At 39.2% G+C, this 57,671-nt stretch carries 57 protein-coding genes (2 of these 57 cut by a window edge); 6 read left to right on the forward strand and 51 right to left on the reverse strand.

Features of this window, described 5'->3' with window-relative positions:
* The 4 genes from P9M13_09585 to P9M13_09600 form a co-directional block, all read right to left on the reverse strand.
* On the reverse strand, window positions 1–885 hold the 5' portion of the coding sequence (locus P9M13_09585; protein ID MDP8263531.1) for a glycosyltransferase family 39 protein. 786 nt of this gene lie to the left of the window's left edge; the window shows 885 of its 1,671 coding nt (coding positions 1–885); the start codon lies at window positions 883–885; its stop codon lies beyond the left edge, outside the window.
* Between the two features lie 153 nt (window positions 886–1,038).
* Window positions 1,039–1,980: a M48 family metalloprotease gene (locus P9M13_09590; protein ID MDP8263532.1), complete on the reverse strand. Its 942-nt coding sequence runs from the start codon at window positions 1,978–1,980 to the stop codon at window positions 1,039–1,041.
* Window positions 1,968–2,462, reverse strand: coding sequence for an SH3 domain-containing protein (locus P9M13_09595; protein ID MDP8263533.1), 495 nt, complete (start codon window positions 2,460–2,462; stop codon window positions 1,968–1,970). The genes P9M13_09590 and P9M13_09595 overlap by 13 nt, the downstream gene beginning before the upstream one ends.
* Window positions 2,463–2,845: 383 nt before the next feature.
* Complete coding sequence (locus P9M13_09600; GenBank protein ID MDP8263534.1) at window positions 2,846–4,981, reverse strand: adenylate/guanylate cyclase domain-containing protein; 2,136 nt, start codon at window positions 4,979–4,981, stop codon at window positions 2,846–2,848.
* A gap of 131 nt (window positions 4,982–5,112) precedes the next feature.
* Between P9M13_09600 and P9M13_09605 the strand changes: the two genes are divergently transcribed.
* Window positions 5,113–5,376 (forward strand): hypothetical protein, encoded by a 264-nt coding sequence (locus P9M13_09605; GenBank protein MDP8263535.1) that lies wholly within the window; start codon window positions 5,113–5,115, stop codon window positions 5,374–5,376.
* A 79-nt stretch (window positions 5,377–5,455) separates the two neighbouring features.
* Here P9M13_09605 and cysE read toward each other — a convergent pair whose 3' ends face one another.
* From cysE to P9M13_09630, 5 genes are all read right to left on the reverse strand, one after another.
* The gene (cysE, locus tag P9M13_09610; protein ID MDP8263536.1) at window positions 5,456–6,160 is read right to left on the reverse strand and encodes a serine O-acetyltransferase; all 705 of its coding nucleotides are present in this window, start codon (window positions 6,158–6,160) and stop codon (window positions 5,456–5,458) included.
* Window positions 6,160–8,106 carry an NAD(P)/FAD-dependent oxidoreductase gene (locus P9M13_09615; protein MDP8263537.1) on the reverse strand — a complete coding sequence of 649 codons (1,947 nt, stop codon included), beginning with the start codon at window positions 8,104–8,106 and terminating at the stop codon, window positions 6,160–6,162. Before P9M13_09615 ends, cysE begins: the two co-directional genes overlap by 1 nt.
* A 59-nt stretch (window positions 8,107–8,165) precedes the next feature.
* On the reverse strand, window positions 8,166–8,300 hold the full coding sequence (locus tag P9M13_09620) for a hypothetical protein (protein ID MDP8263538.1): 135 nt from the start codon (window positions 8,298–8,300) through the stop codon (window positions 8,166–8,168).
* A 76-nt stretch (window positions 8,301–8,376) separates the two neighbouring features.
* The gene (locus P9M13_09625) at window positions 8,377–9,180 is read right to left on the reverse strand and encodes a tetratricopeptide repeat protein (GenBank protein MDP8263539.1); all 804 of its coding nucleotides are present in this window, start codon (window positions 9,178–9,180) and stop codon (window positions 8,377–8,379) included.
* Between the two features lie 49 nt (window positions 9,181–9,229).
* Window positions 9,230–11,413: a tetratricopeptide repeat protein gene (locus P9M13_09630; GenBank protein MDP8263540.1), complete on the reverse strand. Its 2,184-nt coding sequence runs from the start codon at window positions 11,411–11,413 to the stop codon at window positions 9,230–9,232.
* A 147-nt stretch (window positions 11,414–11,560) separates the two neighbouring features.
* Here P9M13_09630 and P9M13_09635 point away from each other — a divergent pair, with 147 nt between their 5' ends.
* Complete coding sequence (locus P9M13_09635; GenBank protein ID MDP8263541.1) at window positions 11,561–12,748, forward strand: glycosyltransferase; 1,188 nt, start codon at window positions 11,561–11,563, stop codon at window positions 12,746–12,748.
* Between the two features lie 63 nt (window positions 12,749–12,811).
* On the opposite strand, the gene P9M13_09640 is transcribed toward P9M13_09635, so the two are convergent.
* The 29 genes from P9M13_09640 to P9M13_09780 form a co-directional block, all read right to left on the reverse strand.
* Entirely contained in the window at window positions 12,812–14,119 is a 1,308-nt protein-coding gene (locus P9M13_09640; GenBank protein MDP8263542.1) for a radical SAM protein, read from the reverse strand.
* 48 nt (window positions 14,120–14,167) lie between these two features.
* Window positions 14,168–15,097 carry an alpha/beta fold hydrolase gene (locus P9M13_09645; protein MDP8263543.1) on the reverse strand — a complete coding sequence of 310 codons (930 nt, stop codon included), beginning with the start codon at window positions 15,095–15,097 and terminating at the stop codon, window positions 14,168–14,170.
* A 1-nt stretch (window position 15,098) separates the two neighbouring features.
* On the reverse strand, window positions 15,099–16,391 hold the full coding sequence (gene fabF, locus P9M13_09650) for a beta-ketoacyl-ACP synthase II (protein ID MDP8263544.1): 1,293 nt from the start codon (window positions 16,389–16,391) through the stop codon (window positions 15,099–15,101).
* A complete protein-coding gene (locus P9M13_09655) occupies window positions 16,391–17,674 on the reverse strand; it encodes a beta-ketoacyl-ACP synthase II (protein ID MDP8263545.1) in 1,284 nt (427 codons plus the stop codon). Before P9M13_09655 ends, fabF begins: the two co-directional genes overlap by 1 nt.
* Window positions 17,675–17,681: 7 nt before the next feature.
* Window positions 17,682–18,167, reverse strand: a complete 486-nt coding sequence (locus tag P9M13_09660) for a 3-hydroxyacyl-ACP dehydratase FabZ family protein (protein MDP8263546.1) — start codon at window positions 18,165–18,167, stop codon at window positions 17,682–17,684.
* A 28-nt stretch (window positions 18,168–18,195) separates the two neighbouring features.
* On the reverse strand, window positions 18,196–18,945 hold the full coding sequence (gene fabG, locus P9M13_09665; GenBank protein ID MDP8263547.1) for a 3-oxoacyl-[acyl-carrier-protein] reductase: 750 nt from the start codon (window positions 18,943–18,945) through the stop codon (window positions 18,196–18,198).
* A 15-nt stretch (window positions 18,946–18,960) separates the two neighbouring features.
* Complete coding sequence (locus P9M13_09670) at window positions 18,961–19,443, reverse strand: 3-hydroxyacyl-ACP dehydratase FabZ family protein (protein ID MDP8263548.1); 483 nt, start codon at window positions 19,441–19,443, stop codon at window positions 18,961–18,963.
* A gap of 135 nt (window positions 19,444–19,578) precedes the next feature.
* Window positions 19,579–20,484, reverse strand: a complete 906-nt coding sequence (locus P9M13_09675) for a hypothetical protein (GenBank protein MDP8263549.1) — start codon at window positions 20,482–20,484, stop codon at window positions 19,579–19,581.
* Entirely contained in the window at window positions 20,477–21,832 is a 1,356-nt protein-coding gene (locus P9M13_09680; protein ID MDP8263550.1) for a fibronectin type III domain-containing protein, read from the reverse strand. The genes P9M13_09675 and P9M13_09680 overlap by 8 nt, the downstream gene beginning before the upstream one ends.
* A 63-nt stretch (window positions 21,833–21,895) precedes the next feature.
* Complete coding sequence (locus P9M13_09685; GenBank protein MDP8263551.1) at window positions 21,896–22,729, reverse strand: alpha/beta fold hydrolase; 834 nt, start codon at window positions 22,727–22,729, stop codon at window positions 21,896–21,898.
* Between the two features lie 48 nt (window positions 22,730–22,777).
* The gene (locus P9M13_09690) at window positions 22,778–23,536 is read right to left on the reverse strand and encodes a DUF1571 domain-containing protein (GenBank protein ID MDP8263552.1); all 759 of its coding nucleotides are present in this window, start codon (window positions 23,534–23,536) and stop codon (window positions 22,778–22,780) included.
* Window positions 23,537–23,540: 4 nt separating this feature from the next.
* On the reverse strand, window positions 23,541–24,392 hold the full coding sequence (locus tag P9M13_09695) for a class I SAM-dependent methyltransferase family protein (GenBank protein MDP8263553.1): 852 nt from the start codon (window positions 24,390–24,392) through the stop codon (window positions 23,541–23,543).
* A gap of 51 nt (window positions 24,393–24,443) precedes the next feature.
* Window positions 24,444–26,132: a GH3 auxin-responsive promoter family protein gene (locus tag P9M13_09700; GenBank protein MDP8263554.1), complete on the reverse strand. Its 1,689-nt coding sequence runs from the start codon at window positions 26,130–26,132 to the stop codon at window positions 24,444–24,446.
* A gap of 83 nt (window positions 26,133–26,215) precedes the next feature.
* On the reverse strand, window positions 26,216–26,611 hold the full coding sequence (locus P9M13_09705; protein MDP8263555.1) for an acyl carrier protein: 396 nt from the start codon (window positions 26,609–26,611) through the stop codon (window positions 26,216–26,218).
* Window positions 26,612–26,730: 119 nt separating this feature from the next.
* Window positions 26,731–27,372, reverse strand: a complete 642-nt coding sequence (locus P9M13_09710; protein MDP8263556.1) for a V-type ATP synthase subunit D — start codon at window positions 27,370–27,372, stop codon at window positions 26,731–26,733.
* A gap of 97 nt (window positions 27,373–27,469) precedes the next feature.
* On the reverse strand, window positions 27,470–28,861 hold the full coding sequence (locus tag P9M13_09715) for a V-type ATP synthase subunit B (protein ID MDP8263557.1): 1,392 nt from the start codon (window positions 28,859–28,861) through the stop codon (window positions 27,470–27,472).
* A gap of 29 nt (window positions 28,862–28,890) precedes the next feature.
* The gene (locus P9M13_09720; protein ID MDP8263558.1) at window positions 28,891–30,681 is read right to left on the reverse strand and encodes a V-type ATP synthase subunit A; all 1,791 of its coding nucleotides are present in this window, start codon (window positions 30,679–30,681) and stop codon (window positions 28,891–28,893) included.
* A gap of 18 nt (window positions 30,682–30,699) precedes the next feature.
* Complete coding sequence (locus P9M13_09725) at window positions 30,700–31,329, reverse strand: V-type ATP synthase subunit E family protein (GenBank protein ID MDP8263559.1); 630 nt, start codon at window positions 31,327–31,329, stop codon at window positions 30,700–30,702.
* Window positions 31,329–31,634, reverse strand: coding sequence for a V-type ATP synthase subunit F (locus P9M13_09730; GenBank protein ID MDP8263560.1), 306 nt, complete (start codon window positions 31,632–31,634; stop codon window positions 31,329–31,331). The genes P9M13_09725 and P9M13_09730 overlap by 1 nt, the downstream gene beginning before the upstream one ends.
* 62 nt (window positions 31,635–31,696) lie before the next feature.
* Complete coding sequence (locus P9M13_09735; protein MDP8263561.1) at window positions 31,697–32,164, reverse strand: ATP synthase subunit C; 468 nt, start codon at window positions 32,162–32,164, stop codon at window positions 31,697–31,699.
* Between the two features lie 36 nt (window positions 32,165–32,200).
* Window positions 32,201–34,195: a V-type ATPase 116kDa subunit family protein gene (locus tag P9M13_09740; GenBank protein ID MDP8263562.1), complete on the reverse strand. Its 1,995-nt coding sequence runs from the start codon at window positions 34,193–34,195 to the stop codon at window positions 32,201–32,203.
* Between the two features lie 213 nt (window positions 34,196–34,408).
* A complete protein-coding gene (locus P9M13_09745; protein MDP8263563.1) occupies window positions 34,409–35,461 on the reverse strand; it encodes a V-type ATPase subunit in 1,053 nt (350 codons plus the stop codon).
* A complete protein-coding gene (locus P9M13_09750; protein ID MDP8263564.1) occupies window positions 35,458–35,775 on the reverse strand; it encodes a hypothetical protein in 318 nt (105 codons plus the stop codon). The genes P9M13_09745 and P9M13_09750 overlap by 4 nt, the downstream gene beginning before the upstream one ends.
* Before the next feature lie 9 nt (window positions 35,776–35,784).
* On the reverse strand, window positions 35,785–36,237 hold the full coding sequence (locus P9M13_09755) for a biopolymer transporter ExbD (protein MDP8263565.1): 453 nt from the start codon (window positions 36,235–36,237) through the stop codon (window positions 35,785–35,787).
* Complete coding sequence (locus P9M13_09760; protein ID MDP8263566.1) at window positions 36,237–36,848, reverse strand: MotA/TolQ/ExbB proton channel family protein; 612 nt, start codon at window positions 36,846–36,848, stop codon at window positions 36,237–36,239. Before P9M13_09760 ends, P9M13_09755 begins: the two co-directional genes overlap by 1 nt.
* Window positions 36,849–36,915: 67 nt before the next feature.
* Window positions 36,916–37,224: a 4Fe-4S dicluster domain-containing protein gene (locus P9M13_09765; protein MDP8263567.1), complete on the reverse strand. Its 309-nt coding sequence runs from the start codon at window positions 37,222–37,224 to the stop codon at window positions 36,916–36,918.
* 28 nt (window positions 37,225–37,252) lie between these two features.
* A complete protein-coding gene (locus tag P9M13_09770; GenBank protein ID MDP8263568.1) occupies window positions 37,253–38,584 on the reverse strand; it encodes an FAD-dependent oxidoreductase in 1,332 nt (443 codons plus the stop codon).
* A gap of 306 nt (window positions 38,585–38,890) precedes the next feature.
* Window positions 38,891–40,657, reverse strand: coding sequence for a hypothetical protein (locus P9M13_09775; protein MDP8263569.1), 1,767 nt, complete (start codon window positions 40,655–40,657; stop codon window positions 38,891–38,893).
* Between the two features lie 91 nt (window positions 40,658–40,748).
* Window positions 40,749–41,057, reverse strand: coding sequence for a hypothetical protein (locus P9M13_09780; protein MDP8263570.1), 309 nt, complete (start codon window positions 41,055–41,057; stop codon window positions 40,749–40,751).
* Between the two features lie 140 nt (window positions 41,058–41,197).
* Here P9M13_09780 and P9M13_09785 point away from each other — a divergent pair, with 140 nt between their 5' ends.
* Window positions 41,198–42,271, forward strand: a complete 1,074-nt coding sequence (locus P9M13_09785; protein MDP8263571.1) for an AI-2E family transporter — start codon at window positions 41,198–41,200, stop codon at window positions 42,269–42,271.
* 69 nt (window positions 42,272–42,340) lie between these two features.
* Here the strand turns inward: P9M13_09785 and P9M13_09790 are convergent, their stop codons facing one another.
* From P9M13_09790 to P9M13_09850, 13 genes are all read right to left on the reverse strand, one after another.
* Window positions 42,341–42,856, reverse strand: coding sequence for a Spy/CpxP family protein refolding chaperone (locus P9M13_09790; GenBank protein ID MDP8263572.1), 516 nt, complete (start codon window positions 42,854–42,856; stop codon window positions 42,341–42,343).
* Between the two features lie 178 nt (window positions 42,857–43,034).
* Window positions 43,035–43,808 carry a DUF1571 domain-containing protein gene (locus P9M13_09795; protein MDP8263573.1) on the reverse strand — a complete coding sequence of 258 codons (774 nt, stop codon included), beginning with the start codon at window positions 43,806–43,808 and terminating at the stop codon, window positions 43,035–43,037.
* 241 nt (window positions 43,809–44,049) lie between these two features.
* The gene (locus tag P9M13_09800; GenBank protein ID MDP8263574.1) at window positions 44,050–44,778 is read right to left on the reverse strand and encodes a hypothetical protein; all 729 of its coding nucleotides are present in this window, start codon (window positions 44,776–44,778) and stop codon (window positions 44,050–44,052) included.
* An 80-nt stretch (window positions 44,779–44,858) separates the two neighbouring features.
* Entirely contained in the window at window positions 44,859–46,700 is a 1,842-nt protein-coding gene (locus P9M13_09805) for a hypothetical protein (GenBank protein MDP8263575.1), read from the reverse strand.
* 498 nt (window positions 46,701–47,198) lie between these two features.
* Window positions 47,199–48,548 (reverse strand): NADP-specific glutamate dehydrogenase, encoded by a 1,350-nt coding sequence (gdhA, locus tag P9M13_09810; protein MDP8263576.1) that lies wholly within the window; start codon window positions 48,546–48,548, stop codon window positions 47,199–47,201.
* Window positions 48,549–48,585: 37 nt separating this feature from the next.
* The gene (gene gltA, locus P9M13_09815; protein ID MDP8263577.1) at window positions 48,586–49,950 is read right to left on the reverse strand and encodes an NADPH-dependent glutamate synthase; all 1,365 of its coding nucleotides are present in this window, start codon (window positions 49,948–49,950) and stop codon (window positions 48,586–48,588) included.
* A gap of 16 nt (window positions 49,951–49,966) precedes the next feature.
* A complete protein-coding gene (locus P9M13_09820) occupies window positions 49,967–50,806 on the reverse strand; it encodes a sulfide/dihydroorotate dehydrogenase-like FAD/NAD-binding protein (protein ID MDP8263578.1) in 840 nt (279 codons plus the stop codon).
* 45 nt (window positions 50,807–50,851) lie between these two features.
* A complete protein-coding gene (locus tag P9M13_09825) occupies window positions 50,852–52,048 on the reverse strand; it encodes an FAD-dependent oxidoreductase (GenBank protein MDP8263579.1) in 1,197 nt (398 codons plus the stop codon).
* Between the two features lie 32 nt (window positions 52,049–52,080).
* Window positions 52,081–52,302 (reverse strand): ferritin family protein, encoded by a 222-nt coding sequence (locus P9M13_09830; protein ID MDP8263580.1) that lies wholly within the window; start codon window positions 52,300–52,302, stop codon window positions 52,081–52,083.
* 10 nt (window positions 52,303–52,312) lie between these two features.
* Window positions 52,313–52,474: a DUF6132 family protein gene (locus tag P9M13_09835; GenBank protein MDP8263581.1), complete on the reverse strand. Its 162-nt coding sequence runs from the start codon at window positions 52,472–52,474 to the stop codon at window positions 52,313–52,315.
* Between the two features lie 199 nt (window positions 52,475–52,673).
* A complete protein-coding gene (metW, locus tag P9M13_09840) occupies window positions 52,674–53,267 on the reverse strand; it encodes a methionine biosynthesis protein MetW (protein ID MDP8263582.1) in 594 nt (197 codons plus the stop codon).
* 30 nt (window positions 53,268–53,297) lie between these two features.
* Complete coding sequence (locus P9M13_09845) at window positions 53,298–54,446, reverse strand: homoserine O-acetyltransferase (protein MDP8263583.1); 1,149 nt, start codon at window positions 54,444–54,446, stop codon at window positions 53,298–53,300.
* Between the two features lie 51 nt (window positions 54,447–54,497).
* Window positions 54,498–54,905 carry an Rrf2 family transcriptional regulator gene (locus P9M13_09850; GenBank protein MDP8263584.1) on the reverse strand — a complete coding sequence of 136 codons (408 nt, stop codon included), beginning with the start codon at window positions 54,903–54,905 and terminating at the stop codon, window positions 54,498–54,500.
* 301 nt (window positions 54,906–55,206) lie between these two features.
* On the opposite strand from P9M13_09850, the gene P9M13_09855 reads away from it, so the two are divergent.
* The 3 genes in view from P9M13_09855 to P9M13_09865 are tightly spaced (at most 33 nt apart) and all read left to right on the forward strand, a layout consistent with a single transcriptional unit that may run on beyond the window.
* Complete coding sequence (locus tag P9M13_09855; protein MDP8263585.1) at window positions 55,207–55,665, forward strand: cyclic nucleotide-binding domain-containing protein; 459 nt, start codon at window positions 55,207–55,209, stop codon at window positions 55,663–55,665.
* A 16-nt stretch (window positions 55,666–55,681) separates the two neighbouring features.
* Window positions 55,682–56,908 carry a tetratricopeptide repeat protein gene (locus tag P9M13_09860; GenBank protein ID MDP8263586.1) on the forward strand — a complete coding sequence of 409 codons (1,227 nt, stop codon included), beginning with the start codon at window positions 55,682–55,684 and terminating at the stop codon, window positions 56,906–56,908.
* A gap of 33 nt (window positions 56,909–56,941) precedes the next feature.
* On the forward strand, window positions 56,942–57,671 hold the 5' portion of the coding sequence (locus P9M13_09865; protein MDP8263587.1) for a HEAT repeat domain-containing protein. It continues 2,039 nt past the right edge of the window; 730 of the gene's 2,769 nt are visible here — the first part of the coding sequence; the start codon lies at window positions 56,942–56,944; its stop codon lies off the right edge, out of view.

Here is a 57,671-nt window from a genome sequence, read left to right on the forward strand (position 1 = left end):
GAACCATACCGCAAAAAATAGCCAGTTCTCTTTTTTACCGATCTTTTTTATATAATAGTAAATGCCTGCAGGAATAAAAATACTCCACGGGAAAAGCATGGCGAATAATCTCAGTACATGGTAATAGATAGGACCATGAAAATAATCTATCGGATACCGTATACCAAGGTATCGATAGACATGTTCATTAATAAAATAATACCACAGAAATTCCTTATTCTTAATTGCGGCGGCGACATGCCACGGTGCGGCAACAACAATAAAGATGATTACCCCTTCGAGTAGATATATATTCTTTAGTATGCGCCATCTTCGCGTAACACAGATATACGCGATAATAACAAGTACCGGTAAAATTATTCCTGCGAATCCTTTTGTAAGAACAGCAAGTGCCAATACAATATAAAACATATAAAAATACTTGCGCGCATGCTTCTCTATTCCCACATAAAACAACAGAAGAGAGAGTCCAATCAAGCATGAAAAGAGCATGTCCATATAACAAATTTTGGACATCATAATAAATCCAAAACTTGTCCCTAGGATAAGTGCAGACATGAACCCATATAAACGGTTTTTGAGTCGCGCACCTGCGCCATAAGTAATTATAACCAGTCCTAGTGCGGGAATAGCAGCCCATAAACGTGCTGCTGCTTCATTACACCCCATGACTTTATAGGTTAATGCGGTAAGCCAGTAAAAAAAAGGTGGTTTTTCAAGATAAGGAACATAATTCAAATGGGGAACAATAAAATCTTTCATTTCCATCATTTCACGTGCTAACTCAGCGTAGTTTCCTTCACTATCACCGATTAATGGAAATGAGCCATTGCCCAGAAAAAAGAGAATGTATCCAACAATTGTTAAAATTATAATGTACAACATAAAAGCCTCTCCACACTTATTATTCTCTCAATGAGATGTCCGGGGTAAGAGGTTTACTTTAAAGATATACTACACACACATGCACTACGAATAAGCATTTGAGAGGTAACCTCAAGCATCGTGCTAAAGATCGCCTCTCAGTATATTAAGAAATTAATTCATTTTTTCTTTTTCACGCACAAAACGTTCAGTGCGTATTGAATATACGGGATTAGAAATACTTTTACCGGCTAATTTTTTATCTATTCTATTGATACGATCTTTAGCTTTAGGATGTGTTTTAAACCAGCCACCGGTTTCATTGCCTTCATTCATCGCATCCATATTAACAAGAAAAGTACGAAGACCAGACGGGTTATACCCAGCTTTGGTAACAATTTCAATAGCCATCGCATCAGCTTCATATTCCTTGCTTCTACTATATCCTTTTGTGACAAGATCGTTGGTTATATCTGTTACCGCACCTTGCATGACATCTTTAAGACTTCCGACATTGACATCCGTATATTGATTAAGAGCATAGTTTCCTGCTTCAGATGCAGTAATTGCCGCAAGATTGGAAAGACGTGAGCTTTTAATTGTTCCTACACCATGTTTTAATTTAACATGTGCTATTTCATGGGCAAGGATATTTGCTAGTTCATCTTCATTTTGTACCAGCTTTAATGTACCTTTCGTAATAAAGACATATCCTCCCGGTGTGGCCATAGCATTAACCTCATCCGAATCAAGTACTATAAAATGGTATCCACCGTATGTCCCCGGCGTACCAGAGGCATAGAGCACCGTATTTCCTACCTTATTAACATAATGCAACAATTCAGGATTATCATAGTTGCCATATTTATCGAATAAATTAACCGCAATAGCGCGCCCTAAATAGTATTCTTGTTCCTCGGTTATGCCTTCCGCTGCTTTAAAAAAAGCTGATCCCGTATTGGCTATTGCGCTCCCTGCACCTGATGGAAGATATCCAGTTTGAGATGCAACAGATGCTGCAGCCTGGAGGGCTCCATCCATTGTCTGACAACCATGTAATACAAGTGTAAACGCACAAAATAAAAGAAGTATACCGTTTTTCATTATTGATCGCATGAGACACCTCCAAACTCGCCGAGTTTTCCTTCTCGCATAAACTCAACTAATTCATAATCTCCTATTTCAATAGCCTCTATTTGATCTAACAAGGCATAATTAAACCCTGGATTTTCTTCTCTATATTTTTTTTCAACCAACGGATTAAATCCTTTACCTGCAAGCGCTACTTCATCAGCAGAAATATTTCCCGTACCGACTTTACCGGCATGTGACAGATTAAGCTTTTTTAAAACACATGATGAGGCATGGATCCATCCAACAGCACCGGATGAAGTTTTAACCTTTATCCACTGATTTTGTTTCCCCATTTCATCCAACCAATCTCCTCGTAAGACAGTTGCTATTGATGGCGCATAAAATTTTGGAAGTTTCCTGACTTTTGCTTTCTTTTGCCTTACAGTAATAGTTTTAGCGTAACACGTCTCGGAAACAAAAAACACTGCCATAAACACAATTAGAATATATAGATATTTCTTCATACAAACTCCCTCCCTTTAGGGGTTGTGAAATAATAATACCCCCAATTTGGAGGCTCAAGTTTGAACCGTATGCAAGACGCTACAACGCTGACGTCCCCTCTGTGGTACGTCAAGGAGGAGCAACAAAGCAGACGGTCAAAGATGAGCCTCCCCAAATGGGCTGGCCACTTTTTGGCTGCAACGGCGTCACTCATTGTTTGCGTATCGCAGGGGATACGCGGCACTCTTCGTTCCTTGTTTCGCTCAAAAATAGACTCAGCCAAATTGTGGATATTATTATTTCACAACTCCTTATTCTTTCCTCGAAATAGTGTACCATAATTCGCATAAAAACAAACGAAAAAGAACCTACGAGAGGAAAGATCATGCACATCAAGATAACACTACTTTGACTGAAGAACACTCACGCCATCCCAATCATCACCAGGAGGCTGTTTTTTAGAGTCTTCAATACGCTGCACATACAACTGAGCAACACTATCATGTGGCGACAAGCGTAGACCGTCTTTAAATATGGTTGATGCTTTGTCCCACTCCCTTTGACGATACGCTTCTAACCCCTCATGATATATTTTGAGGGCATCTAAAATACTTTGCGATAATTCGCCCTTTTTGGAAAGAAGTTCATATACACGTATGGGCTTATTTTTACCTTTAACCTTCACGAGATCTAATTCTCTGGCTTCAATAGTATCCCCGGCAAGCTCGCGTGTTCTTTGACTAATCATTATTTTGCTACCATAAATCTTATTCGCGCTTTCAAGACGTGCGCCTAAATTAACTGTATCTCCAATAACAGTATAATCAAAACGTTTATGTGATCCCATATTCCCTACAAGCACAATCCCGGAACTAATTCCTATGCGGGTATTTAGCTCTGGCAGTTCGCGCTGCTTTAGTGATTCATTCAGCACAAGAAGCATCTTTTGACAATCGAGTGCGGCATAACATGCTCGCGCGGCATGATCATTTTGAGATAGCGGCGCTCCCCACAAAGCCATAACCGCATCACCCAAAAATTTATCTACGGTACCGGCATATGACAAAATAACGTCGCCCACTTCATTTAAATACTCATTGAGAATATCAACAAGTTTTTCTGGTTCCATGCGTTCTGATATTGTCGTAAATCCCGCAATATCGGAAAAAAATACTGTCAGTTCTTTCCGCTCACCGCCTAACTTTAATTTTTCAGGATATTTTAATATCTCATTTACAACAATTGGGGATGAATATTGCTGAAATGCTTGTTTTATTTTTCGTTTATTTCTACCTTCTGTTGCATAATTGATAATACTTGAGACCATAACAGTTATAAAAAAACACATAAGTGGCGCCATCATCTCAAACAATACACCATACTTAAAAAGAAGCATATCTATTGAAACAAACAGGACCAGTACCATACTGATAAGTACACATATCACCCTCACTGACTGTAAAGAATAGACAATTATACCGATGATAAGCGCAATCAGTAATGAAATTGCATAGACAACTTCCTTCGGCATTTCTCTAATGAAATCTCTTTGCAGAATATTATCAAGCACTGTTGCATGCACTTCAGCACCGGGATAAATTGATGAAAAGGGTGTTACTCTCAAATCCATTAGCCCGGGAGCACTACACCCGACAAATACTATTTTATCTTTAACAATCGAGGATTCATAAATAGGTTTGAGCCCAGACTGAATCCTCACAGCAGATTGGATAATATCACCTATGGAGAATGCTTTGTAACATCCAGCAGAGCCATAATATCGAATTATCATTCTCCCTTGTCGATCAACGGGGATATTTCGATCCCCAACGGAGAGCACCTCATCACGATACCTAAGGCTATCAGCACTCAAAAGAGTCTTATAGGGAGCAAAAGCAAGGAAGGGAAAAACGTTTTTATCTATACGACTTACAATGGGAGCTCTTCTAAATACACCGTCTTGGTCTGGTTCCCCTGCAACATTCCCTACACCTTTAGTGGCTTTTAAAAGTTCTTTTATGGGAGGGGTATAAGAAAAATACTCAATAAGATCACTGTTTTCTATCCCCTGAACATTAAGCGCACCCTTATCAATAAAAAGGCTCTTGTCATTCTCATTTTTCTTTTCTTTCTTACTGCCAAAAAACGCAAAATAAGCTGCTCCATATTCTTTTATCGACTGTGCAAAATCTTCATCATCCTCTGAACCAAACGATGATGTTTCAGTGTAAAGCATATCAAAAACAAGCGCTGCGGCGCCACCTTGCATACAGAAATCAACAACAGGTTTATACATACCACGCGGCCATGGCCAGTTTATGCCCTCATTGTTCGCATAGTGATCAATACTTGCCTGATCAATATAGAAAAGTACAATGTTACGCCCCGCCTTATCACTATCACTTAAAACTCGGCATCTCCAATCATACGTTTTAAACTCAAACGTTTGAAGAAATGATGTGTGATCAAGGAGAACTACAACAAGAAACACAGCTACTGCCGTCACTATTCCCTGGATAATTTTTGTTTTCCTATTCACCGATACCTCGAATATCTCTTAATCTCATGTTTTCCTAAATGTCTATTTATTCGCTATCTTGGTTCTTTTTTGCCCCTTGACGATACAAAAAGTTATATATAGTATGGTAATATAATTGTAATGGAGACGCTATGAAAAATAACGTAAAAAAACTACTCTACGGTCTCGGCTTTGACAATAAGGACGGCCACACACGGATAACAAAAGGTGACAATTTTCGTTTATACGGTGGCTCTGAGGAAACCCATGAACTCATGCAGGAAAAATCAATTAAAATAAATGAAGAGCTTCGAAAGAAGGGTAAAAACCTTGATAATGTATCAGATAAAGAGTTTCTTGATATTGCCGATAAAGTAGGAATAAAGCCAATAGAACCGCCAAATGCTAAGAACTAATTCTGGTATCTCTTAGCGTGTAGCGAATAGTTAAAAAATTAAAGCAAAATCTAAACGCTACGCGCTATACGCTAAATAACTACGGAGTTTTGTCCCGTTCATTAAGTTTATCTAAAGCTTTTCTGATCGTACATTCTTCTTTAAAACATTTAATATGATCATCAATGCAATCAATCTCTTGCTGAATTAGCCCCAATCGTTCTGCAATAGGGTCCGGGAGATCAGCATGATCAAGCTTAACAGAAGGAACCTTTTCACCTTTTTTCCGAACAATCGACGCAGGAACTCCCACAACAGTACAATCGTTGGGGACATCTTTAATAACAACTGACCCAGATCCAATATTTACATTATTCCCGATTACAATATTTCCTAACACCTTTGCTCCGGCACCGACAGTCACATTATTGCCAATTGTCGGATGACGCTTTCCCTTGATATACCCCACACCGCCAAGAGTCGCACACTGATAAAGAGTAACATTATCGCCAATAATGGTTGTTTCACCTATAACAACACCCATACCATGGTCAATAAAAAATGATTTACCGATCTGGGCTCCGGGATGAATCTCAATACCGGTAAAAAACCGTGCTATCTGTGCCAACAGTCGAGGAATAACAGGTATCTTGAGCGTCGTGTGCAAATAATGATTTATACGATGACATATAAGCGCATGAAAACCTGAGTAACATAAAATAATCTCAATTTTACCGCTTAACCCACGGGCTGCGGGATCACGATCGATAACTGCGCTAAAATCATCTCTAAGTATTTTAAACATTATACACCCACTTTTTGTTGTTCCACCAAAAACGGAACATGATTTCCTTCAGAAACGGCTTCTTTAATTAAACGTGGTTCTTTCGCATCACCTATTAAATACAGCTCTTTTACTTTTCCTTCAAGATCAAGATATAGCTTATTGTTACTTTCATGATGAACAGCAATCACAACTGAATCAAAATCCCTTATATGACTTGTTCCCAGTTTGCGATTATAGATCTCTATTGACCCTTGATCGAAATTTACTACTTTTGTTTTGCGTAATAATGTTACACCCTCTTCTTCAATCTTAGGCTCTAAAAGGGCACGTACCCCCGAAGGAAGTCCAAGACCAACCAATCGTCTCATTTCAATAATAGTTACCTTTTTACCTTTTTCAACAAGAAAATCTGCTAGTTCTGCCCCCTCAGGACCACCACCGATAATAACAATGCGATCTCCCATTTCCGAAGGATTACAAAGCGCATCTTTAACCGAATACGCTTTAACCGTATCTAATCCTGGTAAAGGCGGGAAATGGTGCGTAGACCCCGTTGCGATTACAACAACGTCGGGATTACGACTAACAATATCATCCGCTTGACATTCCTTACCAAGCACAACCTCAATCTGGGCTTCCTCTACCTCTCGTTTAAGGTAATCTTTAAACTCTAAAATAGACTCTTTTCCCGGCGGCAATCCCGCTATGGCCATTTGTCCACCAACATCATTTTCTTTTTCAAACAAAGTCACTGAGTGGCCATCTTGAAAAAGACTTAACGCAGCCTGCATTCCAGCAGGTCCTGCACCTACAATACATATATTCTTTTTTTCCACAGCACTTTTCTTCTCACTGTCAACTTCTATACCTATATATGGATTAACCACACATACCATCTTTCCTCTGGTGATACTTTCAATACAACGATTACAAGACAAACATGGTCGTATATGAGACTCTCTGCCGTCTGCTATCTTTTTTGGTAAAAAAGGATCAGCAATAAGAACTCGGCCCATACAGACACAATCAGCATCACCTCGGGAAATAATGTCTTCAGCCATTTGTGGGCGACGGATTCTCCCTACTGCAAAAACAGGTAATGATACCGTACGCTTAATTTCTCTGGAGAGATGCACAAAACAACCTTCCGGGCGGTAATAGCAGGGCATATTAAGATGCGCAGACTCATAATTACATGCCGAAACATTCAACGCATCAATTTGACACGCTCCAAGAATAGCTGCAATCTTTTTTGCCTCATCAATATCAATGCCCCCATCAACATATTCATCTGCACTTATACGGCAAATGATTGGAAATGTTTGACCTACAAGCTCTCTTGTCCGGGCAATAATCTCTACTGAAAATCGGCAGCGATTTTCAGTGCTCCCCCCATACATATCACTACGAATATTTGAATATGGCGATAGAAATTGACATACAAGGTATCCATGTGCCATATGAAATTCAACAGCATCTGCTCCAGCTTTTTGCGCTCGCAGCGCGCTTTGGGCAAACGATTCCACGAGATCGTGTATTTCATCTACCGCTAGTTCTTTCGGTTCTTCGCGTAATACCGGACAGGAAATAGCCGATGGTGCTAAGGGGTCACTGCCGGTAAAATCAGAAAGCGTTTGCCTTCCCGCATGTGAAAGCTGCAACGCTATTTTTCCGCCTTCTTCATGAACCGCATCACATAATTTCTGAAAGCCCGGTATATAAGAATCATCGTGAATACATGCCATACCTTTATTTACTCTTCCGGACATTGCAACCCCGGTATTTTCAAAAATGATAAGCCCTACCCCGCCACGCGCACGATATCGATAATATGATATTATTTCATCGGTAATATAACCTTTACTATCAGCCAAATGCGTTTCCATAGCAGGCATAATAATACGATTAGGTATAGTCATAGACCCTATGGTAAAACCACTTAACAATCTATCATATGTCGGCATTTCTTTTATCCTCTCCGTGCACTATATAAGCTCACAAAACATGTAATAACGCACATTCATTAATCACCTGATATCATGCTTCCAAAATTAGAGATGTCTCTTCCTGTTCCCTTTACTGTCTCGCAGCCTGAAAGCAAAATCGGAAATAGTACAACAGCACAGAGTAAAAATAGTATGGCAATCTTTTTAATCATTGGGGTCCCCTTATACATAGTTTAATTATAGTAATATAATCTCCTAATTATATGTATCATACATTTTATTTCAACCTTATAATGCCCCGTCATCTACAAACTTTACTTCATAGAGAACATCATGTGCTTTTTGCAACGCTTGAGATCTCTTTATCTCATTGGTTTCTTTCTGTGCATACTTTTTGTAATACGTATTCGCATCATCAACTCTTTTCAGTTCTTCATATGCCATTGCAACACCGAGATAGCCGGAAGAAAAATTCTCATCTAATTCAATCGTACGCATAAATTCTATCACTGCCTCATTGTAGCGCTTCATAGCCATAAGCGCTCTCCCTTTACGGTAATACGCCGAAATATATTTTGGTCGTTTTCTCAATACTTTATTGTATTCCGTCAGGGCATCCCTGTATTTTCCCTGTGACTCATATATATTTGCAAGATTATATCTCGAATATACATTGTTACGGTCAAGACTGAGTGATTTCTTAAACGCATATACCGCTTGATCATATTCATGCCGCTGTGAATGGATAACTCCTATATTAAAGTACGCCTTTGCTGTTGGATAATTCTTTATCGATCGATCAAATTCCTGTAACGCTTTTTGAAAATCGTTTTTTTTCTTATACGCAATACCTAAACAATAATGTACCCCTTTATAAAAATAATTATACTCAGTAAGTCTTATGAGGTAGTCAATTGCCTGATCATACTCATCACGCATAATACTTATCACCCCTAAGTAATAATATGCTGTCTCTGATCGAGAATTCTGCATTAAGGCATCTTTAAAACTGTCCTCTGCACGTTTAATGAGTCCTTTATTATAATACTCGATACCACGTGACAAGGTATCTATACCGTAGACACTCCTCACGGAGAAATTCAGTAGAATTATACAAGGAAGGATACAAAGAAATAAAAAATTAAAAATTCTCAAGGAGTTTCTTTTTTCTTTCTTTAAACTCTGCTTCGGTAATAATACCATCATCAAATAACTTTCGCAAATTATGCAATTTTTTACTCATCAGATCAGGATCAATCTCTTCAGATACTACTTTTGTCGGTTCTTCTTTATCAGTCTTTATGTCGTTTCCTTTTTCCAGATCACTAATAACGGCAAGTTCCTCAGCCGCCTTGTCAATTTGCCCCATATTCATATATACTGATGCAAGCGCACGATGAGCATCTCCGTAGCGTGGATTCACCGTCAGTGCCAGCTTAAAATGAGATATTGCTTCCTCTAACTGTCCAATATTGACATATAGCTTGCCAAGCTTACAATTAATATCCGGATATTCGGGATGCAACCCCAATATTTCTTTCAAGGGAACTGTTGCCTCCTCAAACCGCTTTTGTGAAACATATAAATCAGCTAGTTCTCCCCGGCCCTTAATATCTGTCGGTGTAATACGAGATTTCAGATCCTCAATTTTATCTTCAATACGTTTTTGCTTTTTCGCACCTTCTTCTTTTTTGCCTAATTCTGCCTGCATCTTTTCAAGCATCATACGCGCTTTTTCCGCTTTAACCTGCTGTATTTTTTCAGTATCACCCTGTTCTTTTGCTATGCGCTCTTCTTCAGCTCTCTTTTCGTTCAGTAAACGGTCTGCTTCTTGCTTCTCTTTTTCAAGTCGCTGGGTTTCAACTTTCAACTTTTCTTGCGCTTCTTTTTCAACTTGTTCACGTGCTTGTCTCTCTTCTGACGCTTTTGCTTCAGCTTGCTTTTGTGCTTCTGCTTTTGCATCTACTTCCTTAAGTGCTTCTTCTTTTTCTTTTACAAGCGTGTCAATTTCCGCTTTCATTTTTTCAAGTGCAACGGCTTGTTCCTTTTCTTTCTCTTTAAGCTCCTTCTCAAGTTTTTCGCGGGACTTCTTTTCGGTTTCTTCAAACTCTTGTTTTTCTTTTACTGCCTTCTTCTTCGATTCTTTTTCGGCCTCTTGCGCCATTCGATCTTTTTCTGCCAATTCTTTTTCTATCTCTTGCGCTACGCGCTCTTTCTCTGCCAACTCTTTTTCAAGCTTTTCGCGCATTTTCTTTTCTTCTTCGACTTTTTCCTGCGCGCGCTTCTCAGCTTCTGCTTTTTCTTTTTCAAGTTTGACAGCTGCTTCTTTTTCCTTCTCCAGCCGCGCTTTTTCCTCTTTATCTCTTTGAGATTTTTCAGCTTCCGCTTTTTCTCGAGCTTTGCGTTCTTCTTCAGCCTTCTCTATCGCCATACGCTGGGCCGCTTCCTTTTCTTTTGCAATTTTACTCGCCTCTTCAGCCGCATCTACGTCTTCAGTCTTTTTATCTTTTTGCTTTACTGCTTTTTCTTCTTGAGAAGTTTTCTTCTTCTCCTGAGCAATCTCATCAAGGAATGATTGTGCATCAGACTCATTTGGATCGATTTCTAATATCTTTTTAAACTGCGATTGGGCATCTTCAAACATTTCTTTAGAAAGGTAAAGATTACCAAGATTGTAAAAAGTATCTATATCTTCAGGATTAATCTCTATACCCTTGCGATATTCTTCAATAGCAGTATCAGCCTCACCTCGCAGAACATAAATATTTCCAAGGTTGTAGTGTATGCCAGGAAACTCAGGATTAATAAGCACAACTTCATTGAACTCTTTTAAAGCATCTTCATATTGTTCTTTCTCCTGATAACATATACCAAGAGAATTACATGCAGCAGTATGTTTCGCGTTGATAGAAATGACCTTCTTAAATTGTTCAATTGCTTCATCTATTTTTTTGTTTTGCAGACATTCAAGACCTTTATTGTAATACAGGGTATCTTCATTACCTTCAAGCTTAATAATACGTTCTTTGACAATATCTTTGTCGGACGCATTAGGAGATACCTCAAGATACTTTTTATAATACTGATTTGACAAGTCTTTATCACCTGTTTTACCGTAAAACTCTCCAAGATTATAGTATGCATCAGCAAATTTAGGATCTAACGCTATTGCATTCTTTGTTTCTTCAATTGCTTCTTTATATTTTCCTGATTTAGCAAGTTTGCATGCCTTATTAAATGCTGCAACACTCTTAGACGCTCCAAAGATCATTGCAACAGGCAATAGCCCGACAATATCTTGTATATTATTAAGTATATCGTGCATAAATACGTATCCTTTCATTTCTATTATATATACCGAATTGTACACCATTTTTAAATATATTCAAGAAACTTTACGTATATTTTACTTGCGCACATTGTGTATATATTTATAATAAGAAGCCATTTATAAACAAACTGCGAGCATATTATGAGTGCTATTTTATATTACACTTTTCTCATTATTTCATTGGTTGGTATTGCTATATGGATAGACCGGTATCTTGAAACTCACAGAAGTGTCGCGAAAGACCCCAAACTCAATATTGACTCGTATACACAACATTCTGATAGTCTTCCTTTCATATCCGTCCTTATCCCTGCATTAAATGAAGAAAAGAATATCGGCACCTGCCTCTCCTCACTTATGAATCAACAATACCCGCATTTTGAGGTTATTGTCATAAATGACCGTTCCACTGATAACACTCGCTCAATTGTTGAAGATTTTCAAAAAAAATATTCCAATATCACCCTTATTAATAACGACCAACTACATGAAGGATGGTCTGGAAAAAATTATGCGCTTAACAAAGGGGTCGCGCACGCAAAAGGCCAGTGGTATCTTTTTACCGATGCTGATACATATCATCATCCCCAAAGTCTTTTTCAATCTACAAGCTATGTCATAGATAAAAAAGTGGATATGCTTACTTTGATTCCCTACCTCGAAGGCATAAGCTTTTGGGAAAAACTTTTACAACCCATTGCGGGAGCAATTCTTCTTGTATCATTTCCGATAAAATATTCCAATAACCCAAAAAAGAAAACAGCATTCGCCAACGGACAATACATCTTGATCAATAAAGACGTATACCATTCATTCGGTGGTCATGAAGCGCTAAAAAGTTGCCTACTTGAAGATATCGCCATGGCTAAAATAGTTAAAACGAGCGGATACTCACTCAATGTCGCGGTGAGCCCCGATGTTTACAAGACTAGAATGTATAAGAATTTTAAGGAAATATGGAATGGATGGACAAGAATATTTCATATTATTTACGACAAAAGAATATCACTGATATTCCTGAATGCATTACTCTTATTTGTCTTTTCACTTCTTCCGCTTTTCTTAATGTTATTCTGCATTATCTTCTTTATTATTACTCGAGAAATAGACATCCCTATTCTTATCCTTCTAGTTGTAACCATTATTGAAATCATTTTCATACGCTTAACCACATTTCGGTTCTATAGGCTGGCCAAAATGAACCCTTACATATCACTCTTAAATCCACTAGGATGCATTATCATGCTCGGAGTGCTTATGAATGCCATACTAAAAACATTCTCTAAAAAAGGCATGACCTGGCGAGGAACAACATATCAGAAAGTGTAAACCGTGAATCGTAGATCGTGATTCGTGGATCGAAAAAAAACGCCAAACGAAGAGGGGGAAACGCTAGAAATCCTCTACGGCTACTCTGAAGGCAGTGTTCAAATACACCATCATTTCTTCCATAGAGTATTTTCCATCAGCGGAAATATTAGATAAGCTGACTTTGCTGAAGCAGTGTGCTAAACGTTTTTGAATACTTTTCTTTGAGTAGAAATTTTGCCATATCCATAAGAGCCCCTCATCAAGTTCTTCAGGCGTCATCAATTTTGGATAAAATGTTGCATGCTGACCATTAAATTTTGCCATATCAGTTTCGAATACTCTATTTTCTCTCTTGAGTTGCGCGTAAAACTCAGCTCCTTCCATAGGAAATATCGCTGAGAACAGTGCAAGCTCAATTTTTGTCTCCTCGGCAAAATGGAGTGTCTTTTCAAATACACTCGCATCATCATGTTCAAAACCAAACATAAAAGATCCGTAAAGAGCTATTCCCGCGTCATGAACCATTTTAATATAATCCGGATATTTTTCAGGCTGCGCCCACGACTTATTAACATCTTCTAGATTCTGTTTATTTAATGTTTCAATGCCGGCAAAGAGAAACTTGCATCCGCTCTTGTATGCTAAATCAAGGAGTTCAGTATCTTTCGCGCTAAACAGTGTAAACTGCCCGCTCCACACTATATTAAGATGTGCAATTTTCCTGAATAACTCTTTAGCATATTTCGTATCAGCCGCAATATTATCATCAACAAAAAATACCGGTTTATCGGTGAGCTGTTCAAGCTGTTTCACAACATCTTTTATTGGACGATGCCGATACGTCTTACCATAAAACCTGGATACTGAACAATAATCACACGCATAGGGACACCCTCTGGTTGTTTCTACATGATAACAGTCAGCTCCCTGCATAAATTCTCTTTTAACAATTGGTGTTTCCTTAAGATCAATATACCCATCTTGCTTGTATATCGGTTTTAAAGGCCGATCATTTTTTAAATCATCAAGCAAATGAAGCCATAAATGCTCACCCTCGCCCCTCACAATAGAGTCAACATATGGGGCTGCTTTTTCCGGCCATAATGACGGAAAAAACCCTCCCATTACAACCGGTACATTTCTTTTTTTAAATTCTTGCGCAATAGAAATAGCTTGTGGCCCAACATGAAGCATAACGGAAATACCTACAAGATCGACATTCTGATCATAGTCGATATGCTGGTTATTCTCGTCTATAATACTGACTTCGAAATCAGACGGGACCATACTTGCTAAAAGAGGAAGAGCAAGAGGTGTTGCAGACATATAGTTAACTGATGACTGCCCTCTTCCGACCCGCTTTGGATTTATAAGTAAAATCTTTTTCATAATGGTATTTTATTCTAGAAGAGAGTACCGTGCTCCTTCATAACAATATCATAAATTTTTATGTAAGAAATCAGTCACTCTATTTTTGTATAGTTCGCCATTAATAACAATACTTTCATTATGCCGCGCACCAGGCACCTCAAGAAGCACTTTAGGATCATTAGCATAACCATAAAGCATCCGTGCCTGATCAACACCAATATAGGTGTCACGTTGTCCATGTATCATAAGTAGCGGACATGCTCGGGTTTTAATCGCATTCTCAACTGACGGAAGTTTGTATCCCAACTTTATCTCAGTTACTTTTATAACAACGTTTTCCAATATAATATACATAAAATGAGGCATTTGCGTAACAGGTAGAAATAAACTTGTCCATTTCTTCATATATGAGTTTAAAGTCTTCTTTGTCGAAAACGCACTGTCTGTTACGACACATTTTATCTCGGGACATTCTTGTGCAGTGCATAATGCCGCACCCCCTCCACGCGATACACCAAAGAGTCCAATACGACTGGTATCAATATCACTCCTGCTCTTAATATACTCAATAGCTCCTAAAAGATCGTAGACTTCATATGTGCTCACCCACTGTCTTGATATGTATCCATCAAGATTTGAACTATTGCCATGGCCACGAAAATCAACCGAAAGTATATTATACCCTTTATCACACAAAAAAGATGCGTACTTGGTGACCGACGTGCTGTCCGCATCAACTTCAGGACAAAAAATTATGGTCCCGTTATCCTTCTCTTTTGCCGGCATAAAAACGCCGCATAACATCACGCCGTCAGCGCTATAAAACTGGACAGATTCACCACCCTCTGGCTTTACATATTTTATTGTTGAGGCGGGTTCTCTTAACCTGAGAAATCCATCAACTGATGTGTACACTATCCATATCATAGTAGCGACAAATAGTAAGAATAACAGGCCAATAAAACTTAAAAGGGAATAAATGAGTACATACTGCATATTATTTATACTTTTTTATTATTAATGATACATTTTGCCCGCCAAAACCGAATGAATTAGAGAGCGCAACGTTGACTTCTTTTTTGCGGGCAGTATTTGGAACATAATCAAGATCACAGTTAGGATCAGGATTTTCATAATTTATTGTTGGAGGAACAATACCGTCTCTCATTGCGAGTAAGCATACGATTAACTCTACTGCGCCCGCTGCTGCGATAAGATGCCCAAGCATCGATTTTATAGAACTTATTGGAATGTTGTATGCGTTTTCCTCAAAAACCTTTTTTATCGCTAATGTCTCGACACGATCATTTACCACCGTCGATGTCCCATGCGCATTAATATAATCAATATCACCCGGAACCAGTCCCGCTTTATCAAGAGCCATTCTCATTGCCGCTATGGCGCCTCTCCCTTCAGGATGTGCATCTGTCAGACGATAGGCATCAGCTGTTGTTCCATAACCGGCCATTTCACCATAAATACGAGCCCCCCTGTTCAATGCATGCTCTAACTCTTCAAGTATGAGAATGCCCGCGCCTTCACCAATAATAAACCCGTCTCGCTGTCTATCAAAAGGCCTGCTTGCTTTTTGAGGTTCATCGTTACGGGTAGAAATAGCAGTGAGCAAATTAAAACCGGTAACACCGAGCGGATGGATCATAGAATGCGTGCCGCCGCTTATCATAATATCGGCTTTGCCTGTTCGGATAATTTCCGCTGCTTCACCAAGAGATTGGCTACTTGCAGCACATGCAGTGAGACAATTTGTATTTGGCCCGCGTGCACCAAATATTTCCGCGAGATGCCCTGCTGCCATATTGGGCTCTTGTTCGATTTCCATGTATGGATGAAATTTCTCTAATCCCAGTTCCAGAAATTTTGCGGAACTGACAGATGTCCCATCATATGATTTACCGATTATCTCCACAAAATTAAAAAAATCTTGTTTCCCTTCACCTGAACCAAGATATATACCAAATCGACGTGGATCAATCTTTACTGAATCCAGGCCCGCATCTTTAAACGCTATATCCGCAGCCAGTATGGCAAACTGAGTGTTTCGACCAGTAAACTCAACCCTTTGATTATGAGGATAATACCGCTTGAAATCAAAGTTTTTAATTTCCCCGGCAATATTGGTAGGAAAATGCGATGCATCAAAAAGCGTAATATAATCCACCCCTGATTCACTTTTACACATCCTCTGCCAGTTTTCCTCAACTCCCACACCGAGCGGAGTCACCATTCCTACACCAGTAACAACTATTCTTCTGTCCATTTTTACACTCATTATATCTTCTTTATTATAAGTGATGCGATCTGTCCACCTAACCCAAACGAATTCAGAAGCGCCGACCGACACTCTTTTTCACGCGGGGTATTCGGCACATAATCAAGGTCACAGTCACTATCTTTTGTTTCATAATTAATTGTTGGAAGAACAATATTGTTCTCTAAGCTTAATGCCGCGGCAACAAGCTGTACTACACCAGAACTTGCCCCGAGATGCCCAATCATCGACTTGATCGAACTCATCGGTATCGAATATGCATGTTCATTAAATACATTTTTAATTGCTTCTGTCTCGATCTTATCTGCAATCTGAGTTGAAAGGCCATTAACACTAATATAATCAATATCGTCGTGATTACACTCGGCATCTTCAAGCACATTCTTCATTGAATATATGAGCCCATTTACATTATAATTATCGCCGTATACGCCTGCCGCATCTGATGCGGCACCGTAGCCTGCTAGTTCAGAGTATATTTTAGCGCCTCTTTTTTTTGCGTGCTCATATTCTTCGAGAATAACAATGCCGGCACCTTCTCCGATAACAAATCCATCCCTTTCTTTATCAAACGGTCTACTTACCTTTTGAGGATCTCTCGTATTATTCACTGAAAGACATTTTGAAAAATAATATCTCAGATAATTAAGCGGATTGACCTTTGAATCAGTCCCTCCCGCAATCATCATATCTGCATCACCTCTTTGAATTACCTTAAAAGCTTCACCTATAGCTTGTGTGCTTGCCGCACACGCCGAGGTAATAGTATTGTTAGGGCCTTGTGTATTATAGCGTATTGATATATGACATGCAGGCATATTTGGGAGATACTGCAACATCCATAATGGAAACAGCATATTCATACCCTCTGCGCCCCATTTCTGAATACTAAAATCAGCATTTTCATCTAATGAATTCTGAACTGACGGACTGAGCTCATCAATACTCATACTTATAAGCGATGTCCCAAGACTTGTACCTAAACGGGTAGGATCAATTGTTTCAAAATCTATTCCTGCATCAGAAACGCCGAGTTGCGCGGCTGCAACAGCGAGCTGTATATCGCGTGCCATTACCTTTAAAGATTTTCTCTGTTGTATGAATTGTTTTGGATCAAAATTATCGATTTCACCAGCTATTTTGACTGGAAAATCACCCGGATCAAAAAGTGTCACCGGAGCTATCCCTGAACGTCCCTTCGATAGACCATCCCAAAAAACTTCTTTTCCAATACCCAGAGGAGATACAACTCCAAGACCTGTTATAACTACTTTTCTTTCCATAATCCTTCTATTTCCTTAACATATCAAGTGATACGACTTCGTGTAATTTCAATAACGACAAAAATTCCCAGGTAAAAACAAAATTATCTTCAGGGATATTCATTCCCGGATCAGTTTTAAGACACACAAACATTATGCTTACCCTGGCAACTTCTTTATCGTTAACCTTAGCGGTACCCATTATACGTGCACCTTCTTCTCTCAACTCATCAATTTCAGCGTCGAGCACGACCTGATCTCCCGCACAAATCAATTCGTGAAATACCGCATGCTCTATCTTCGCTAAAATAATCTTTTCTTTAAAATCAAGAGTGTATCCTAGCAGAATACCGCCTGTTTGTGCAAGAGCTTCTATTAATAATGAGTTAGGCATGACAGGATACGTAGGAAAATGGTCGGTGATATAGTCCTCACCAATAGAGACATTCTTTACCGCACGTGCAGATTTGCCTTTTTCAAGCTGAGTAATTTTATCTATATGTAACCATCTCATAAACGCTTACTACCCTTATCGCTAGTTCTTATACAGAACCACTTAACCCGCCGTCGATCGTAACAACTTCACCGGTAATATAACTTGCATCATCACTGGCTAAAAACACAATTAATCTGGCACAATCTTCCGGCTTGCCGTAGCGTGCCAGCGGTATTTTCTTTATAATTCCATCCGTGGTTAACCCTCGTACAGCGCTACTCATATCTGTTTCAATCATTCCGGGCGCAACTGCATTAACATTAATATTCTTCGGAGCAAGCTCCAATGCTACCGCACGAGTAAACGCAATAAGAGCACCCTTACTTGCGGCATAATTTGACTGACCTTTCCCACCCCTTAAGCCGGAAAAAGAAGCAATATTGATTATTTTACCCTTCTTTTCCATCATCATGTGTTGGGCAACTGCACGGGTAAAATGAAACACGCCATTTAAGTTTGTCTGTATCACTTCATCCCAATCTTCCGTCTCCATTGAAATCAAAAGCATGTCCCGGGTAACACCCGCATTATTAACAAGTATGTCAATACGATCATATTTAGAAATTATGTCATCAACAATTGCCTCGGCATCTTCTTCCTTTTTTACATCACCCTGAGCAAGATGCCCTTTCCCGCCGATTTTTTCAATTTCTTGCACCACGTTTTCTGCCTGCTCTTTGTTTTTTACAAAATTAACAAAAACCGTGGCTCCTTCACTGGCAAATAGTAGTGCGGTCGCTTTACCAATTCCTCGGGATGCACCAGTTACTAACACAATTTTGTCTTTAAATCTCATAACTCCCCCGATTATTTACTTATGTTCATATTTACTGTATAAAACTTTGAATTTCTCTTTAGCGGCTGCTTGCATAATAGAATCATTTATGTCATTGAGTGGATTATATTTGGTTAAATTAAAATATTTCAGAGATATGCGCCCATTAACAATAGGCTTATCATTATGATACCCAACACCCTTAAATCGCGCAGTATCATCTGTCATATCTAATAATTCTAGTTCTAACCGCAGCTGATCACCCGGTGTGATAAAACGAGAGTACTTTATATTTCTCGCTTCACCCAAAACAACTATCGATACCTTAAAATCCTTAATGAGACGAACAAGCCATCCACCGGTTTGAACCATCGCCTCAAGCATAAGTACCCCTGGCATCACAGGATTACCAGGAAAATGATCCATGAGATATTCTTCACTCAGCGAAAGATTTTTAACTGCTGTAATCTTCTTATTATCTTCAATTGCAATAATTTTATCAATCAGTGTAAATTTCATTTCAATCCATGTTTATATCTTAAATGTATCCGTGAGATACTATAACAAGAGGGATAATTTGACAATAACTTTTATTCACTCAAAATGAAGGATACACTACCATCTACTGCAATACGTGCAAATCATTATAGATTGCTACTTTAGAGATATTGCCTTTACACTATCCACGCTATTACTATTTACAATTTTGACGAGAACTTCATTGTTAATCTGGTCACGGCTAAACGGCAGCTCAATTTTTCCTTTATAATGCTCCCCTTCAGCATGTGTTAAGGGATATCCTTCTTTACTATCATTGACATATACCATCACCTTGCAGCCATGATCTCCCACTACTCCCATGTCTATACGTACAGTATTTTTTGCCGTATTTTCAACTATTTCGTAAGAAACATCTTGTATCTGTGGAGGAGGAGTGCTCAGGCTATTCTTATCCTTACTAAACGCATTAGCAATTGGTTCAGCACATTTTTTTGCAAGCTTAAATGTCAGTTTGTCTTCGAACTTCTTCTGCAAACCCTTGATTGGAGCAACTGCTGCAGCGACATATCCCGTAGGTATCCTAAGGAGTCCCGCATTACGATACTCTTCTTTTTCATATTCTGTAATAATTTCAGCCTTATTTACATCCACCAAAACAATTTTTGCGGCAAGGGTTATGTTCGAATGAACAAGTGCGTACAACTTTGATCTCTTAGTAATCTCACCATAAATAACAATATCCACTCCCAGCAGTTTTCCAATACGCACCATCTCTTCCAGGTCAAACTGGCCAATCTGTATACCCTGCTCGGCTAACAGGGAATCAACAGAAGTTTTTTTACGAATTATTAAACCGTCTTCAAGAAGATCAGTAGTAAATATTTCTCGTAACGTTCGCGCCATATCTCTCTTATCCTTATGATCATAGTAAAATGGGCAAACGGCATACTTCAATGTATTTGATAAAACATATTCCTCTTGAACAGGTCCTTTTTGCGTAGAAGCACACCCTGCACAAAAAATAGTAACGAGCACTATAAGTCCAATTATTCTATTCATTATATTCTTTCTTCTCTATACGATATGGAGAATATATATCCTCATCCTGTGAGGTCTGTGTTTCTATTTCGATTTCAACCGGTTCTGATGGTTTACTTTTATTACGATACGCATCTCTGACTACAACCTGATAATAGTATTTACCACTTTCTTTAAGCCCACTGTCAGCATATCGCAAATCCTGTGTTGTCCCAATATGCTTATATGTATCCCGATCACGATATGCACGATATATTTCATACGAGAACGATCCCTGTCCACTGGGCGATGTATCCCATGACACAAGAACATTTTCGCTGTTTTCTACATTCACCCTCACATTTCGTGGAGCCAAAAGCGACTTTGCATAAATTGAGACAGGACCCGTAACCGGGACAATAGACATGCGCATATCATAACGGTCACCTAAAGTAAGCGTAATATATGCTTCTTGTACAGAATCATTTGTCATAACCGTGTAAGTTCCTTTATATACCCCTGGAGAGATTTCAAACATGGGTACACGTTCTATGCTTTCACCAATATTAAAAGATGCGTACAATTCTTTTTCTCCATGCAGCGTTATCTCAATAGTATCATACAATCCAAACTCCGTTTGGCCCTGTGGCTGTATATCAATTTTTTCAATCATCGGGAGATCTTCTGCAGTAAGTGTAATCTGAGGCAATGTTCCGAGAATTTCCCTATTAAACATATCTGCACACTGTTCATAGGAAAGCTCAGCTTTCGCACTTTCCATCTGAGACTCTATTAAACTCACAAGTTCACTTGAATTTTCAAGTAACCCTCCAAGCATTTTCTCAAAATGCCGCACCTTCCAAAGCACCACATCATCTTTGGTCTCAACCATCTTTAACGTACCCTTATACTCAGTATTCGAATATACTCCCCCGGTAAAATTTGCTGCACTTTCAATGTCCCCATACACAACTGCATCAACATGAAACATTTCACCGTATGTGTGTGCAGGAACTTTATTAATTTCTTCAATAGTTACAATACCTTTTTCCTTTAATACAGCATCCACTTTATCTGGAGATATACACCTAAACGGCAAAGAAGACATTTGACTATAGAAATTTTTTCTTAATGGAGGAATAGAATTGATCTCTTCTTTTTTATCTTTTTTCTTTTTTTCTTCAACGAGAGAACAAAACGGAAGAATGGCAACCGTACGCGGTGGATCAGCGGTATATTGTGCAGATATCTCCGGCTCCGGTTTTGCATCATAAAAAGGGATGCTTACAGGACTTGCTTCCTGCACCCCGGCACAACCAGTCATCATGTATGAAACATACAGGAGGGCACCAGCCAGACACATTTTTTGAAAAGAAAAATATTTTTTCATATTTATTAATGAATTTCTTTTACGTTATTATTGTCATATGCACTTTTTTCAAAATGCACATTACTATACCTTGTTATATTGATTAAGCCAACAAATAATATCATTATAAAAACGATCTACATCTTTTTCGAATTCCAGGGTATGATGCGCGCCTGGATATAATACAAAACTTTTCTTTACCGAACTAAATCGTTTAAAAAGTTTTATAATCTTATCATTATCTACTATATTGTCAATCTCTGCCAACATAAGGAATACCGGGGGATTGACCTTCTCAGCTTTTTTATCAAGAAAGATCCCCATTCGTGCACTCTCAAAGAATAGGCGAGCAGTAGCAGTTGAAAGCATTTTGGTGTCGCGCTCAATATATTCTATCCGATGAGGATTACTGGTAAACATTTCCGGGCAAGCAATCGGTATTTTAAACATTTTTTTTGGGCAAAACACCCTGTTTAGTACAACGGAAAGCTTTTCTGATAAAGGAATATCAACCTTTTCTTTTAGGCCAGGAGAAACTAGTATGACGCTTTTTATATCACGTGGGTACTTAATGACAGCCATTACCGCTAATTTTCCACCCCATGACACCCCAATAATATGTATGGGTTTTTCGAGATAGTCATTTCGAATAAGATCGATAAAAGCTTTCACATCATCAATGAGCGTCGCATATGACGAACAATCACCCCGAGCTTCATAATTCAACCCTGAGCCCCTTCGGTCAGGTGCATATACTGCAAAATTGTTCTGTGCAATATGAGTGCATGAACCGGTAAACCACTCGCTATGGCTCTGAATACCATGAAGATAAATGATTACCGCATCGGGATCACTGCATCCCCAGAAACGATACTGCGCCGTATACCCGTCGCGCAAAACAACTTGTTTTATCTCCATATATACCCTTTGCAACACATGTATTAATTATGGGTTGAGGAGTAATCCTTAGAATATACCAAATGCATAGTTTTTGTTTCGCGGATTAAAATCTTCGTCAGTAAGTGAAGTGGAAAGATCAATATTCTTATAGGTAAAACGTTCAACTAAAGTATTATCCCAGTCAAATACCTGAATTCTTACCGGCAACCCAGTATCTTTATCGACATTAAGTATCAGCCGATAACAATAATATCCTTCATCCGGCGGGAGAATGCGTTCAACTTTATGCGTATCTCGCTTCCCTATTTTCTCGATTCCGTGATACTCCGTCTTTAAATGCCCGTTTTCCGCCGCAAGCTCAAATTGCTGTATCAGTGAGGTCATCAAATTGTGCAACCCTGCGCTTCGTATCGAATGACGTGTATTGTCTTTCACATTACGATCATCCGGAGAAAGATTTATCGCTGGTAGAAACAGATTCAAGATCCCCCCGATATGAACCTTTAACTTATCATCGTTTTTACCCTGAACATAAATCAATTCTCTGCCTTTGTGCGGATTTTTGATCCATTTCATATACACTTGAAAAGGTTTTTTGAACTTCATCTGGATCGTCTCTGGTTTCTTCATCTTCCCCTTGATCATTTCTTCTTTTACAAAAATTGCCGTATAATTATCAACCCTATCAAGAATACTTCGTGTTTTATGTAATTCCTGAACAACATCGTACGACTCCTGATCCTGCCCATATGAAAGTCTTTCAACGGAAAACAAACACAGGCCTATTATCAGTACCGTAATCGCACTATAGGTTGCTTTTCTCATTATCCTATTTTCCTTTTTCTGCACTTATTAAAGAATATATTCCAAGCGGTTCATGCTGAACTTTAAAATTGCTAAAACCGGCTTTTTTAAGGAGTGCGCAAACCTCATCGACTGTCCGATAGCGTAGCTGCAGATTAAATATCCTTCGGGCGAACGGATCAACTCCATGCTTGTCTGATATGCTGTGAGTGACAATACTGCCACCGTCAACAAGTGCCCCGTAGGCAACTTTCATCAAACTTTCCACATGAGCATCACTAAGATATTCAATAATACCGATAAGCTTCACGATCTGTGGACTGACCTGTATATGCGTTTTCACATCGATAGCATCACCTTGTATAAAACTAACGGCACCATCAGAAAGACCTAATGATTTACAGAGGTTTTTTCCATATTCAAAAGCATCAGAATCAAGATCAATCAAGAAAGCTGATACATTCTCTGTCTCGGAGAGCACCATACCGCTCATCACGTTTGCGCCGCTTCCTGCCCCAATACCAAGAATATTTACATGTCCGTCAGGAGCATACCGTTTTATCAATTCGGCAATAACTTTAGAAAATAGCTTTTTTCTGTTACGCAAACCCATGGGGAAGATGCTGTGTCTGAGCGCTACCATATCAAGAAAATCTTTATACTGACCATTTTCGTAACTTATTTCCATCGATCGCCATCCGCCCGGACGCGCAACAGATTCTTTGAGAAGGTCACACTTTGAGTTCTCAATTGTATGGAGTATCCATGCGCGCGGCAAAATATAATTAATAAATGGATTAAGCACTATTTTCTTTATAATTGATTGTAATGGCGTTATAACTTCGTATTCTATACCATCGACTATTTTTGTTGTCATAAAACACCTCTTTTCTTCAATAAATTGCATCGTTACACAAAAGTCAAATATTTACAACGAGCCACCATTATATGAAATTTCTCTTATAATATCAAATGCTTTCATATATTCATTATCTGATGAAAGAAAAACATTTTTATACTGCTCAACTCTCCCCTTTTGTTTCTCTGTATGATCTTTCTTAATAGTATCAAATGCCCCGTTTGGAACAATACTCACCGTCGGATTAAAAATTCTATGTGATTTACGCTTGCCTTCGTACTCCATATTCATTTTCTTTAAATTTTTGTCAATTTCACCGATCAATCTCTTTGCGATTTCATCGCGGGCAATCTTATGTTCCTCAATAACAAACGTGTAATAAGGCCGCTCACCAGGACACGGAATAAACGTGAATGTATCAATATCAACGCCACAGGTATGCGCCGATTCTCTAACAGACTCGACAACCTGAAATTCGGTAACCTTCTCACCGGTCATTGATGATATGTGTTTACCTTTATTTAAAAATCGTATTATCGGCGCTTCATGATAAAAACCGGTTACTTCAACTAAATCATGGATATTATATCTATACAGACCACTTGATGTCGTAAGCAAGATAAAATATTTCTTATCGACTATCAGTTCATCAGCAGTAAGAACCGTGGGGTTTTCTTTACTGGCTTCTTCCTCAGGGATAAATTCAAAAAATTGACTTTGGATATCCAAAACACCATTTGCCCCATTATTATCCATAGGAATTGACATCCTCCCTTCAGATGCAACGAGCCCTATATCACGAACCGGCGTATCTCCAAAATAATGCGGATATGAATCAAGATAGGTTGAAAGCGCGCCACCTTTCCAGTTGCAAAGAAGAGCCATATGCGGCCAGTAATCTTTCGGTAAAAGATCTCCTGATTTCGCAATGCATCGTTCTAATTCATAAGCACGCTTTTTATTGGGACGAATACATTTTTTAAGACTGTCCCTCAGCTCTGAAGATATCTGAATATGATCCGAAATTGTCCCATCATGGATATCGCGCACGAACGTTTCTTTTTGAGCTGCTACCAGTTTTACTAGGGTAAGTATCGTGCTCGGATTTGCGGTGGTGAGTGACCGCACATCTTTTGATATCGCAATCCTCATCATAAGGTAATATTTTGAGCTAACATCACGGACTTTATACACTCTGGATGGAACACTATAGATAAGCTTGGCAATACAACTCTGCTTTTCAGCGGAAAGTCCCGAAATAGCACCGCAGGGCACTCCTTTATCCGTACAAAATTCGTCATATGCCGAAGTAATAGGAAAAAACGTTTTATCGATTATAGCAGGGTAATCCGTATACACATAATGCCCCCACACGAACCATCCGCGGCGATAATCCTGCAAGAAAGTATGTGTTACCGGAATATATTTAGGTTCTCTCGTGGTGCCGCTCGTAAGCGCAAACATAATTACTTTTGCGCCCTTACCAAACAGCGCGCCCAGATCTCCCTTTTTTACCCGCTCAATATACGGGTAAAAACGTGCGTAATCAGAGACGGGCAAATTCTTACGATAAGAAGCAATATCGGTAATATTCTTGAAACCATATGTCTTTCCAAAATCACTTTCCTGATGAGAGCGAATTTTCTTCAAGAGAACATTTTGCTGGGTCTTTCTGACATCTTTTGAGGCATTCTCAAATTCTTGAGCAAGTTTCTTCGCGTGTTTCATAAGAACAGTAAACAATATTTTCTTTACCATGGGAGTTCCTCTGATACCGTTAAGAAAAAATCCCCGGAAAGACACTTCCGGGGATCATATGAACTACATTTGTACATCAATAATTATGAAGGAACGTTTACCTTGTCAGAAATGTAGTTAACCAACATAGAAACGGTAAACAAATTACCAAAATCGCTTATAACTGGATTTTTTTCAAATTCAGTTATATCCGCATAAGGTATTTTTTCTTTCAGTCTCAACAACCCCACTTCAGTCATCTTCCCATCTTTCACATTCTCATCGTTTGTGAGAAGATTCTCAGGAAAAAGGTCACCACGCGGTATCTTTATCTTAAATGTCTTCTCAAGACGAAAAACAATATCAAGATAATCGATTGATTCAGCACCAAGATCCCTTGTTAAAGAAGATCCTGTTTCAATTTCATCCGGATCAACACCCAATGCTTGAACAAGACATTCTCTCACTTTTTCGAAAACTTCATCTTTATTCGTAGACATCCTATTTCCTCCTTTATAAACTAACGAGCTTAAATCTCTACTGCATTATTTTGTGTACAGGTTAGATCCTACCAAAAATATTGATTGTGTCAAATATTTTTTATAATAATACGTCAATATCATGCCCTCAGCTTTTGCATGTTCTCTTTACGTTTTTTCACCTTCTTTATGATATAGAGCTCCTCTCTATCTCTTTCATCTAGAATATCTTCTATGAATTTAATGGTATTTTCACACCGCGGTATGTATATATTCTCCAGCGCATTCACTCTCATCTGATTTTTTTTAAATTCAAGCGCTATTCTATATACAGCTGTTTCCACTTCAGCAAGATCACAAATAGCATACATCGCTTCAAACAACTTTCTGCGAGCCTCATCAAGTGAGGCGGGCGTACCCATCAACCCGTAACGAAGCTCAAAACGGCCTTTTTCAACATCTACCATCGGTATATTAACACCCATAACACTTGCAGGCACAACCTTGACTTCAATATCCGACGGGATAGAAAAAGCGATCTGATTAAACATATGTGGCCCCATAGACATAACCGCATGAGCAATACTTTGGTACGCCTGAGCGAGATCCATCTTAAGTTTGGTTAAAGAACCCTTCAAGATATCTATCCTATTCAAGAGCTCTAAAACAAGAATCTCACGTTTTCGCTCAAGAAGATCATGACTCACTTTTGCAAATTCAAGTGTTTCTTTTAAATCTATTAACTTCGCTTTTGTTGGTGCTACATCAAGCAGTTCAGCCACTTTTCAAACTCCCGACTCCGAACTCCGAACTACAGACTAAAATACATTTGGTCTGTGGTCTGCGGTCGGTGGTCTCTGGTCTTTCTTTTCTATTTTTTTATTTTTTTACAAAATGATGATGTTTCTGGATTTCATCCTGTGTTACACGTGTCAATTCACTCGGCGGTAAAATAGAGAGGATATTCCATCCCAGGTCAAGCGATTCGATTATCGTACGATCTTCGTCTTCACCCTGCTGTAAAAAACGTGTTTCTAAGGCTTCTCCAAACTCAAGATAATCCCTGTCAATTTCAGAAAGTTCGTCTTCCCCAATAATTGACGCTAAACTCCTGATCTCCTGTACCTTCGCGTATGACGCGTACAGTTGGCTCGATAAATGCGCATGGTCAACACGTGTTTTACCTTTACCAATACCGTCTTTCATCAATCGCGATAGGGACGGCAACACCGCTATAGGAGGGTAGACCCCTACTTGCGAAAGTCTCCTATCCAGCACTATCTGCCCTTCAGTAATATATCCTGAAAGGTCAGGAACCGGATGAGTAATATCGTCATTAGGCATACTGAGAATCGGTATTTGCGTTATGGATCCTTTACACCCTGACACACGGCCGGTGCGCTCATAGATTTCAGCAAGATCACTGTAGAGATAGGAGGGATATCCTTTTCGTGCAGGCAAATCACCGCGTGAGCTTGCAACTTCCCTCAGGGCATTACAATAATTTATCATATCGGTCATTATTACCAATACATGCATGTCTTTTTCAAAAGCAAGATACTCAGCAAGAGTTAATGCCGCACGAGGAGTAATAACCGCTTCAATAGCAGGGTCACCCGCTAGATTTAAAAACATAACAACATTATTCAGCGCACCAGATTGACGGAAACTCTCCTTAAAATAAAATGCTTCATCATGCTTGAGCCCCATACCAACAAAAACGATCGCAAAAGGACTATCTTCATCGGTGATCCGCACCTGTTTGGTTATCTGTGCCGCCAGTTTATTATGGGGGAGACCACTTCCCGTAAAAATAGGTAATTTCTGTCCTCGGGTAAGTGTATTCATCACATCAATTGCGGTAATTCCTGTTTGAATAAAATCGTCCGGATATTCACGTGATGAAGGATTTATTGGTAAGCCCCCTATGTCCCGCACTTCACCTGATGTAACGGGAGGACCACCATCTATCGGTCGTGCCTGTCCATCAAAAATCCGCCCTAACATATCTGTTGAAACATTTATCGTAAAAGATTTACCCAGGAATTTAACATAGGTATCTTTCATCGTCATGCCGCTGGTACCTTCAAATACTTGAATAAGAGCTGACTGGCGTGAAACTTTCATGACTCTCCCCAGCCGTGTTGCCCCATCACGCAGTTTCATCTCAACGACCTCGTCATATGCCACATCACTCACATTATTTATCTTTACAATCGGATCAATGATCTCATCAAGCCCTTTATATACTCTTCCTTTGGTATCTTTCATAGCTATTACCTTTGTACGGTTATTATAAATTATCCGGAAACGCTCGCCGTAGGGTTTCTTGAAAACTCACTTTTTAATTCCTTCATCTCCGTATCAATCTGATTAATACAATCATCGATCTTTTCAACATGCTCGTTCTCTACTTCTATTTTCAAGCGTTGTATCAACGAATAGCTCCTGAGTCCTGTAATACGCTTTATCGGCACGACCAACTCGACGAGCTCTTTACCCATCTGATAAAACTTAACGATCGCTTCCAGCAATTTTTCCTGTTTTTGAGGTGTTGCATACATGTCTATCGGATCAAGCGCATCCTGCATAAGAAACCCATTTTTAATTAAATATGCAACAGCCATTAAGAACCTTTGATCGTCCGGAAGCGTTTCCGGGCCGACCAGTTTCGCTATTTTCTGGCATTTATCATCTTCCTGCAAAATCCACATTATTAGTTTACGGCTTTTTGACCAGTCCGGATTATAGTTAGATTCCCACCACTTAGCCAAATATTCCGAGTAAGAACTAAAACTCTTAATCCACCCTATTGCAGGATAATGTCTTGAGTCGGCAAGTTCTTTCGATAGCGCCCAGAACGTGCCCACAAGCCCTTTTGTATACTGCGTTACCGGTTCAGTAAAATCACCTCCAGGAGGAGATACCGCGCCGATTATGGTCAAAGAACATGTTTTTCCGTTAAGTGTCTCGACATACCCTGCACGCTCATAAAAGGCAGATAAACGACTCGATAAATACGCTGGAAAACCCGACTCTGCAGGCATTTCTTCCAATCGTCCGGACAATTCTCTCAACGCTTCTGCCCAACGCGATGTAGAATCAGCCATAATGGCAACATGGTATCCCATGTCACGAAAATACTCGGCAATAGTCATGCCGGTATAAATTGATGCTTCACGGGCACTCACCGGCATATTAGACGTATTAGCAATAAGCACTGTTCTTTGAATGAGCGGCAGCCCGCTTTTCGGGTCAATAAGCTTTGGAAATTCACGTAAAACATCGGTCATTTCGTTTCCGCGTTCACCGCACCCAATATATACAATAATATCGGCGTCGCACCACTTTGCCAATTGTTGCTGCACAACCGTTTTCCCTGAACCAAACGGTCCGGGAATAGCTGCTGTACCACCCTTTGCAATGGGAAAAAGTGTATCAACAATACGCATTCCGGTAACGAGCGGCACATCAGGGAACTTTCTTTCCCGATAGGGACGAGGCGTTCTGATCGGCCAGCGTTGCGCCATGGTAAGATCTTTTACTCCTTGGGCCGTTTCTACCTTGGCAACAATATCCTCTACCGTATACTCGCCTTTATCAGCAATGAATGTGATTTTACCGCTTATACCGGGAGGAACTAATATCTTATGATCGATCAGCTCTGTTTCTTTTACCGTACCAAGAATGCCTCCCTCAGCTATCTGGTCTCCATTTTTTACTGTCGGAACAAAAGGCCATTTAACATCTTTATCAAGCGCACCGATCATAATACCGCTTTTAATGAATGTTCCTGATAGTTTTTTAATACCTTCAAGCGGCCGTTCGATACCATCAAACACTTTGGACAATATTCCCGGTCCTAACTCAACTGAAAGAGGATGCCCACTGGTATAGATAGCTGCTCCTGGCTTTAACCCGCTTGTGTTTTCATAAACTTGTAATGTGAGAAGATCTTCCTCAAATTTAATGACTTCTCCTATAAGATGGAGCTCTCCAACATACACCTGCTCCGAAATCTTCACTTCAAATGCACCTGATCCAACGACAATTGGACCATTAACCATTTCTACTTCACCGATCTTTTTCAATTGCTCCTCCAACTCATATTATTCAAAAACAATATCAGCAATGGTCATATACAAACACTCTTTTAGCCTCTCGGCACGAGCACTCCACGAATTATCATAGATAACAGAACTCGTATCATTGGCCATAATAACGCCTCCGGGTTGCAGCAGTGTTTCCTTCAATAACTTCAAAGATACTTTTCGATTCGTTTTCTCCAAAAATCGTTTTTCAAAATCGCGGATCACGATTTGAGTCATGAGTGTGCGCTCACTGTCACCAACGCTCATAAAAACAATATCGTAATCCAGATTCATGAGCCCTTCTTCAACAAGATCGTATACTATCTCTGTATATTTTTTTTCGTCACACCAAGGACCATTGTCCCAAAGTGAATTCAACACCTCATGAACGATCTTATCTTTGGTTTTTAATGCGTGCAGCTTTGTCTCAAGCTCTGCATGAGCCTTGTTTTCTCTTTCGAGAAGCTTTGCTTTTGCTTTCGCTTCCTGTAACGCAAGATCAAGAGCACCTTCCGCTTGTCCTCTGGCGTTTTCTACAACATGCTCGACATATTCACGGGCCTTCTTTGTTTCTTCGTCACGAATATTTTCAGCACGAGAAACTATCTTTTTCTCTAGTAATGTCTTTTGTTTCTCAAGTGATTCCATTAAATCGATATCCCTGTATTTTTAAGTACAAAATCCGCAACGGATTCAAGTTTTTGCTGAGGTTTTGACATGTCCGGTATATCCATAATAACCGGCACCTTTGTCTCCAGACGCAACTTTAAAAGTTGATCTTCCTGAGCTCGGTATAAACGTTCCGTTATCAATATAAGACCAATATCAGCGCGTTTTATAAGCGTATGAACATGTGCAAGCACTTCATCACTTTTTTCTACGCCAAACACCTCGACCCCTAAAAGCGCAAATCCACGAGCGAGTTCCGGTTGTGCAACAACAGCAATCTTCATATCCCCTACCTAATATGGCTGATCAAACATCGTTTCACCTAATAAAATGCTTATCCGCCATTTTATATCTTTCCGAGTAACATAATCGAAATAATAACACCGTAAATCGCGATACCTTCAGCAAGTCCGACATACACGATTGTGCGACCAAACAACTCAGGTTTTTCAGTGATTGATCCCAATGCGGCAGATCCAACACTTGCAACAGCATATGCAGCACCAATTGATGAAGCAATTGTCGGAAGACCAATACCGAATATCGCAAGCGCTTTTGCCATTGTTATCGTCTGTGCAACAACCTCTCCCCCAGTTTCAGAGGCAAAGACGCTTGAAACCGAAAAGAACATCCCCAAAGTCGCAAGAAATCCGCACACAACGTTAAAACCAATAACACCGTAAATAACTTTTTTTAAATACCGTTTCATGTTCTCGGATATCATCTCTTTCTTTGAAAGATAGTACCCAACAAAAATAAGCGCACCGATTGAAACAACCCATAATGAAACCATGCTACCAGCTAAAAACCCCATTGTTCCCTCCTTATTAAAATTACCGTTTGATTTATATTATTCCATAGCAGTATCATCATTTTGCGATACGCTAAAAGGTTTATATTCCATACCATTCCCGCTAAAAAATTTAGAAAAACCTTCATAGTATATCAGACGCAGTGTTTGAATCGTCACGATCATGCCCTCTAGAACGATAACAAAAATATTCCCTATAATTACCGTTATCCAGAAACCAATACCTGTATGATCATGATTTGGATCAAACATTTCCCCGATCGTAAAAACAGCTATCAAAAGACCAACATGGTTCAGTGAAAAAGCGGCAATACGCATAAAGCTCATGGTGTTGCTCAAATATCCGAGTATAGTATCATAAACTTCCATTATTGACATAACGAAAATCTCTAAACCGCTTTTTTCTTCAATAGTCTCCCTTTTGAGCGTCTTTTCGTGCATACGATGAACATAAAACTCTACCGGTTCCTTGAGGGCAACAAAGACAAGAGGCAAAAGAATCAGAAGCAGGACGACCAGGATGTTTTGCGCAAACGAATAGTTCATAACCAGCCCAAAAACAGTCAAGACTGAACCGAAATAAAACAGCATACCTGAAAGGCCTTTTTGTCCTAAAAGCGCGTCAACCGTCTTTCCCTGCATGAACATATTAATAATATTGATCAAAACACCCACACTAATAAAACCGACACCGAAAAATATTCCTACCGCCAGCATAAGATTGATTTCTTCAAACGGATTGAATAAAAGTGCCGGTATAACATGTTCGAAACCGAAAATGCTGCCAAAAAATATACCAAAGATCGATGCCATGACACCACATGTTCCGAGCATAAAACCAAGGCTTTTCCCCATACGGGATTTTACCTTTTTGCGTACGATTATCCCTACAAGCAAAAGCAGGAGCCCCTGCCCGAGATCACCAAACATCATTCCAAACATGAGTGAGAACCCTAACATCACATAAAATGTCGGATCAACCTCTTTGTAGTCCGGCAAACCATACACTGATATCAGCCCTTCAAACGGTTTCATAAACCAGACATTCTCAAGTTTTGTGGGTATATTTATTTTTGATTTAAGCGAATAATCTTTTAGGACAAGAACATTTTCGATCTGTGCGGTAATCGAAGTTTCAAACTGCTCAACCCTTTTTTTAGGCACCCAACCGCTTATTAACACAAGGTCTCGGGTAGATTTAAAATATCCTCTGGCATAAAAATGCAGCTGTGCTGACGCAATAGCATCGGCAATGCGCTGTAATTGATCATGATATATCTTATGCAGTTCTTTAATCTGATTATTAAGCTGTGCGAGCTCATGCTTGAAACCGGCAATTCTCTTTTCAACATGCAGGTAAATTTCATGCGATTTTCCTTCAAGATCAACAGGAAAAATGACTTCCTGAAAGAATACGCTCTCTAAAACCTTGTTAACAGCTTTCTCATCGTCTCTCAAAGCCAAAACTGCCACTAATGTTTTTGCACCTTTTTCAACGAGTGAAACAATAAGCGTTGTATCACCAATACCTCTTTTTAGTGACTCCATTTTGTCCGATGGAAGGAATCCCAGCTTGAGAAACAGGAATTCAAGATTTTCAAAATGTTCGATATTGATATTACGTGAATGTAAATATTTAGCGCATATCGCCAGATCCTTATATTTGCGTATTTCTTCCTCGAACATTTTTTTGTTTGCGAAAATGCCGTCAACTTTAGAAATAATCTCTTTGAGCGCGTTCTCAATAATATCTATCTCCCGCAAAAGATCGTACTGCATAGTATCAGGAGATATTTCGCCTTTTATGGTTTCGTTAACAACTTCTTCAATGCGCTTAAGACTTTGCTCAGCGTTTTTATAGCGCTTTTCAAGCGCATCTTTCTGAGGCATTGTCGACACATACTCTACACCGGAAATAGCTCCAAGATTCGACAGGTGTACAACTCCTTCTTTGGCAAGAAGAGATGTAACGTGCTGGGTATCGTCATTTAAGGCGATAATATTAACACTAACCATTCGTGCAGGTTTAAACATATACTTTTCCCAAATAAATCTGCCATTACAGACTGTGTAACAATGTGTTTCTACTACAAAAAACGATATGCGGCCTGCGTCTGCGTCAGACTCGCAAAAAGTCCTCAACGTAGTGCCGAGACTACGCTTGCGGGCATTTTACTTGTCTTTCTTGCCTCGACTCGTATCTCGTTTTTCTCGTCACGAAACCTATTGTGACATAGTCTGTTAGTGCTATAAAAACACCAGTGTTTTTCTAATATCTTCGTATGAAAGATTGTATTCTTTTCCTTCAAGTATTTTTACTAAATCAGCTACTTCCATTTTTTTTATCCATAGAAACGCTATACTGCTTGTTAGACAGAATGTATCACGCCTATACATGTCGCGCGCCATATCTTTCATGTAGAAACCAAACCCTCTTTCAAAGCTTTCTATACTTATATTTTCAGAACTTACCTGTTTCATATACGGTAGTTTTGAGCAAACCGTGTACGCATCAGGAATATTCTCCTGCAGGATAAGAGCTTTTGACTGCTCATGCGTCAAAAGATAATTTTCAGGAATAAGGAGCGCATGAATTTCCGGAGGCTCAAGACCATACAGATACTTTAACCTGAGTGCCCATATAATATTATTACAGTCCATTTGAGAGCCAAAAAACTGTTTCAGTCTTGGCTGATCAAATCCTTGAAGCAGGCTTACCCCTTGATACAGATAGAGAAGATAATGAACGTCTATTGCTGCATCCAACACGAAAATGCTTTGATCCTTTTTATACCTTTGGTGTGCAAACTGTATGATACTGCCAATAGATTCCTGCGCGCTGAGATAGTCTACAGCTTCATCAATATCTTTTGTGCGGAGCAAGAATTCAATATCTATTTGATTATGCTCACTGACATGCATAAGATCTTTACGGATTTCATCTATAGATTTACCGGCAATCTTTCCCCTGAGAACAGTTTTTACATTACGGAGTTCAAATATGAGGAGCACCTTTTGCATGAACTCTTTATCGTGAGTATATTTCAAATACGGAACAATCTTCTGAGAACAATCAAAAAGACCAGCATACAGAACAAGTTCAAGGAGCATGGTATTGACCTGTTCCGGACGAATACCGAAAAGGAATTTATTGTATTCGGTCGTTCTTAAAACCTTAAAAAAACCGCCGACCCCCTCAGACTTCATGAGCTGGCCAACAATATCGGGTTTTAATATACCGGCATACATTCCAGAAAGCCTAGAATTCAGAAAAGCGTAATCAACTATCCGCGCACTCATGTATCTTCACCTAAAAGTATTTTCCAGCACGCTTGGGTTGCACTGGCATATTTTTTTCGTGCAGTTTCTTCAACTTTACTCGCATGTACTTGGACATTTGTCATTGCATCATCAAAAAATGCTCGTCCAACTTCTTCGGCTTTATCAGTTATCTCCTTAACACTCCGGCACGTTTTTTCTTCATATTCTTTGTTGATATTTTCCACATCAGTTTCAGCCTGTAAACGCAGAGCCTGAGCTTCTTTACGGACTTTTTTGACAATATCTTCGGCATGTGTTTCAGTCTTTAGAATTGATCGTAAAATGTTTTCCATGCATTCACCTCATTGTGCAGCAGGGCTGTTATTCGAAACAGCAGGTTCATCTTCGTCGGGCTTGGTAAGAATAGCGAGCTTTGTTGCACCGCTTTGTTGAGCAATAGTCATTATTCTGACAACCTCTCCCAGATCAACTGATCTATCTGCCCTTAGTATAGCTACCTTATCTTTCGCTTTTATTAATTCTTCCTTGATGGTTTTACCCAGACCGGCAATTGTCGCTTCTTTGTCATTTACCATTATCTGATTATCTTTGGTAATCGTAATAATAATTCCCGTTGGTTGTCCGGCACCTTTTGAAGATGTGGGGAGATTGACATTTGTGCCCTGCATAACAATTGTTGTTGTTGTCACCATGAAGATTATGAGAAGCACAAGAAATATATCGGTAAGAGGAGTAATATTGATCTCAGCAAAGATCGAGTCACTATTTTGATCTGAAGGATTCGTAATAGCCATTATTTTACGTCCTTTAAGTCTTCAATAAAGTCTTCCGTATTCATCTTTATATATGTTGCAAGATTATTAATCTTCACGGTAAAAAAATTATACGCAAATACCGAATAGATAGCGATAACGAGACCTCCTGCAGTAGCAATGAGAGCTTCCGATATCCCTGCCGACACAACCGTAAAACCGCCGGACCCGCTCATGGCTATACTCTTAAAAGATTCCATAATACCGAGCACGGTACCCATCAAACCGATAAAAGGAGCAATAGCGCCAACGGTACCTAAAACCCATACATACTTTTTAAACTGTATTACATTTTCCATTCTTTTGCGTTCAGCGATCGTCTCAATGTTATCTATCGGCTTACCCCAATTTTTAATAACGCTCTCAAATATTGCCCCAACAGGGTGTGACTTTGATATCAGAACAGCTTTTTCAATATCCTTCTTTTTAACCAACTCAAAAAGTTCTTTAACAAGTTTTTTTACTTTGCTATTTGTCACTATCAGGTACCAGCTTCTCTCGATTATGATCGCAATGCTGATAACAGAACACAATACGAGGGGATACGCCGCTAAACCACCTTGTTTTACATAGTCCATAAATCCTGCATCCATAACATTAACTCCGTTAATTTTATTAAACAGTTAAACACGTTAGAGAACATACTTCTTTAATGGGGTCTCATCCAAACTTATAGTTTGCACCAAACCCACTGTCAGGATTACGCCAGGTGACATATTCCCTGCATGCAACTTGACACGTACCGCATTCAAGACAGTTCTCAAAATTAACCTGACATTCACCGGTATCTTCTTTTAATTCATACACTTTCGCAGGACAGATGAATAGAACCGCTTTTACCGGATCACTTTTAAACTTATCTTGATCAAGATCAATATGGCTTGTTCTACCCGACGTAGTACTGACTAAATACAACCGGTCATCCAAGCTCAGATTTTTCTTTTTCTCCAAATAGTTTTTCATTTCCATAATATATCTCTCCTCATTTTCCACATTTCTATAGTACTGCCCAACCGGCTTTAATCATATCTATCGCAAATTTAAACACATTGATTTTCTGGAAAAACTTTTTTATTAATTTATTTCTGATATCTTTTTTACTCATATCGCTCACAGTGAAAAGGTCTATCATCATTTCAACCGCAGTTGCCGGATATTTTCCGATAAAGTCCTTATTTTTTTGTAAGAGCTTAAAGAACTTTTTCATATATTTCATGTCCTGCATAATAAAACTATCTTCAAGCTTTTGTTTGTATACTGAAAGTGTCTGCGCAGAATAATCATTTCTTCTTTTCGCATCAATGACTGTTTCACCTGCATACACGCCTGATGCCATAGCAAGATTTGTCACTTCATGAAATATTGAGTTATTGATAAGACCCGCAGAGTCACCGACAAGCATCACACCGTCAGCAAACATTGTTGGTAGATTATCATACGAGTCTTCAGGTATCATATGTGTCGAGTATTCGACGACTTCTCCACCACGAACGAGGTTCTTTACAGCCGGATGTTCCTTAAAGGAATCGAGCATATCATAAAGCGCAACCTCCTTATCCATAAGATCAGAGATCTCAGCTCCCACACCAACTGAAATCGAATCTTTGTTTGTGTATATAAACCCTGAACCAAGCATACCCGGAGCTGCCTCACCAAAATACTCAATCGCCGTACCTTCACGGCCATCGAGGTGAAACCGATCATTAATAACCTCTTCCGGTAATTTGATGATTTCCTTAACCGCTGTCGCACGATTATGGCTGTTCATGTAACTTTTTTCTTTTCTTAAGCCAGCTTTTTCTGCCAGCATTGAATTAGCACCTTCCGCGACAATAACACAGTCAGCATAGAGCTCATCATACTCGCCTTCCTGCTCACCACGCGCCTTAATGCCATCTATTTTGCCATCTTTATATACAAAATCGTCAACAATAACACCGGGATAGATCTCAGCTCCCGCCTCTTCAACTTTTGACGCAAGCCATTCATCAAAATGAGTGCGCAAAACAACAAACGAATTGTTGTACGGGGCCTCATTGAATTTTTCACTCCGATAATCAACACCTACTTGCGAATCTTTGGTAAGATAGCAAAAACGTCTTCCGACAACATGCCGTTCAACAGGTGCATCTTCCCAAAAATTTGGCATCATCTTATCAAGAATACTCGTAAATAGTATTCCACCAAACAAATTCTTTGTCCCTGCATGATTTCCACGTTCAAGGACGACTACCTTAAGTCCCGCTTTAGCAATTGTATAAGCAGCTGATAACCCTGAAGGACCAGCGCCCACAACAATGCAATCATATCTGTCATCACCATTACTCATCGATCTACTCCCCTTTCAAACATTTGATTTAATCTATATTGTCTTAACTTAAATGCAATATTTGGGGTTAATAAAGTCTAACCCCCTTTTATTGTACCCATTTACTACCAATTGTCAATCAAGTAAAACTTCAAAAAAGAGCAAAAAAATAGCGGATACATATCAATGTACCCGCCTTGTACTATTGCAAGAATATTTATACACAAAAAAGAAAAAACTGTCAATCTTTCCGCATCTCGCACCCATGAAATTTATTAATAAATTTCTCTGTGTATAGTCTCCGGAAGGGATTTTAAAAACTATCCGCTATTTCTTATCCTCAAGATCGATCTTAACAAACGTGTTTACACCCGGTGCGACCGGAATATGACTTTTTAACTTATTTTCCGGATCACTACCGGCTTCAATTGTTACATACCCCTCATACAGTTCTTCACCAGCAAGAATCATTCGCTCAGTATCTTTTATAAATTCACCGCTCCAGACAATAGTGTTACTGTCAACATTGTAAAATTCATTATTTATTCGTATATTTGGTGAATTGCCTATCTTTTTAAAATGCACCTTTGCGGCTTTCTTGGTCAGCCCTTTAAAAGTCACCTCAACCATAAACTGACTAAGAGCAATATCACATTTCCTTAGTTTTTCATAAATTTTATACCAATCATTATTGATAAAATCGAGAATGAACGGAAATACAGGATTGGTCTTAGTCATATATGCCGATCCATCCTGATCACCAAAAAGTGTTGCCTTTGGGAGATGCAACACCGGTAACGGCACAACGATCAAGTCAGGCAATTTATCGTACGTGAGTTGTACCTTGCCGTCAGCTATCGAAGGTTCTTCAGTTACACCGACTACGGTGCTTATATGGTCTGCGAGGTGCCCTGCAGACTGGTCAACAAGACCGTCACCTTTATCACCGTTTACACCGATAACAAACATGGTATCTTTTGGTCTAAAAGGATAATTATCCTCTTTTTGGAATTTTACCAAGCGAAACAACTGGGCTATCTGATGAGGACTCCCTAACCGTGTCTGTTTAATCTGCTCGAGTTCACGTCCAACAAACGGTATGAGGATCGGCACAGCCTCAATAAACCCGTATCCTTTATTTGCTTCAGGAGACCCAAAATATGATCCTGAAAGAGAAATATAACGTATTTTGATATCAAGCACTTCTTCAAAAATCGCATAATCAATAAAAAACTGCTTGAGCTGTGCAAAATCTTCCCGACAAGTTTCACACTTGGCAGCATATTCACTGAATTTAGGATATTTTTTAGGATATTTTTCTGTTCTTACCTGCTCAAAATGCACTATATCCGGATAGAGCTTTGTAGGGTCGTGTAAATAGGTGGTAAACACCTCTGCTTGTTTCTGCAATTTCTTTTCCATACGTGTATAGAGGTTTCTCAGGTCAGGATCACGCTCAAAATCTTTTTCGCGCTGTACCTGTATATCTTTTATTGCCGCAAAATCCTGTATTGCATTCATAAGCATAACAAACTCAGGATCTTTTTGGAGAGCCTTCCATTCCGGACCAAATCTCCTGCAAAATATTTTATACTCGCTTTTCAATATATGTATACGGGTATAGATCTCCGAGCCTATGACAGCCCCTTGACTGTAGGTGATAAGAACTATTTCTTTTACTGCTCCAAATCCTAGTTTTTTCCTTCTCTCATTTTCATACTGCACTTCATTAATAAGTAATGGCGTTACACGGGTCACACCGATTGCAGTATCTTGATACCCGAGACTTGCAACAGATGTTAATGGATGATCTTTGGTGTCATATGCTAGTGAACGTGCAGGCACCCCTTCAGCCGCAAGCAGGTTAAAAAGGTCACCAAACTGATACTCCTGTATCAATCCGCCTCCCATGGGTATATTCAGTCCCGGTATCGTGAGAACAAGAGGAGCATCTTCCTTTAAGTGTTTCGGATGAATATTAGGATCATACTTAATATTGAATCTTTGCTGAGCACAACCAAAAGAAAAAAAGATCAAACCAACGCACAGTAGCTTTGCTACATTTTTCCTTCTTATCACATTTCGAGAAAACATAATAACCTCTTACTTGTTAGATGATTCAATTAATTTGTAGTTTCGCTACCTTTACTCTTACCTTTACACGTGAATACACCATGAATACCTCTTATTTGCTAGATAACTCAATTAATTTCAGTATTCTTTGAGCACGGGTCCGAGCGTGAGACAGTTCACGAACAACAAGCTGTTCTTTTGCAGTCAATTTTGTTTTACCGCCAACACTTCGATGACGGCTCGAAGGAAGTTCTGCTAGAGTGCGCGTTAGTTCCTGTATGGTCTTCTCTGTTTCAGCCATGAGCTGATAGAGATTTTTTACATCCATGTCTTTCTTATGTACAATCTGCGTGCGCTTTGTCTTTGGAGCAGATTGCCTTGTGGAAACAGTCTTTATTTTTGGAAGAGTTCTTTTCGCCATAAATACTCCTTTCGATTGTGTATAGGCATTATATAAATACTTAGATAAGATGTCCAAACAAAGATTATTAATAAGAGACTCCATATCTTTGCTAAATTGTATCAGACTTTGTTGCAATCTGAAATGCGCTATGGTAGTATATGCGCATGATAAATCGGTCGAATATATTAAATATCTTTTTCTTTATTATTCTCATCCTGCTTCTTGTTATAACATTCTTTATGTTCAAACCGTTTTTTAATTCGGTTATGTGGGCAATTATACTGACTCTTGTTTTCTTCCCTGTTCACAAATGGCTCACCAAAGTGTTACGCGGCAGAAATACGTTATCAGCACTTATTATGACCTTGATAGCGCTTGTGATCGTAATCATACCCTGTTTCCTCTTCTTTCTGACACTGATCACACAAGGTATCGAGTTTTATTCGCATGCCAGTCAATACATCAGAGGACCAGAGTTCAGCGATCTAATAGCAGCCTATCAAGACCAGGGTAAAATGCAGATAATTCAGGACAAACTTACCCCACTCGGTATCTCCATACAAAATGTCAGAGATTTCCTCTTGAACAGCATTAATATCGTTGGAAACTTTCTCTTTTCTCAAACAAAAGCTATGATCATTAATGTCTTTGCATTTTTCGTAACAGTGCTGTTTACCATTTTTACATTCTTTTTCTTGCTTCGTGACGGCGAAAAAACATTTGCAGAATTAAAAGAAATATTACCACTCAAAACCGAAGATAAAGACTATATTTTTAAAACGCTCTACAACACAACACGCGGCGTTGTGCTCGGCATGGCTGCAAGCGGTATACTGGTCGGTGGAGCTTTGATCATCGGATACTCTATTGTCGGTGTTCCCTACGCGTTTTTCTGGGGAATACTTTCAATCATACTTGCGTTTCTTCCCATAATTGGACCCGGCCTTATCTATGTACCTCTTTCACTATACTCAATGGCATATATTGGTTTTGGGAAGGGTCTTTTCCTCCTTATGTACGGACTTGTCTGGGGAAATCTTGTCGATTATCTTATCCGCCCCTATTTCATTAGTGAAACAGCGAAAATACCTATTCTTCTTCTGTTTTTTGCTGTTTTAGGAGGACTACATTTCTTTGGAATTATCGGGGTTTTCCTGGGACCGCTGCTTATAGCAACATTGCTTTCATTTATCAGAATATATCGGAAAGAATTTGTCGCTGAAGAAAAATAGCTGACAACTCAATCTATATTCAATATCGATCATGTTGCCAGCTATTTATTCATTATATATCTTTAATTCTTACTTTTTGTATCTGCCGCCTTTTTCACCGTGTCCACCGCATTTTTTACAACCGAACCAATGCCCGATTTTTGCTTTCCATGACTCATGGCAAAGGTCTTTGTAGATTTTTTTCTGTTCTGGGGTTAACACATTAAGTGCCTTTGCATATGCATCAATAGATTTAATCATTAGATCTTTTTTGATGTCATATTTCTTTGAAACAAGCGATTTGAGCTTATCTGCATCAAGCGTATCAGCATGCATCAATGACTTCATATCGACTTTCAATATGTCCATATCAGCTGTTGCCTTGATCTTTTCTTTCATACTGTCGTGCTTGATATCTTTCAGTTTCTCAATTTGCTTATCATCAAGACCGAGTTCTTTTTTGTTATAGAACATCATCTGGATCTTTTTCATCATTTCACATTTCTTCCCGTCTTTTCCATGGCCGCCATCGGCATATACACTACTCATGCCCAACACACCAAACAAAAACGCTGACGCTAACGCAATACTCATTACTCTTTTCATAAAGCACCTCCTTTTTTTATGCTTTATCCGGTTTTAGAAGATACGCTCTTCTATCCTTCACACTTGTTCAGACTCATATATTAGCGGAAATGTTCCCAAAATAAAAGAGGAAAGAGTCACCTAGGCTCTTTCCTCTTTTTTATCTTTTTCTGTACGCTATAAGCTAAACGCTAAATTTTTAAAGATACCTAAAACCATACTTCTTGTTATCCACATTAAAATCATTGTCAACCAATCCAGGATTGATCTTCAAATCCGTATACATACAGAACTCAGTTAATTTACCCTCTCCGTTATACACATACGCTTCAACAGGTAAATAGGTCTCTTTATCTATGTAGAGCACAAGTCGCTTGTTCGCCTGCTTATTTTCCTGAGAGATCACCCGCTCGATCTCGTATACGTCTCTGCCGTTTCTTACCGTGATCCCCTTACAGCTTAGATACACATCATTAGTTTCTTTTGCCTCTAAGGTTACATGGAGCACCTTTTCGATGAGCCGACCGATACCAACATCCTGTATGGTATATTTTGAGCCGCCGCTTTTATAGTCACTGGGCAACTTCACAAGTCTCAGTATCGCACCCAAAAATCCCGCTGGTTTTGCAAAGATATTATCGTTGTCTTCTCCTTTACGATACAATATCTCACGACCATTATGCGGACTTTCTATCCATTTCATATATACATGAAACGGTTTTCTGAACTTCAAAAATATTTTCTGGGGTGTCTTAGACTTACTTGTAAGCGGCTCACCTTTCACTAATACCGCCGTATATCCATCAATATTGTTATAACTTTCCTGCATGTTTAAAAGAATTTCTAACGCATCATAATTTTCCACTGTTGTATCGTTTGCTGTTACCGCAGGCGGCTGCAATACTATACTCCCACATAAAAAAAGCGTGCTCATAAGGTAAACCAACTGCCTCCTCAATTTTCCCTCAACCATACACCCTCCTTTCATTATTTTTTACGTATGTGATATTATTTAACTATCTCTACTTACAATATAAGCATATATCATACCAAGTTACACTAAATCGCATGCATATATATAAGACGTATTGATAATGACTTAGGTTCGCTTTTTTTAGGGTTTATTATATAGTGAAAAAGAAGAGCTCTATTTTAGAGCATGGTGAGACATAATGTACCGGCACAGTATTTAGAGGTGAGGAGATATTATTATTTCACAACCCCCTTAGGAATAATTCAACAAATATGGCGGTATTTTTTGCTGCAAAACGGCAATTTTTAACAAACTTCATTGTTCTTAAGAGGTCAACCGGAAAAGAAATAATATCTTGAATAGATATACTATTTCGTGCATTAAATGCTGAAGATAGCGTAACCATTTTTGGAAAAACATACTCTGCGTTGTCAGATATGCCCCGTATCGCGATAAAAGGAATACTGTATTCTCGGGCCACACTGGCATAGTAAAATGATTCCATATCAACGGCTTTTACTTCCGGATCTTTAATGCTGAGTATTTTTTTATCTTCGCTGTCTACTACTTTATGCGCGGAACACAAAATGTCCTCTTCAAATAAAGGTACCGCTCCCTGAGACATAATGCCGCTTGCTATAGCATACAAAGAATCATCAACGAACATCTTCTCTCTTGTTTGATACTCCCTGAGTTCACGAGGTATAACAATATCCCCTACATCCAAATTCTGCGATACAGCACCGGCAAGTCCTGACGAAATGATGCATTCACATGGGTATTTTACAAGTATCTTAGAAAGATTTTTTCGCGCATTCTTTTTACCTATCCCGGTTTTATGCAACAGTATATTCTTATTGCAATACACTCCTTCATAAGAGCGTGCATTGGCTCTCTTAAGCGAAAGTGTCTTAGCTAAAGACCGCATCTCAAGCTCAACAGCACACAATAGTAGAATATTTTCTCTCATAAGAAACTCTCCAAAAAAAAGAGGAACTGAGTTTCATATTCAGCTCCTCTTTCGCATAAGCGTTACATTTCTGATCTACCCTATATATCTATCTTAATTGATTTAGCGGTATACCAGATAACAAAAGGCCCCAGCAAGAATGATGCAGTATACGGAAATATAAATATACTTACAATCCATGGGAACACACCAAAAAATGTACCGAGAACCAATCCTACACCAATAATTGTTGATAGATAAAGATTCTTATACATCTGGAGCAGTGAGGCATTTGCAGTTTCAAGCTCGCTCATCGCACCTGTTTTCCACACATACGCTTTACCCGAAACCTGTTTTCTAATATTCTGGATAATTGCTTGCGTCTTATACACAAGATCAAGCATATTCACACAAACTGTAATCACGAGCTCTATTCCCGCAATCGATAAAATCTTTAGGAAATTTTTCTGATAAATAAGATCGCAGGGAGGATCATATGTTTTCTCTTTATATTTCGAAATAACCGGTACCGCGATCATTGGCACCGCCACCCATGCAACGAGGATACCAGCAAAAAGAAAAAAAAGCCGTTGCGGAAATATCGTAGTAGCAAGAGCAGGTATCATCCACGCAAGACATGTACCGGTAACCCACAGGGAATATATTGGATTATTAATGAGGTTACCTAATAGAACATAGAGATGATTTTTTCTCCCCGCTTCGAATTTCTTCGTAATATAGTTCTCTACCGTTTCAAGATCACCACGTTGCCACAAGGCTCCTCTCGTTAATTCCGCGAGTTTGTTTGAAAATGTTTTTTCCATGATATAGACATCTTCCACATATACTGACCATGCTTTTAATGCTTCCTGAAAATCATGACTTGCTGCTTTCCCAGGATTAAGCCACTGGCTTTTAATAATTTCATTAACATAATTTTCTACATTCATCGCACCTTTCCCAAAAAATGGTGAGAAGTGATACAGTCTCCATTTTGCCACAAGATCAAATCCGTACATTTGGCGTGCCCACGAAGTACATTTAATAAAAATATTTTCATCAGAGTTTGATAGTTCTATCGCCGGCTGAAAAATGGTCAAATGACTGTTTGATGGATGCATGATTTTCGCAACTATCTTACGCACCTGTCCCTGTGGCCATACATTATCAGCGTCACATACAATCGATACCTTGATACGTTCGTTTTCATTCACCGTTACGTGCTTACCTGCAAGCACGTCTTCAATTGGAGCATCTATCCCGAGCGCTTTAATATCGCCTAATATTTCATCCCATAAAGGAAATGACTTATCGCGTGTTCCTTTTGTCACCTCATTCCATTCAGGATCTATATAATTATATGGTCGGGTAACTCCCTGATGAAGAAACATTATTGCATCCATATAAATACCGACTTTTTTAAAAAAGTCACATTTAACATTTCTATGAAAATAGAATACTACATCCTCGCCATGCTTATCTTGCAGCTCCTTAATACACACTCGGGTATACTGTTTAACATCCTCATTTCTGGTGTTATCTATCACGATAAACTTCAAATTTTTGTGGGGTTCCTGACTATTTACTATATCCTGCTCCATACTGGCAAGGACTGTATCCATCTCACCGGCATTGCTGGCAAAAATTGGACGGAAAAACACCACCTTGCAATCACTGGGAATCCCTTCTTCTATGTACCCGAAGTCTTCTGTCAAAATAAACGGTGAGCTAAACAAATAAATAAAGAAATGAATAACGAGCCCGACGACATTAAAGAAAAGATAGGCAAACATCGGTATCATTATAAGCGCAAAAAGCGGATTCCAGCTAAAACAGGTAAAATAGATATAGGTACCGGTTACAACCACTGTCCACTTTAATACACGATAAGGGATTATCTTATAAAGAGGTGTACATGATAAGATCTCTGCTTCATTGGCCATAATGCCTCCTTTAATTTACATCCATTCCCTAAATGTAGGATAAGAACCCCGATAAATCGGGGGACTTCTTCACCATTTCAAATTAGCTACACCTTGTTGATAAAACAACGTTTCTATATTATTCATCGTAATCTGCAATATTGGGATATTTACTACAACACTAAGCGGTATATTATAATATAGAGAGGTCTGTTCATTCAATATATTTTATTCTTCGATAATATAAAGAAAAGGGACAATGTCATTAATAAGACATTGCCCCTTTTCTTTTATTACTCTTTAGAGAATTATTTATTTAATAATGCAGGTGTAATTTCTTTCTCCAATATATCTTCCGATTCTTCTCTATAAGCATCCATCACGTAAGGAATTCCAGAAACCTTAACAGCTTCTTCAGTCAATGCCATAATGTCTCTCCTTGTTATGGTGCCAATATTGAAGTTTCTGCTGCCTGCCATAAGCTGCTGGAGGCCAACTTTTACCTTTTTATTTACAGATCTAAATTACCCCTTGATCCAGCATAGAATCCGCAACTTTTACAAAACCAGCGATGTTAGCGCCCATAACACAATTGCCCGGCTGGCCATATTTTTCAGCCGTCTTTACACACTGTTTATGAATATCGATCATGATGGCGTTTAGTTTCTGATCAACCTCTTCACGTGACCAGGCAAGACGCTGAGAATTTTGACTCATTTCAAGGCCGGAAGTAGCAACGCCCCCAGCGTTAGCCGCCTTACCTGGACCATAAAGGATTTTTTTCTTGAGATACAATTCAATCGCTTCTGGAGTTGACGGCATGTTCGCGCCTTCACTGATTAGATAACAACCGTTATCAATCAAAGTCTGGGCATCTTTACCATCGATCTCATTTTGCGTGGCGCTCGGTAAGGCACAATCACATTTAACACTCCAGGGTTTTTCATTTTTCTTGTACTCGCAACCATACTTGTCCGCGTATTCCTTAATGCGGCCACGTTTGATGTTCTTTAACTCCATAACAAAAGCAAGTTTTTCTTCGTTTATCCCATCCGGATCGTAAATGGTTCCGCTAGAATCCGACAGAGTAACAACCTTACCTCCTAGTTGGTTAACTTTTTCAACAGTGTACTGGGCGACATTCCCAGAGCCAGAAACGACAACGGTCTTACCCTTAAACGTATGATCACGTGTTTTAAGCATCTCTTCGGCAAAATAAACCACCCCATAGCCGGTTGCTTCCGGACGAATCAATGAACCACCCCAATTCAGTGCCTTACCTGTCAGGACACCTGTAAACTCGTTACGAATACGCCGATACTGTCCGAACATAAAACCAATTTCACGGCCACCTACTCCTATATCACCGGCAGGCACATCTGTATCAGGACCGATATGACGCTGAAGCTCAGTCATAAAAGACTGACAAAATCGCATCACTTCATTATCCGACCTGCCTTTGGGATCAAAATCTGATCCTCCCTTACCCCCGCCCATCGGAAGCGTAGTCAGACTGTTTTTAAAAACTTGCTCAAACCCAAGAAATTTCAGCACACTCGCATTGACTGTCGGATGAAAACGCAATCCGCCTTTGTACGGGCCAAGAGCGCTGTTAAATTCGAACCGGAATCCACGGTTAACATGAATACCACCCAAATCATCCTGCCAGGGCACACGAAACACGATTTGCCTTTCCGGCTCAACAATACGTTCTAGTATAGACGCATCTTCATATTTCTTATTATTTTCCAATACCGGAGCAAGCGACTCAAAAACTTCCGTCACCGCTTGATAAAATTCTCTTTCGCCCGGATTACGTTTTTTAACGATCTCTGTTACTTTTGCTATGTAACTATTTGCATTTGCCATACATTTCTCCTTTTTGTCTTCTTTTAGTATTGTAAAATTACCTTTTTAAATATTGATCAATAGCCCTAGCGCTATTTTTTCCTGCCCCCATTGCGGATATAACAGTAGCAGAACCTGTGACAATATCCCCGCCAGCAAAAATATCTTCAATATTGGTCTGCCCTGTATTATTCGCTTCAATGGTTCCTTTTCGCGTTAGTTTAAGACCATTGATAGTATCTAACAAAATCGGATTCGGCCCATTACCTATTGCTATTATTACAATATCCATATCCATTTCAAATTCAGCGCCTTCTATGGGCACAGGACGCCGTCTACCACTCTCATCCGGTTCGCCAAGTTTGTTTTTAATACAAATAAGCTTTTTTACATCGCCGTTTTTATCGCCGATTATTTTAATCGGATTTGTAAGCAGGTGAAATTCAATGCCTTCTTCTTTGGCGTGATGTATTTCATCTATTCTTGCGGGCATTTCATCTTCCGTACGTCTGTAAACAATATATACTTTTTCTGCACCAAGCCTTAAAGCACACCTAGCCGAATCCATTGCCACGTTTCCGGCACCAACAACAGCAACCTTCTTACCGATATTTATAGGTGTATCGTATTCCGGAAATTTATAGGCCTTCATCAGATTTACTCGCGTAAGAAATTCGTTGGCAGAATATACCCCGTTAAGGCTCTCTCCCTCTAAACCCATAAAATACGGCAAACCTGCTCCTGTAGATATAAAAAACGCCCCAAACCCTTCTTCTCGCAGTTTATCTATGGTTTTAATCTTACCGATAACATAGTTGTATTTTATATCAACACCGAGCTTTTTGATTTCCTCGACTTCTTTCATAACAATATCTTTAGGAAGGCGGAATTCAGGAATACCGTAGGTAAGTACACCTCCTGGTTTATGAAGAGCCTCAAATATAGTTACGCTATAGCCCATTTTCGCAAGATCCGCGGCACAGGTTAAACCTGCAGGCCCCGCTCCGATAATAGCAACTTTTTTTTCTTTGAGGTCTTTTTGTGCGGAAATGTTTCCTCTTTGAGATTTGTTTTTAAATTCCCAGTCAGCGGCAAATCTTTCAAGATTTCCGATATTAATGGGAGTATCTTTTCTTGCAAGAACACACAGTTTCTCACACTGATCTTCCTGGGGACAAACCCTGCCGCACACTGCCGGTAGATTATTTGTCTTTTTTATTATCAAAATAGCGTCATCAAAATGTCTTTCACTTATAGCTTTAATAAATGCGGGAATATCGATCTCGGCAGGGCATCCATTAACACATGGGGGATTTTTACACTGCAAACATCTCGAAGCTTCCGTTACAGCCTCATCTTCATTATAACCGTAAGGCACCTCATTAAAATTCTTTATACGTTCTTTTGAGTCTTGCTCTCTCATGCTGTTACCACCTAATTTATTTTAAACCGATCCGACATTGCTTTCCATAGTGATCTAGGGCATTTTTTTCCTTACCCTTGTACCTTTGCTGTCTGCGCACAACATCATCAAAATCCACAAGGTGTCCATCAAATTCAGGACCATCAACACAGGTAAATTTTACTTCTCCATTATATTGGATCCTGCATCCACCGCACATGCCGGTACCATCTATCATAATTGAATTCAACGATACAAGGGTCTTTATTGATTTTGCTTTTGTCATATCAGATACCGCCTTCATCATAATAAGAGGACCAATAGCAAAAACCATCTCATAAGTGTCTTTTTGTAAAAGTTCTCTCAAAACATCGGTAACAAATCCCTTTCGACCATAAGATCCATCATCTGTTGTCACATAAACCTTATCGCAAAACTCCCTTATTTCCTGTTCGCATATGATAATATCTTTGGTCCTGGAACCGATTATAACCGTAACATCATTTCCCTCACGCCGCATGGCTTTGGCTATAGGGTAGGCCTCCGCGGTTCCCACTCCGCCGCCTACGCATATAACCTTGCCTATGTTTTTAACCTTTGTCGCATTCCCCAAAGGACCGGCCACATCAAGAATGGAATCCCCTTCGTTTAACGCGCATAGTTTCTTGGTACTTACACCGATAGCCTGACAAACCACTGTTACTGTTCCCCTTTCACAATTAATGTCATATACGGTTAGCGGGAATCTTTCACCTGTCTCGTTAATACGCAGTATCATAAACTGGCCTGGATTTGCGGCTAGAGCTAAATCCCTGGCTTCAAATTCTACAAGACATATTTCGGGATTTAATTGTTTCTTTTTGACTATTTTATGCATTTTTGCCTCTAATAAATTGCTTTCCTACCACGGAAACTTAATTTCTCAACCCCTTAAATCAAAATCAGGCATAAGAATACGCTCTTCATACCCTTTTATATTCACTTTATCTTTAATGTATGCCTGCAAAGAAAATGCTTTTTTTACATCACCAACCAGTATTGCACCGATAATACAGTCATCTTTTACAAATAGTTTCTGATACAAGCGACTGCTTGCATCTACCCGCTTATACTCTGAGACACCCTCCGCTGAAATATCTCCGAGAGAGGCCATATCGATCCCGAGCACTTTAAGCTTTGTTGAAAGGACCGTTCCGGTATACTTTTTTTCTTTTTCCTCAATATTCTCACCCGCGGCCTTTCCTTGCTCATCAGCTGCCGGCCATATCCCATATATTCTATTGGCATGCTCAGCAACATCACCCGCTGCATAAATATCTTTATCTGAGGTTTTCATAAAATCATCAACGACTATGCCTTTATTAACAGCAAGACCTGCAGACTCGGCCAAATCGATATTTGGCTTTATGCCTGCTGATACTAGGACAAAGTCTGCACTAAATGTTTTTCCGTCTTTTAATATAACTTTTTTAACACCATCAACTTCTGTCACCTTCTGAGTAACAGCACCTAATTCAAAACAAAATCCTATTTCTTCAAATACAGATTTAAGAATATCTGAACCTTCCTGATCAATCTGGCGAGGGAGAAGTCGGTCAAAAAACTCAACAACCCGTACATTAAGGCCAAGCTGCCTCAACCCGTTTGCCGCTTCAAGCCCTAAAAGGCCTCCGCCAATAACAATGACTTCCTTTTTCCCTTGGGCATATTCTTTTATTCGGAGCACATCATCAATAGTCCTCAGTGAAAATACCCAGTCCTGACTAATCCCCTCAATCGGAGGAAGAGACGCAGAGCTGCCATTGGCAAGTAATAGCGTATCATAAGAGTATGATACACCGTCTTGGGTGGTAACCGTATGCGAGACGGCATCGATTGATGTTACTTGTGTGTTTAGCTGGAGATTAATTCCCCGTTTTTCATAAAATTCCGGTGAAAAAATATATAATTTCTCAAGAGGGATTTTATCGGCAAGAAATTCCGGTAACCGGGGACGTGAATAAAACGGATATGATTCACAAGACAAAATTGTTATCTCTTGAGTGTTATCAATGTCATTAATAGTTTTCGCAGCATATGTTCCTGCAACACTATTTCCAATAATAAGAATCTTACTCATGCGTATACCGACTTACCCTAACTACCGATCCGTTACATTTCACTATAGAAATCTTTATTAATCTCTTCTTCGATTATACTCTTATGCTTTACTTCCTCATCCATGAGAAACTTAAACATCTCACGAGTCCCTGGATATTTTGCTATTTCCATTGCTTTCTTATAGAACTCGAATACTTTTTTTTCCATTTCTAATGCAATTTTCAGTGCATCTAAAGGATTGGTCTCTTCGTCTATTGTTTTCCAATCTTCCATAATAATACCCTTATTTTCCGATAGTGATTATTAAACCAACAACAACACCGATTATTGTACTTACGATAGGATTACTTGTAAGAGGACAGGTGCCGCTTGCACACTTACCGAAATAACCGATAGCAAACCCGATAAGCCCACCTAAAACAACACCAATTATTATTTTAACCATTATCCCTCAGATTCTTACACTAACCAACAACAAACACTAACAAAAAGCCAATATATACATGCAATATTGATGCCAAAAACACCCTGATAAATAAAAAAACCTAAGTGGTTTTATAAATGAATGTTACATACATAATCACATTACGCAAAACAATATAATTATGTGTAATTAATTGGCAATGCGCCCAATTTTTAGGCATTTATTGAGTTTTTTTGGATATACAGAAGATGGCTACTTCAGAAAATAGGCTTGAAAATAGATTACTCAAAAACGATGCCCTGCTGACAAAAAACTTGTGAGATATATTGATATGCTCTTCCTTACAGTACACAATAAAGTCTCTGACCGTTAATGTATGAATATTAGCTTTATCGTACCACTTATAAGGAAAACCGGGCGTATTATGTATGCGGCCATTAATAGCTAGATTCCACCGTATTGACCAAAAGGCAAAATTTGGAAATCCTATAATAACATTTCGTCCAACCCTAAGCGCATCATCAATAACCAGCTTCGGATTATTAACAGCCTGAAGAGTCTGATTAATAACAACATAATCAAAGCTATTATCCCTATAATCAATAAGACCTTGATCAATATCAAAATGCAGCACTGAGAGATCTTTCATAATACACTCGTGAACAAGTGTCTCAGAAATTTCAACACCCTGAGCAATAACGTCCTTTTCTTTGACAAGTTTTTCTAATAGCGTTCCGTCCCCACACCCGAGATCTAAGACCCGAGCACCAGGAGAAACTATGCTTGCTATAAAATCAAACTCTTTTCTTAACATGATTCCTCAATGTTTTTAGCATTATATATACTATAGGCGTTTTTTCTTTTTTGCCCTATGAGACAAAAAAGTACTTACTATCGGATTTAACTTTTTATTATCAATTAAGAATGCGTCATGCCCATACGTCGTATTAATATTATAGTACGTAACATCAATACTATTTGCTTTCAAGGCACGAACAATTTCTTCGCTTTGATATGGCGTATACAACCAATCTGAACTGAAAGACATTAAAAGATATTTTACATTTGTAGACTGCGCAAACCGCTCACGCAATGATGGAGCCCCGTCTGCCAGATCAAAGTAATCGATTGCACGAGTAATATACACATAGCTATTTGCATCAAACCGTTTTGTGAAGGCATCACCCTGGTGATGCAAATAACTTTCGACCTGAAATTCAGGTGAAAAATTATAACTATATTTATCTTTACCCTGCAATTTTCTTCCGAACTTCTCCCTCATCGTAATATCGGAAAGATAACTAATATGCCCGATCATACGCGCAACAGCTAAACCATGCGAGGGAAAGCCTTTTCCATAATAATCACCGTCAAACCACTCGGGATCATTAAATATCGCTTTTCTTCCCACTTCATGTAACGCTATATTTTGAGGCGTCTGGTACGCGGCTGTCGCATATGTTATACATGATTTCACTGTTTCCGGATACAAAGTAGACCACTCAAGAGCCAACATACCGCCCATTGACCCACCGGTAACTGCTAAAAGTTGTTTTACTCCAAGATAATCAATAAGGGGTTTTTGAGCACGCACCATATCTTTAAGAGTAATAAAGGGAAAAGAAAGACCGTAAGGCTTTCCCGTCTCAGGGTTAATGGAGCTTGGTCCTGTAGACCCTTTACATCCGCCAATAACGTTAGCACAAATAATAAAATATTTATTTGTATCGTACGCCTTGCCTGGCCCCACCATACTATCCCACCAACCAACTTTCTTATCGTCCTCGTGGTGCTTACCGGAAACATGCGCATCACCCGAAAGAGCATGAAATACGAGTATTGCATTATCTTTCTCCGGTGACAATTCACCGTATGTCTCATATATCAGCTTAATAGATCCTAACTTCTGACCGGACTCCAAAATCATTTCTGCAGGAGCTTGCGCAAATGTAAATTGATGTTGCTTTACGACTCCAGATGATTCTTGACTCATTTCTATAGCTCCCTATTTTCGTAACAATCCTGTGACAGCCCTTTATAATTTCTATTTTATCATTAACTCTTTTAACGTAACATTGTCAACAATATCAGATACCGCATCCTTAACCCGTATCATTACTTTCCTCAAAACACAGACGTTCACATCTGCACACCCGGCATAAGCCCGCGAACCAACACAAGCAATAGGTTCTATGGGTCCGTCAATAAACCGAATGAGCTCGCCCAAGGTTATTTTTTCCGGTGCCCGTGCCAAATAATACCCACCTTTAGTTCCTCTTTTACTGACAACAAAACCGCCTCTCTTCAAAAGCTGCAGCACTTGCTCTAAAAACTTTATCGGCATATCTCCTTTTTTTGCAAGTTCCTGGATAGACATGACTTTTTTGTCGTACATATCTGCAAGATACAACATGGTCTTTAGAGCGTAATCACCTTTATATGTTATATGCATAGTATATAATTCCCACCTATTTAGTATACTTTACCAATACAGAGAAAATTGTCAAGAATCTTTTACTAGCGAATAGCGTATAGTTAAAAAATTAAAACAAAATCTAAACGCTAAATGCTAAACGCTCAATAAACACTACTATCCTTCCAACCCACACCGAAAACCGTGTTTAGAAAAATAATCTGTCTTTACATGAAACACCTTTCAGTATATTATCGTCATAACATATACAGTAAACTCCCCTTAGAATGGTTGACTAAAACTTATCATCATAACGAGGGGAATTAAAAGGAGCAGTGCGATGATATCCTTAATGGAAACCATATTGTTCTTAAAACGGGTTCCTCTCTTCTCCAACATACACGGAGAAGGTCTAAAAAGAATTGCGGACATAGCAGTCGAAAACGTATATGAGGCAGGAACCGTTATTTTTAATGAAAGTGATATCGGCGATGTGCTCTATATAATAAAAAAAGGGAGTGTTGCCATATTCAAAGCATTAGAAGATGGTAGCGAAAAGACCCTCGCACACCTCAAAGAACAATGCTATTTTGGTGAGATGGCAATACTGGATAATTCTCCCCGCTCCGCCTCTGCGCGTGCAGATGACGACTCAATACTTCTGACTGTCGATAAAGAGAATTTTAGACAAGTAGTGAATGAATATCCTGAAATAGCATTTGAGATATTCAAGGTTTTTAGCCAAAGACTACGCGATACAAACAAAGAAATCCAGTTATTATCACAGAAGAATCTCTAAAAAAGGAGTACAAGCAATGAAAACACACATACATAACGCATGTATATTCATATCGACTATTTTGCTCTCATTTGTGTATGCTTTTTCAGGGGCATGCTTCGATGCAGACACCGAACACGCAGATAGATTTTACAAAAGCGGCGTCAAAAATGAAGCAAAACAAAAATACGGTAAAGCAATTAACGCTTACTACCACGCCACACTTGTGTCCCCTGATTTCGCAAAAGCGCATCGATGCATCGGAAGAGTATATGTAAAAAAAGGCCTCCATAAAAATGCCCTCAAGGCGCTCAAAGAAGCTTATTATCTCGATAAATATGACCGGGAAACCCATTATTATCTTGGGATCGTTTACCCACTTGTCGAACACAACAGCGAAAAAGCGCTTGAGCATTTTAAACTATATATGACTGTTGACTCTTTTGCGCCACCTGACCCGAAAAAAATGAAAAAAGTCAAACAATGGATACGCAAATTAAAACGTATGGGCGATGTTAAACGCGACCAGGTACTTATCGACACATACAACAAAGCTGTTGATCTTGACCACCAAAAAAAATACAGTGAAGCGCGGAAGATGTATAAAAAAGCGCTTGATAGAAATCCTCACTATGCACCTGCATACGAAGGGCTCGGGCTAGTGAACATAAAACTGAAAAAATTTGAAGGCGCTCTTTATGCGTTTCAAGAAGCGTTACTTATTGATCCCTACCGGCCTGAAGCACATTATGGACTCGGCATTGTTTACCCAATTACCCGAAACGATGAAAAGAAAGCGGTATATCATTTTGAACGCTACATTGAACTCGCTCCAAAGGCTGACGATATCCCTAAAGTCAAAGGCTGGATAGCTCAACTCAAGGAGAAGAACGCTGCCCGCAGTCAAGAAGTCTCCTTCTACAACGAAGGGGTAGAAGCATTTGACAACGGTGATTTTCAAGCGGCAAAAGAACATTACACTCAAGCGCTCAACATCAATCCTGATTATGCTGATGCATACCAAGGACTTGGACTCGCACTCGTACAGCTCGGCGAATATGAAGATGCGCGTACCGCTTTTGAGGACGCGCTTGACCTTGACCCGGAATTTGCCGAAGCACATTACGGACTTGGAATCGTTTCCCCGCTTTTGGGAGATAAGACAAATGCGATAACACATTTCTGGAAATATCTTGAATATAATCCAGATGCCCCTGACCTCAAACAAGTTCTTAAATGGATCGAAGAGCTTGAAGGCGGATAAAATCTTCGACACTGTTATTGTAAAGATTATACTATGAACCGTATAAAATCATACGCAGCAAGTTTATTAAAAATACATGATGAAGACTGGAAACCATTACTAACGCTCCAACTCTTCATTGTTTCCATTTGCTGTGTTATTGTCAGCTTAAAAACCATAAGCAACTCTCTTTTTGTCTCTAACATTGGCGCTGAGAACCTACCTATTACCTACATGGGCTGCGCGATCGCTCTCGTTGTGAGCGGTCTGATTCTTATTCCTTTTATTGATAAATTGCAACGGCACAAAGTGTACATTATCACCGTTACACTTTTAACCATATTTATTTTGTTTTCGTACGTGATAATACGCTGCGGTCACTCATGGATTTATTACTTTCTCTATATTGTCTCCTATATTATTGACACCATTCTTTTCCTTGAATTCTGGCTTATTGCATCTGACCTGTGTGATACACGACAAGCAAAAAGAGTCTTTCCGCTTATTATTGGATGGTCTCTTGTGGGTGGAATGCTCGGCGCATTTGGAACAAGAGTCCTTGTGCAATATATGAAAACATCTAATTTGCTTCTCATCTCTGCAGCGGCACTTGTTTCCACCATCATAATCATTCTGATTATTAAAGCAATTTTCCCAAAAGAAATCGCTTTTAATGTACAAGGCAAAAGGAAAGCAGCCGGAATATCTAAAATGCAGCGTATACACATGGATATAGGTATATTGAAAGATACTCCTTTACTTAAATATATTTGTATATCTTTTA

It is taken from the genome of Candidatus Ancaeobacter aquaticus (genome assembly GCA_030765405.1).
Taxonomy (GTDB): Bacteria; Auribacterota; Ancaeobacteria; order Ancaeobacterales; family Ancaeobacteraceae; genus Ancaeobacter; species Ancaeobacter aquaticus.

Excerpts from the sequence above, each read along its gene's own strand:
- P9M13_09590 (MDP8263532.1), bottom strand. The coding sequence starts at position 1,980 with ATGCGATCAATAATGAAAAACGGTATACTTCTTTTATTTTGTGCGTTT.
- P9M13_09595 (MDP8263533.1), bottom strand. The coding sequence starts at position 2,462 with ATGAAGAAATATCTATATATTCTAATTGTGTTTATGGCAGTGTTTTTT.
- P9M13_09605 (MDP8263535.1), top strand. The coding sequence starts at position 5,113 with ATGAAAAATAACGTAAAAAAACTACTCTACGGTCTCGGCTTTGACAAT.
- cysE (MDP8263536.1), bottom strand. The coding sequence starts at position 6,160 with ATGTTTAAAATACTTAGAGATGATTTTAGCGCAGTTATCGATCGTGAT.
- P9M13_09615 (MDP8263537.1), bottom strand. The coding sequence starts at position 8,106 with ATGCCGACATATGATAGATTGTTAAGTGGTTTTACCATAGGGTCTATG.
- P9M13_09620 (MDP8263538.1), bottom strand. The coding sequence starts at position 8,300 with ATGATTAAAAAGATTGCCATACTATTTTTACTCTGTGCTGTTGTACTA.
- P9M13_09630 (MDP8263540.1), bottom strand. The coding sequence starts at position 11,413 with ATGCACGATATACTTAATAATATACAAGATATTGTCGGGCTATTGCCT.
- P9M13_09635 (MDP8263541.1), top strand. The coding sequence starts at position 11,561 with ATGAGTGCTATTTTATATTACACTTTTCTCATTATTTCATTGGTTGGT.
- P9M13_09640 (MDP8263542.1), bottom strand. The coding sequence starts at position 14,119 with ATGAAAAAGATTTTACTTATAAATCCAAAGCGGGTCGGAAGAGGGCAG.
- P9M13_09645 (MDP8263543.1), bottom strand. The coding sequence starts at position 15,097 with ATGCAGTATGTACTCATTTATTCCCTTTTAAGTTTTATTGGCCTGTTA.
- fabF (MDP8263544.1), bottom strand. The coding sequence starts at position 16,391 with ATGAGTGTAAAAATGGACAGAAGAATAGTTGTTACTGGTGTAGGAATG.
- P9M13_09655 (MDP8263545.1), bottom strand. The coding sequence starts at position 17,674 with ATGGAAAGAAAAGTAGTTATAACAGGTCTTGGAGTTGTATCTCCTCTG.
- P9M13_09660 (MDP8263546.1), bottom strand. The coding sequence starts at position 18,167 with ATGAGATGGTTACATATAGATAAAATTACTCAGCTTGAAAAAGGCAAA.
- fabG (MDP8263547.1), bottom strand. The coding sequence starts at position 18,945 with ATGAGATTTAAAGACAAAATTGTGTTAGTAACTGGTGCATCCCGAGGA.
- P9M13_09670 (MDP8263548.1), bottom strand. The coding sequence starts at position 19,443 with ATGAAATTTACACTGATTGATAAAATTATTGCAATTGAAGATAATAAG.
- P9M13_09675 (MDP8263549.1), bottom strand. The coding sequence starts at position 20,484 with ATGAATAGAATAATTGGACTTATAGTGCTCGTTACTATTTTTTGTGCA.
- P9M13_09680 (MDP8263550.1), bottom strand. The coding sequence starts at position 21,832 with ATGAAAAAATATTTTTCTTTTCAAAAAATGTGTCTGGCTGGTGCCCTC.
- P9M13_09685 (MDP8263551.1), bottom strand. The coding sequence starts at position 22,729 with ATGGAGATAAAACAAGTTGTTTTGCGCGACGGGTATACGGCGCAGTAT.
- P9M13_09690 (MDP8263552.1), bottom strand. The coding sequence starts at position 23,536 with ATGAGAAAAGCAACCTATAGTGCGATTACGGTACTGATAATAGGCCTG.
- P9M13_09695 (MDP8263553.1), bottom strand. The coding sequence starts at position 24,392 with ATGACAACAAAAATAGTCGATGGTATAGAATACGAAGTTATAACGCCA.
- P9M13_09700 (MDP8263554.1), bottom strand. The coding sequence starts at position 26,132 with ATGGTAAAGAAAATATTGTTTACTGTTCTTATGAAACACGCGAAGAAA.
- P9M13_09705 (MDP8263555.1), bottom strand. The coding sequence starts at position 26,611 with ATGTCTACGAATAAAGATGAAGTTTTCGAAAAAGTGAGAGAATGTCTT.
- P9M13_09715 (MDP8263557.1), bottom strand. The coding sequence starts at position 28,861 with ATGAAAGATACCAAAGGAAGAGTATATAAAGGGCTTGATGAGATCATT.
- P9M13_09725 (MDP8263559.1), bottom strand. The coding sequence starts at position 31,329 with ATGGAATCACTTGAGAAACAAAAGACATTACTAGAGAAAAAGATAGTT.
- P9M13_09730 (MDP8263560.1), bottom strand. The coding sequence starts at position 31,634 with ATGAAGATTGCTGTTGTTGCACAACCGGAACTCGCTCGTGGATTTGCG.
- P9M13_09735 (MDP8263561.1), bottom strand. The coding sequence starts at position 32,164 with ATGGGGTTTTTAGCTGGTAGCATGGTTTCATTATGGGTTGTTTCAATC.
- P9M13_09740 (MDP8263562.1), bottom strand. The coding sequence starts at position 34,195 with ATGTTTAAACCTGCACGAATGGTTAGTGTTAATATTATCGCCTTAAAT.
- P9M13_09745 (MDP8263563.1), bottom strand. The coding sequence starts at position 35,461 with ATGAGTGCGCGGATAGTTGATTACGCTTTTCTGAATTCTAGGCTTTCT.
- P9M13_09750 (MDP8263564.1), bottom strand. The coding sequence starts at position 35,775 with ATGGAAAACATTTTACGATCAATTCTAAAGACTGAAACACATGCCGAA.
- P9M13_09755 (MDP8263565.1), bottom strand. The coding sequence starts at position 36,237 with ATGGCTATTACGAATCCTTCAGATCAAAATAGTGACTCGATCTTTGCT.
- P9M13_09760 (MDP8263566.1), bottom strand. The coding sequence starts at position 36,848 with ATGGATGCAGGATTTATGGACTATGTAAAACAAGGTGGTTTAGCGGCG.
- P9M13_09765 (MDP8263567.1), bottom strand. The coding sequence starts at position 37,224 with ATGGAAATGAAAAACTATTTGGAGAAAAAGAAAAATCTGAGCTTGGAT.
- P9M13_09770 (MDP8263568.1), bottom strand. The coding sequence starts at position 38,584 with ATGAGTAATGGTGATGACAGATATGATTGCATTGTTGTGGGCGCTGGT.
- P9M13_09775 (MDP8263569.1), bottom strand. The coding sequence starts at position 40,657 with ATGTTTTCTCGAAATGTGATAAGAAGGAAAAATGTAGCAAAGCTACTG.
- P9M13_09780 (MDP8263570.1), bottom strand. The coding sequence starts at position 41,057 with ATGGCGAAAAGAACTCTTCCAAAAATAAAGACTGTTTCCACAAGGCAA.
- P9M13_09785 (MDP8263571.1), top strand. The coding sequence starts at position 41,198 with ATGCGCATGATAAATCGGTCGAATATATTAAATATCTTTTTCTTTATT.
- P9M13_09790 (MDP8263572.1), bottom strand. The coding sequence starts at position 42,856 with ATGAAAAGAGTAATGAGTATTGCGTTAGCGTCAGCGTTTTTGTTTGGT.
- P9M13_09795 (MDP8263573.1), bottom strand. The coding sequence starts at position 43,808 with ATGGTTGAGGGAAAATTGAGGAGGCAGTTGGTTTACCTTATGAGCACG.
- P9M13_09800 (MDP8263574.1), bottom strand. The coding sequence starts at position 44,778 with ATGAGAGAAAATATTCTACTATTGTGTGCTGTTGAGCTTGAGATGCGG.
- P9M13_09805 (MDP8263575.1), bottom strand. The coding sequence starts at position 46,700 with ATGGCCAATGAAGCAGAGATCTTATCATGTACACCTCTTTATAAGATA.
- gdhA (MDP8263576.1), bottom strand. The coding sequence starts at position 48,548 with ATGGCAAATGCAAATAGTTACATAGCAAAAGTAACAGAGATCGTTAAA.
- gltA (MDP8263577.1), bottom strand. The coding sequence starts at position 49,950 with ATGAGAGAGCAAGACTCAAAAGAACGTATAAAGAATTTTAATGAGGTG.
- P9M13_09820 (MDP8263578.1), bottom strand. The coding sequence starts at position 50,806 with ATGCATAAAATAGTCAAAAAGAAACAATTAAATCCCGAAATATGTCTT.
- P9M13_09825 (MDP8263579.1), bottom strand. The coding sequence starts at position 52,048 with ATGAGTAAGATTCTTATTATTGGAAATAGTGTTGCAGGAACATATGCT.
- P9M13_09830 (MDP8263580.1), bottom strand. The coding sequence starts at position 52,302 with ATGGAAGATTGGAAAACAATAGACGAAGAGACCAATCCTTTAGATGCA.
- P9M13_09835 (MDP8263581.1), bottom strand. The coding sequence starts at position 52,474 with ATGGTTAAAATAATAATTGGTGTTGTTTTAGGTGGGCTTATCGGGTTT.
- metW (MDP8263582.1), bottom strand. The coding sequence starts at position 53,267 with ATGTTAAGAAAAGAGTTTGATTTTATAGCAAGCATAGTTTCTCCTGGT.
- P9M13_09845 (MDP8263583.1), bottom strand. The coding sequence starts at position 54,446 with ATGAGTCAAGAATCATCTGGAGTCGTAAAGCAACATCAATTTACATTT.
- P9M13_09850 (MDP8263584.1), bottom strand. The coding sequence starts at position 54,905 with ATGCATATAACATATAAAGGTGATTACGCTCTAAAGACCATGTTGTAT.
- P9M13_09855 (MDP8263585.1), top strand. The coding sequence starts at position 55,207 with ATGATATCCTTAATGGAAACCATATTGTTCTTAAAACGGGTTCCTCTC.
- P9M13_09860 (MDP8263586.1), top strand. The coding sequence starts at position 55,682 with ATGAAAACACACATACATAACGCATGTATATTCATATCGACTATTTTG.